Origin of the sequence: Achromobacter denitrificans NBRC 15125 (genome assembly GCF_001571365.1) — a bacterium.
Taxonomy (GTDB): domain Bacteria; phylum Pseudomonadota; class Gammaproteobacteria; order Burkholderiales; family Burkholderiaceae_B; genus Achromobacter; species Achromobacter denitrificans.
Window position 1 is genome coordinate 1 of the sequence record NZ_BCTQ01000007.1, and the last position, 56,667, is coordinate 56,667.

Sequence of the window (56,667 nt, forward strand, 5' to 3'; positions counted from 1 at the left end):
TCACGACGCAAGACACCGCGTAAGCCTCGGGCCAGCCGCCCGCGCGGCCGGCCCGAGGCGGGCCCCGCAAGATCCTCCACCCCCCGCCACCCGGGGCGAGAACCCCAAGCACCCAACCCTCCCCAGCGACCGCCAGGTTTCAACCACCAGAGCCCGTCGCGTCGGGGGCCTGGGGTGCGCGGGGCGTCGATAAGCCCGAGGGAATCTGAAGGAACCGCCGCAGGCGGTGACGAAGATGACAAGGGGGCAGTCCGGAGCGAAGGCTCCGGACCGCAATCGTGGCCCCGCGCACCCCAGGCCCCCGACGCGGCGGGCGTCTCAAGAACCCAAACCCACCGACCAACATCCCACCCCTACCTCCCCCCGCCAGAAAACTCGCAACAACTCTCCGCCAACCCCGCCACGCTCTCGCAAAACCCCACATCCGCATCCCTGCGGAACATCGCGCAATACACCGATTGCGGCGGCGCGAGGCTGGTGCGCGCGATAACGAGCTGCTTCGCGCTCACCATGTCGGCGAAGTAATCGCGCGGCAGGCAGCTGACGCCGAACCCCGCCGCGGTCAGCCCGGCCATGGCGATCAGGCTGTTGATGGTGAAGATATTGCTGACCGGCGTATGCGGCCGCAGCCAGCCGTCGTAGATCATGTTCAGGCCCGACTCCCGGCTCTGCCGCAGCAACGGCAGAGCCGCGATATCCGCCGGCGTGTAGACGCGGCTGGAATCGATCATGTCCGGGCTGCCCATCCAGGCGAACTCCAGGCGCTGCAGCGGCACTACCTGCACGTTCGGCTCCGCGAATTCCCCGTGCAGGAAGGCCATGTCCAGCTGGCCCGCCTGCAGGCGCTTGAGCAGGTCCCCGCCCAGGTCGATGTGCGGCTCCAGCGTGATGCGGGGGTAGTGCGCCCGCAGCAGCCGGATCAGCGCCGGCAGCCACGTCATCGCGGTGATCTCGGTGATGCCGAAGCGGAACGTGCCGGTCAGCATGTGCTGGCCCTTCAGCCGCACCAGCAGCCGGTCGCGGTGGCCCAGCATTTCCTCGGCCAGGGCATAGACCTCATGGCCGCGCGCGGTCAGTTCCGCGCGATGGCCGGAGCGGTCGAACAGCGCGATGTCGAAGTCGGCCTCCAGCTCCTGGATGCGCTTCGTGATCGCGGACTGGGTGGTGTGGAGCTTTTGCGCCGACGCGGCAAACGTGCCCAGCCTGACCGTCCAGTACAGGGCTTCGATCTGTTTGAAGGTCAACATCCGGCAGGGCCTCGCGAGTCGGTTTTCATTCCGAAATTTCCATTAAGGGCTAACCCCTATATTCCATAAAGTGATTGAGTTCGTAGAAATTTAATCCCTTTTATGGATTTGCAAAAGCTCGCACCATGGCGCCTGCCCATTCAATCACCGACTCAGGATTTTGCAGACCGCCATGGCCTCTATTCACACCGGCGCCCGGATATTGCCCGCTCCCCCCGTCGCTTCCGCTGCGGTTCTCCAGGCGCTGGCCGGCATCGTCACGCCGCACCTCAGCGACAACCTCGCGCGCCGCGAAGGCATATCGGGCCTGCGCCGCTACCACGGCGCCGGCAAGCTGGTGGGCACGGCCCTGACCGTCAAGACCCGCCCTGGCGACAACCTGCTCATCTACAAAGCCATGATGCTTGTGCAGCCCGGCCACGTGCTGGTGGTGGACGCCGGCGGCGACCTTTCCAACGCCGTGCTGGGCGAAATCATGAAGCGCTACCTCCAGGTCCATGGCTGCGCCGGCGTGGTGGTGGACGGCGCCATCCGCGACGTGGCCGCCTTCGAGGCCGACAGCTTTCCCTGCTACGCGCGCGGCCACATCCACCGCGGCCCCTACAAGGACGGCCCGGGCGAGGTCAACGTGCCCGTCTCGATCGGCGGTCAGGTGATCAACCCCGGCGACATCGTGGTGGGCGACGAGGACGGCCTGGTCAGCTTCGCGCCCGCCGAGGCCGACGCCCTGGTCGCGGCGGCGCAGGCGCACGCCGCCAAGGAAGAACGCATCATGGCCGAGATCGCCGGCGGCGCGAAGGCGCAAAGCTGGATGCAGGCCGCCTTCGCCGCGAAGGGGTTGGAATGAACGCCGCCGCGAGCGAGTTCCTGGCCGACCGGGCCCGCGCCATCAAGCCCTCGCCCAGCATGGCGGCCAAGAGCCGCGTGGACCAGCTGCGCGCGCAGGGCAGGGACATCATCGACTTCACCGTGGGCGAACCCGACCTGCCCACGCCCGCGCACATCGTGCAGGCCGGCATCGACGCGCTCAACAGCGGCGACATCCGCTACACCGCGTCCGCCGGCGCCAAGCCCTTGCTGGAAGCCGTGCGCGCCAAGTTCCAGCGCGAGAACGGGTTGGAGTACGCGCTGGACGAACTGATCGTCGGCGTGGGCGCCAAGCAACTCATCTTCACCGCGCTGGCCGCCACCGTGCAGGCCGGCGACGAGGTCATCATCCCCGCGCCGTACTGGGTGTCGTACCCGGACATGGTGCTGGTCAACGACGGCACGCCCGTCGTGGTCGCGTGCCCCGAATCCGACGGCTTCAAGCTCACGCCCGAGGCGCTGGAGCGCGCGATCACGCCGCGCACCAAGTGGCTGCTGCTGAACACGCCCGGCAATCCCACCGGCGCGATGTACGGCGCCGACGAACTGCGCGCGCTGGGCGACGTGCTGGCGCGGCATCCGCAGGTCTGGCTGATGACCGACGAAATCTACGAACACCTGGCTTACGGCGACGAGCGCCACCTGTCGCCCGCGGCGGCGGTGCCCGCGCTGGCCGGCCGCTGCCTCACCATCAACGGCGTATCCAAGGCCTATGCCATGACCGGCTGGCGCCTGGGCTACGCGGGCGGTCCGAAGGCGCTGATCAAGGCCATGTCCACGCTGATCTCGCAAAGCACCAGCTGCGTCAGCGCCATCAGCCAGTCCGCCGCCCGCGTGGCGCTCACCGCCGATCAGGGTTGCGTGCGCGAGGCCGCGGAGGTGTTCCACGCGCGCCGCGACCGCATCGAGGCCTTGCTCGATGCGGTGCCCGGCATCCGCTGCCCGCGGCCGCAAGGCGCGTTCTACGTCTACCCGTCGGTGGAGGGCCTGCTGGGCAAGCGCACGGCAGACGGCCGCGAACTGCGGACCGACCTGGACGTCGTCATGTTCTTGCTGGACGACGCCGGCGTCGCGGTGCTGGACGGCGCGGCCTACGGCCTGTCGCCGTATCTGCGGCTGAGCTTCGCCACGTCGATGGAGAACATCGAGGAAGGCTGCCGACGCATCCGCGAGGCATGCGCCGGCTTGATTTGAACGCGGGCGGCCCCGGGGCCGTCCGCAACGGCAGTACCCATACCTACATTTCAGGGGAAATAGCATGAAGACCACCATCGCTTCCTTCGTCGCCGCCGCCGGCCTGGCCGCCGCGCTGGCTCCCGGCGCCCACGCCGACACGCTGGCCGACATCAAGGCGCGCGGCAAGTTCATCTGCGGCACCATGGGCACCGCCGAGCCGTTCAGCTTCCAGGACCCGAAGACCCGCGGCATCGTCGGCTACGAGGTCGACATGTGCCAGGCGGTCGCCGACAGCCTGGGCGTGCCCCTGGAGCTCAAGCTCATCGCCGTGGAAGCCCGCATCCCCGAACTGATCGCGGGCCGCGTCGACGTCGTGGCGGCCAACCTGGGCTGGAGCCCCGAGCGCGCGCAGCAGATCGACTATTCGCACCAGCATTTCGTGAGCCTGCAGAAAGTGCTGGCGCGCGATTCGGAGAAAGACCTGAAGGCGCCCGCCGACCTGGCCGGCAAGCGGGTCAGCGCGGTGCGCGGCTCGTCGTCCGAGCAGGGCGCCCGCAAGAACATCCCCAACGTCGAGCCCGTGACCTTCAAGGACCCCAGCGGCGCCTTCCTGGCGTTGCAGCAAGGCAAGGTCAGCGGCTTCGTGGCATCCGAACTCATGCTGGTCAAGCTCAAGCAGCAGGCCGCCGGCAGCGCCGTCCCGGTCAAGATCCTGGAGCCCGCGCTCTTCGTCGAGCCCTGGGGCATGGGCGTGCGCAAGGGCGACAGCGCGATGCTGGAGCAGGTGAACAAGGTGCTCGACGGAATGGAAGCCTCGGGCCAGGCCGCCAAGACCTTCGACAAATGGTTCGGCGCCGGCACCCAGTTCGACATGAAGCGCGACTTCCGCATCGAAGCCATCAAGGGTTGACGCGCCGCGCGCGCTGGAGCCTGGTTCGATGCATTACGTTTTCGACTTCGGCGCCATCTTCCAGGGCGAGTATCCGGACTGGCTGCTCAGGGGCTTCATCACGACCCTGGCGCTGGCCGGATTCGCCTGGATCCTGGCGTTCCTGGTGGGCAGCCTGCTGGCGGTGATCCGCCTGACGGGCTCGCCCGTGGCCAATGGGTTGATCGCGACCTACGTCGCTTTCCACCGCAACGTGCCCATGCTGGTGCACATTCTTTTCTGGTACTTCGGCGTGCCGGCATTGTTGCCGCAGGCCGCGACCGACTGGCTCAACAGCCACGGCAGCGAATTCATCCTGTCCTGCATCGCGATCGGGCTGGTGATGTCCGCCTACGTCTGCGAAGACCTGCGCAGCGCGGTGCGGGGCATCCCGGCGGGACAGGTCGAGGCGGCGCGGGCGCTGGGCCTGGGCTTCCTGGCCACCATGCGCAAGGTCGTGCTGCCGCAGGCTTTCCGCATCGCGATCCCGCCCTTGCTCAACCAGACGCTGCTGCTCTTGAAGAACACCAGCCTGGCCATGGCCATCGGCGTGACCGAACTCACCGCCGCCGGCCGCGAGATCGAGAACTACACGTTCCGCACTTTCGAGGCCTATGCCGTCGTCACCGTCATCTACCTGGTGCTGTCGTTCCTGATCATGGGGGGCGGCGCTCTCCTGCAACGGCGCTACCGTCCGCTGGGAGCGCGCTGATCATGTGGGGCATACTCAAGGACAACTGGCTGCTACTGCTCGTGGGGCAGTATCCGCACGGCCCGGTGGGCGGCCTGGCCGCCACGTTGGGGCTGGCCGCCGTCAGCCTGGCGCTGGCGCTGCCTTGCGGCGTGCTGCTGGCGCTGGGCCGGATCAGCCCCTACCGGGTCTTCTACTGGCCGGCGTCGGCCGTGGTCTACCTGGTGCGCGGCCTGCCGTTGCTGATGTTCATCTTCTGGGCGTATTTCTTCGTGCCGCTCATCATCGGCCGCCCGGTGGCCGGCACCACCACCATGGTGGTGGCGCTGGTCTGCTACGAAAGCGCCTACCTGGCCGAGATCATCCGAGCCGGCATCCAGGCGCTGCCGCCGGGGCAGCAGGAAGCCAGCCGCGCGCTGGGCCTGTCGTACATGCAGACCATGCGGCGCGTGATCCTGCCGCAGGCGCTCTACAACATGCTGCCCAGCATGCTCAGCCAGTTCGTTTCCACGGTGAAGGAAACCTCGCTGGCCTACGTCATCAGCGTCCAGGAGCTCACCTACGCGGCCAACCAGATCAACAGCGTGCTGCTGACCAAGCCTTTCGAGGTCTTCGGGCTGCTGGCGCTGACCTATTTCATCCTGAATTTCGGGCTGAGCTCATTGGTGCACCTGACCGAACGCCGTATCGGCAGGCGCCGCGCCGGGCTCATGCCTGCTCCTCGCGCGGTGCCGACATGATCCGATTTTCCGAAGTGCAGAAGTGGTATGGCCAATACCAGGCGTTGTCCGATGTGACGGCGCGGGTGGGGCAGGGCGAAGTGGTGGTGGTGTGCGGCCCCTCCGGGTCGGGCAAGTCCACGCTGATTCGCACGGTCAACCGGCTGGAACCCATCCAGAAAGGCGTGATCGAGGTCGACGGCCAGGACATCTATGGCCCCAAGGTGCACCTGGACACCCTGCGCAGCCATATCGGCTTCGTATTCCAGCAGTTCAACCTGTTCCCGCACCTGTCGGTGCTGGAAAACCTGATGCTGGCCCCGCTGCAACTCAAGCGCGCCCGCCGCCCCGAGGCGCGCGAACGCGCCCTGCAACTGCTGGAACGGGTGGGCCTGACACACAAGGCCGAGGCCTATCCCGCGCAGTTGTCGGGCGGCCAGCAGCAACGCGTCGCCATCGCCCGGGCGCTGGCCATGAACCCGCCCGTCATGCTGTTCGACGAGCCCACCAGCGCGCTGGACCCGGAGATGGTGGGCGAGGTGCTGCAAGTGATGAAGGGCCTGGCCAAGGACGGCATGACCATGGTCTGCGTGACCCACGAAATGGGCTTCGCGCGCGAGGTCGCGGATCGGGTGTGGTTCATGGACGCGGGGCGGATCGTCGAAACCGGAACGCCGGAAGAGTTCTTCACCCGGCCGGGGACGGCGCGGGCGCAGAAGTTTTTGGCGGAGATCCGGCATTGAAGGGCTTGTGCGGGGCTTGGTCCCGGGGCGGTCGGTGGGTTTGGGTTCTTGAGACGCCCGCCGCGTCGGGGGCCTGGGGGTGCGCGGGGCCACGATTGCGGTCCGGAGCCTTCGCTCCGGACTTGCCTCGGCGGCCCCCCCCCCTCGTCATCCTCGTTGTCGCCTGCGGCGACTGCCTTCGGATTCCCTCGGGCTTATCGACGCCCCGCGCACCCCAGGCCCCCGACGCGACGGGCTCTGGTGGTTGAAACCTGGCGGTCGCCGGGGAGGATCAGGTGCTTAGGGTTCTTGCCCCGGGTGGTGGGGTGGTGGAGGATCTTGCGGGGCCCGCCTCGGGCCGGCCGCGCGGGCGGCTGGCCCGAGGCTTACGCGGTGTCTTGCGTCGTGATGGGGGCGCTGCGCGATTGTGGACGGGATGCTGGTGCCTGATACCTGCGATGCCTGATACCTGTGTGAGATGACGGTCCCTGTGTGAGATGACGGTCCGTCTCGTCACTTGAACCCCGCCGCCGGATGGGTGGCGCGCGTACGGGTCTGCATGCGCAAGCGGCTGCTCAACGCGCGCCACCCATCACCGCTCCCCCCCCAAACGCTGGGGCGGCCTTCAGCACACCACCCTCCGCATGCGCGAAAGCGCACACCGACCCGACGCCCACCACCGCGTATGCCGTTCTCGGCCGCCCGGGCGGCCGAGAACGGCGGGCCCCGCAAGACTCGTCAATGAACACCGCTCTAGCAGCGCGGCAAGCGTAGACACGCGTAGCCCGTCGGCGCGGGCGTCGCGGACGCGAGCAACCTCGATGCGCCCGAGGGAATCTGAAGGAACCGCCGCAGGCGGTGACGAAGATGACGACGGGGCAGTCCGGAGCGAAGGCTCCGGACCGCAATCGTGGGCGCGAGCGGCCGCGGCGCCCGCGCCGACGGGCGACCTACGAAAACACTAGACGCCCACGAAAACACAGACGCCCACGAAAACACAGACGCCTACGAAAACACTAGACGCCTACGAAGACACAAGATGCCCATGAATCCCACGTCCCCAAAAACTACTCGGACAACGGATCCTGAAACTGCGAACACTTAACCTGCACCAGCTTCCGATCCTGCAACCGCAATGCCGTCAACGACCCCCCCCATACGCATCCGGTGTCCAGGCAGATCACGTCCGGCCGCTGCAGCAGCCCCAGCGTCGACCAGTGGCCGAAAACCGTCGTGACGTTCCGCGTTGCGCGGTTCGGCACGTCGAACCACGGCACCAGCCCCGGGGGCCAGGCGCCGGGAGTCACCTTGGTGGCGAACTCCATGTGGCCGTTGGGCGTGCACAGGCGGATGCGCGTCAGCGCATTGATGATCACCCGCATCCGCTTGCCGCCCTTGTGGTCTTCCTTCCAGGTGGCCGGCTCGTTGCCATACATCTTCTGCAGCGCTTTTTGCCAGTTCGGGCCGCGCAAGGCGTCCTGGACCTCGCCGGCCAAGGCCAGCGTTTTGGCGACGTCCCATTTGGCCAGCGTGCCGGCGTGGACCAGCAGGTGGCCCTGCTCGAAATGGGCCAGGGGCCGGAACCGCAGCCAGTTGATCAGCTCGGCCGCGTCCGGCGCCCGCAGCACGTCGTCGAGCGTGTCCGACTTGGACGGCTTGCGCACGCCGGCGGCCGTGGCCAGCAGGTGCAGGTCATGGTTGCCGAGCACCGAGGTGGCGCGGTCGCCCAGGTCGATGATGCGACGCAGGGTTTCCAGCGACTCCGGGCCGCGATTGACCAGGTCCCCGGCGAACCAGAAGCGCGACTTGGGGTCGCCGACCAGGTCGGGGTGGGACAGCAAACGATCCAGCGGCGAGCAGCAACCCTGCACGTCGCCGATCATCCAGATACTGCCGTTCATGCGGGACTCTTACTCCAAGGCCAGCGTTGTTGGACGATGCGGGTGATGGTGTGGCGGTATTCCATGTAGCTCATGGCGCCCAGCGCCAGGATCACGGCGCCCAGGTTCGGGCCCAGCGCCGTCAGCCAGGGCGGCCACTTGCCCAGCATGCCTACGTTCAGGGCCAGCTGGTTGAGCATGAAGAAGGCCACGCCGAGCAGGATGCCCAGGAAGACCTTGGCTCCCACGCCGCCGCGGCGCGTCTGCATCAAGCCGATGGGGGCGGCGATGGTGATCATGACCAGCAGGGTGAACGGATACGCCAGTTTGCGCCACAAGGCGACGACCTGTCGACCATATTGCAGCTGGTTGTTGCGCAAATAATCCACATAGTCCAGCAGGGTAACGATGGACATGCGTTCCGGAGTCAGCACGCGGGCCAGCAGGCGCTCGGCGCTGAGCGTGGTGTCCACCGTGCGTTCCGGCACCTTGACGACGGTGGCGGGGGGGTTCTTGGGCGGGCGCGCGTCGGCCAGGGCCTCGGCGGCGTTCTCGTCCAGGCGGGTTTCGGAGACGTCCTTCAGCACCAGGTCGCCGTGCGTGAACAGGCCGGTGGGCGCGGTCGACAGGACCGAGAGCGTCAGGTCTTTCTTGAATTCGTAGAGGGTCACGGCGTTGACCTGGCCGTCGCCTTTCAGCTCGCCGATGTTGATGATGCGGGTGCCGCCGTTGGCGGTGGGCTCCTTGAACCAGTATCCGCTCTTGAGGCGGTCGCCGCCGGCCTTGCCGCGGAACATCAGGTTGGCTTCGCCGGACTTGATTTCGGCCCAGGGGGTGACGTACTCGGACAGCAGCCCCGCGCCTATCATCAGCGGAATAGTGACGATCCAGAGCATGCGCAGCAGTTTCATGCCGCTCACGCCCGAGACCCGCAGGATCACCAGCTCATTGCGCTGGGCGAGCCCGGCCAGCGCCAGGATGGCGCCGATCAGCAGGCCGATGGGCAGGAGATCGTACAGGCGGGTGGGAATGGCGAGCGCCTGCATGTAGAGCAGGGCCATCATGGAGAACTTGTCACCCACGTTGTCCAGATCGTCCACTAGCGCGAAGAACGTGAAAAGGCCCAGCAGGGCCATGAGGACCACTGCGCAAGAGCGATAGATCTCGCGGGCCAGGTAGCGACGTGCGGTACGCATGTAGGAAAGAGGGGGCGCGTAAACGTGAAAGCTTAACAAATCCTGCCGTTCGGGTCCGGCCTCCCGGGAGGGAAGTCTCCGGCCCCGGTATCAGGGGATGTCGACCATCTGCATGCGGCGCGTCAGGACGCCGACCCGGGAGTTCAGGTACCGGGAATTGCGGTGGCTGTCGTAGAAGCGCGGATTGGGCAGCATGGCGGCCAGCCGGGCCGACTGGCTGGCGCCCAGGCTGGCGGCGGACGTATTGAAATAGTGCCGGGCGGCGGCCTCGGCGCCGAATACGCCCACGCCCCATTCCGCCACGTTCAGATACAGTTCCAGGATCCGCTCCTTGCTCATGACGTGTTCGATCATGTAGGTCAGGACGAGTTCCTGCCCCTTGCGGAGGTAGCTGCGAGAGCTGGACAGGAACAGGTTCTTGGCCAGCTGCTGGGTGATGGTGGAGCCGCCGCGCATCTTGCTGCGGCCCGCCTCCTGCTGTTTCTGGTTGTATTCCCAGGCCTTGCGGATGGCGTCCCACTCGACGCCGTCGTGCTCGGTGAACTTGGAGTCCTCGGACGCCACCACCGCGCGCTTGAGCGTGCGGTTGATCTTGTCGTAGGGCACCCATTCGTACTTCAGTTCCAGCGCGGGGTTGTCCTCGCGCAGGCGGGACAGCTCTTCGCGCATGACCGCGCTGCTGCCCGGGTCCCGGTAGTTGTACCAGACGACCTGGGAGAACAGCCAGAACTGATAGAGCAGGACGGCGCACACCAGCGCCATCAGCACGCCGGTGACGATCCGGAACCAGGAGCGGCCCTTGCGCGTCGCCATGCCGCTCAGTGGCCGGCCGCGAGATCCGCGCGCAGCGCCGCGAGGACCGGCGCGGGATCGGGCCGCAAGCCGTGCCAGATGAAGAAGCTTTCCGCGGCCTGGCCGACCAGCATGCCCAGGCCGTCGGCCGTGAGCGCGGCGCCGTCGGCCTCGGCCTGCTTCATGAACGCGGTGGGCTGGGCGCCGTACATCATGTCGTAGGCGGCCGCGCCGGGCGCGTACAGGCCCGGGGGCAGGTCGGGGGCGGCGTCCCGCAGGCCGCTGGCGGTGGCATTTACCACCAGGTCCCAGCCGCCGGGCTGGGCGGCATCGGCCAGGCCGCCGGCCGTGACCTGGGTTTGCGGCGACACGCCGCTCTGGCGCCAGGCTTCGGCCAGCTCCAGGGCGCGGGCGGCCGTGCGGTTGACGATGTGGATGCGGGCGCAGCCGGCCTCGGCCAGCGGCTGCAGCACGCCGCGCGCCGCGCCGCCGGCGCCCACGAGCAGCACGGACGCGCCGCTCAGGCGCCTGCCCAGGCGCAGCAGGTCGGAAACCAGGCCCACGCCGTCGGTGTTGCAGCCGTGCCAGGCGCCGTCGCGCCAGGACAAGGTGTTGACCGCGCCGGCCAGCCGGGCACGGGCGGAGAGGCGGCCGGCGGCCAGGGCGTAGGCGTCCAGCTTGAAGGGCACCGTGACGTTCAGCCCGACCCCGCCCTCGGCCACGAAGGCCGCCACCGCCTCGGCGAAGCCGTCCACCGGCGCGAGCAGCCGGTCGTAGCGCAGCGGCTTGCCCGTCTGGCGGGAGAACATGGCGTGGATCTGAGGCGAGCGGCTATGCGCAATGGGGTTGCCGATGACGGCATATCGGGCAAGAGGGGACGCCTCGGTCATGGGGCTTGGGTTTCCAGGGTGTCGTTGACGAAATGCCAGGTGCGGGTAATGACCAGCACGTCGGTGTCGCGCGCGATGTCGGGCGGGAACGGCGGGAAGGGCGCCGCCAGCTGCACGATGCGGCGGGCGGCCTGGTTCAGCACGGCGTGCTGCGAGGGCTGGTCGATTTCGACGTTGGCGATGCTGCCGTCGGCGCGCACCGACACCGTGATGCGCAACGAGCCGTAGATGCGTCCGCGCGCTTCATCGGGGTAGTGCTGGGTGCCGACCGTTTCGATGCGGGTGCGCCAGGCGTCCAGGTAGGCGGCGTAGCGCGAGGCTTCGGCGGAGGGCGCCACGAATTGCTTGCGGGGCTCGGCGCTGTACTGCTGGACGCGGGCCGCCAGGGCGGCCACCTGGGCGCTCTGGATGACGCTGGCCTGGTCCTCGGCGTCCCGGCCGAGGTCGGCGCCGTCCGGCCAGGGGTTGACCGCCTGGCGCTCGGCGCCGGCCTTGTCGGCCGAGCGCAGCTGGGTCATCAGGCGGGTCTGCTCGGCTTCGAGCTGCACCTGGCGGCGGCGCATGGCTTCCAGCACGATGGTTTCGGCCGATTCGCCGGTGCGGGGCAGGGGGGTGGTGGACAGGCCGTGCTCGGCGTTGCCGCCGCCGCTCATCTGGTTCTGCGCCTGGGCCCGGGGGGTATCCGGCGGCGTCTCGCTGCGCGCATTGAGCAGCACGATCTCCAGGCTGGTGACCGGCGGGCGCGAGGGCGCGGACGTGCCGAAGCGCCACGCCAGGGCGCCGGCGTGCACCAACAGCGATATCGCGATGCCGATGCGCAGGTAGTGTTGGGCAGGTGCACCCAGCCACCAGAGGTAACGGCTCAGCGTAGAGGAAGAGTCAGGGCGTTGCACGAACGCATTGTAGAGCGAGTCCACGTCCGCTGCGCGCGCCGGCATGCCCTGTAACAGGCCATGCCGGCGCCCTGGGGCGGATCAGGCGCCGGCCCGGGGGAAGACCCACACCTTGCCCGCCGGCAGCGCCAGGCGGCAGGGGCCGGGTTCGCGGCCTTCCGGCCCGTAGGCGCGCAAGGCCAGGGTGTGGGCGGGGTCGGCGTCCGGCGTGCGGAACAGGTATTCCCAGCGGTCGCCCAGGTACATGCTGGTCAGCAGCGGCATGTCCAGGTGGTTGCCGTCGGGATCGTCCGCCAGGCGCACCTGCTCCACCCGGATCACCGCGGTGCCGTCCTGGCCCGCGGCCACGCCGGCGCTGGCCTTGCCCCACAGCGACCAGCCGCGGCCCTCGATGCGGGCCTGGCCGTCGCGAACCTCGGTGACCTTGCCGTCGAGCCGGTTGTTGCTCCCCATGAACTCGGCGGTGAATAGGGTGGACGGCGCGCCGTACATTTCCTGCGGCGTGCCCTGCTGCTCGATCTTGCCGTTGTTCAGCAGCAGGATGCGGTCGGAGATGGCCATGGCTTCGCTCTGGTCATGCGTCACCATCAGCGCCGACAGGCCCAGGCGGATGATCAGCTCGCGCAGGAAGGCGCGGGCTTCCTCGCGCAGCTTGGCGTCCAGGTTGGACAGCGGCTCGTCCAGGAGGATGACGGGCGGGCTGTACACCAGCGCCCGGCCGATGGCCACGCGCTGCTGCTGGCCGCCCGACAGCGCGTGCGGATGGCGCTGGCCCAGCTTGCCCAGGCCCAGCTGGTCCAGCACGGCCTGCACCCGCTCGCGCACCTCGGCGCCGGGCGTCTTGCGCAGCTTGAGCGGGTAGGCGACGTTCTCGAACACGGTCTTGTGGGGCCACAGCGCGTAGGACTGGAACACCAGGCCCAGATTGCGCTCTTCGGCCGGGATCTCCTGCCGGGCCGCGCCGTCGTAGACCACGCGCTCGCCGATGGTGATGCGGCCGCGCTTGGGGCCCTCCAGGCCGGCCACGGCGCGCAATAGCGTGGTCTTGCCGCTGCCCGAGGGGCCCAGCAAAGACACCACCTCGCCCTGGCGCAGCTGCATGGACACGCCCTTGAGCACCGGGTTGTCGCCGTAGTCCAGGTGCAGGTCTTCTACAGAAAGCTCAATCATGAAGTTTGACTCCGAATCGCAGGGCGATGCCCAGGCCGATCACGACCAGAACGATATTGATGAAGGAAAGCGCGGCCACGATATCGATGGCGCCCGAGGCCCACAGCGACACCAGCATGGACCCGATGGTCTCGGTGCCGGGCGACAGCAGGTACACGCCGGTGGAGTATTCGCGCTCGAAGATCAGGAACATCAGCAGCCAGGAGCCGATAAGGCCATACTTGGCCAGCGGCACGGTGACGTGGCGGGTGATCTGGCCGCGGCGCGCGCCCGCGCTGCGGGCGGCCTCTTCCAGCTCGGGGCCGACCTGCAGCAGGGTCGAGGAAATGAGCCGCAGGCCATAGGCCATCCACACCACCGTATAGGCCAGCCACACGCTGAAGATGGTGCTGCGCATGGCGCGCAGCCATTCGATGAAGTTCTCGCGCAGCCATTCGGCGAAGGGCAGGGCCGACAGCCAGCCGTTTTCGTCCACGTCCAGCGCGTTGTCCAGCCACATCGGCACGAACAGGAACACCCACAGGAAGGCCAGGCCGGCCAGCAGGCCCGGCACCGCGCGCGGCACCAGCACGCTGTAGTCCATGAAGCGGGTGACGTTGTCGGGCTTGCGGTGCATGGCCAGGCCCACGAACATGTAGCACATCACCGCCAGCGCGCCGCCGAACACGCCGATCGCGACCGAGTTGACGATGGCGCGCAGCAGGTTGGGCTGGGCGAACACCGTGCGGAACGCGTCCAGCGACAGCACGTCCAGCAGCGACACCCCCATGCCCCAGTTGGACACGAACGCGCGCAGCAGCACGCCCATCAGCGGCACCACGATGGTGACCAGCAGCCACAGGGCCACCACGGCGCCCGCCACCCAGCGCCACTTGCCCAGCGGCAGGGGCCGGGCGCGCGAGGCCTTGCCCTTCACGGTGACGAAGCGGTTGGCGCTGCGCATCAGGCGGCGTTGCAGCATCACCAGCGGGATGGTCATGCAGATCAGCACCACGGCCACGGCGGCCATCAGGTGGTACGAGGGTATGCCCAGCTTGTTGGTGAGCTTGTAGAGATAGGTGGCCAGCACCAGGTTGCCTTCCGGGTCGCCCAGCACCAGCACCAGGCCGAACACCTCCAGGCCCAGGAAGAACAGCAGCACGGTGGCGTACAGCATGGCCGGGCGCACCATCGGCAGGCTGACCGACACCATCACGCGCAGCGGCGTGGCGCCGGCCACGCGGGCGGCTTCCTCCACGTCCGAACCCATGCTGCGCAACGCCGACGAGATGTACAGGTAGGCGTGCGGCACGTGCGTGAGGCCGGCGATGATGACGATGCTGGTCAGCGAATAGACGTTCCAGGGAACGAAGCCCAGGATGTTCTGCGCCCAGGTCGAGAAGAAGCCCACCGGGCCCGCGGCCACCACGTAGCCGAAGCCCAGCACCATGGGCGACACGAACACGGGCACCAGGATCAGCGGCTCGATCCAGCGGCGGCCGGGCAGGTCCGTGCGTATCATCAGGAAGGCCAGCATGCCGCCCAGCGGGATGGCGATGATGGCCAGGCCGAAGGCCAGGATGAAGCCGCTTTTCAGCGCCTTGTAGAAATCGGGGTCCGCGAAGATGAAGCGGAACGCGTCCAGGCTGAAGGTCTTGGACGGGGAAAAGAAGGGCGCGGAGAGAAAGCTCTGGACGATGATGAACGACAGCGGCACGTAGATGGCCAGGGCTGTGATCAGCACCACCACGCCGCGCGGCAGGGACTGCCATTTTCTGCGCAATGACTGCATGGGGAAATCCTGTTGACTCGAATGGCGCGGAGCCGGGAGGCGCCCGCGGCGGCCGGCGCCGCGCGGGCGGCCCGCGCCAGGCCGGGACGCGCGGCGCAGTCCCGGGGCCGGGGGGCTTTACTTGCCCGTCGCGGCGCGCCAGTCCTTGATGAACTGCAGGCGCTTGTTCTGCTCCAGGTAATCCAGCAGCGTTTCGTCGACCGGGATGGGCTTGAGCGAGGCGCCCAGCTTCTTGGTCATGCCGTCCACGTCGTTATCGCCTTCGATGTCGTCGCGCACGGAGGCCAGGTCGGCCTGGTTGGCCATGATCCCCTGGCCCTTCTGGGACAGCAGGTAGTCCATCCACAGCTTGGCGGCGTTCTTGTTCTTGGCCTTCTTGCTGATGAAGGCCACGCGCGACAGCACCAGCGCGTAGTCGGTGGGGTAGGCCACGCCCAGCGAGGGATCGGTCTTGGCGCGGGTTTCGGCGTAGGAGCCCAGGATGTTGTAGCCGATCAGGTTCTCGCCGGAGGACACGCGTTCCATCATGGTGCCGGTGGACGATTGCACGATCAGGCCGCCCGAGCCGATGCCCTTGAGCGTTTCGAAGTACTTGGGATCGTTGGCCTTGTCCTGCACCGCCAGCATGAAGCCGACCGCCGATTTCTCGATGTCGTAGGTGGTGACCTTGTTCTTGAACTTGTCCGGCTGGCTGGAAACCAGCTGGGCCAGCGCGGCGTGCGTGGTCGGCACTTCGTTGGCGGGGATCAGGCGCTTGTTGTAGATGAACACGGCCGGCTCGTACGTGGTGCCGTAGGCCGAGTCCTTCCAGACGGCCCAGGCCGGCAGCTTGCCGGATTCGGGCGACTTGTACTTCAGGGCGTAGTCCGTGGCCAGCTTCAGCGCCGAGTCCATCGACGAGCTCCAGACGATGTCGCCGCTGCCGCCGCCCGCCGCCTGTTCGCTGATGTAGCGGTTGTAGAGCTCGGTGCTGTTCATGTCGTTGTATTCGACCTTGACGCCCGGATACAGCGCTTCGAAGCCCTTGATGATGGGGCCGGCTGCCTTGGTATCGGTGGTCGAGTAAATGACGACCTTGCCTTCCTTCTTGGCGCCGTCCAGGATCTTCTGGTAGTCGGCCGGATAACCTGCCGGCACTTGCTGCGCGAAGGCGCTGCCGGTGGCGATGGCGAATGCAGCGGCGCAGGCGGCCGCCAGTTGGGACTTGGCAAGCATGGATGTTGTCTCCGATGAGATAGTCAGAAGCCGGATCTCGGTCCAGCCTGCGGCCATCTTAGGAGCCGGCGTCTGTCGTCGTCCTGTCATGGCGACAGGACGGGTCTAGGGGTAATCCCTGGCGGGCGTGTCCGTGACCAGCCGGATCCAGTTCTGCACGAAGCGCGAATGCCGGCGCTGGTCCAGGCCGACCAGCAGCGCGGGGCTCAGCACCACCGGCTGCACGATGCCCTGCGAGCGCGCCAGGACCGCCTCCGAGGTCCAGCGCCCGGGCGTGTCTTCCATGATGGAGCCGAGCGCCGCATGGCTGGACGCCACCTGCTGGCCGGCGGGCGACAGCAGCCAGTCCACCAGCGCGCGTCCCAGGTCGGGGTTGGGCGCGGTGCGCGCGATCAGCACCGAGCGCGCCAGCACCAGCACGTAGTCCTGCGGGAACACCACGCCTATCGGGCTGCCCGCGGCCTGGCGCGACAGGGCGTAGGAGCCGAGGATGTTGTAGCCGATGTCGATGTCGTCGTTCTCGATGGCGTCCAGGATCTCGGCGCTGGTGGCCGACAGCCGCACGCCCACCTGGCCCATCGCGTTGGCCAGCCCCCAGAAGTTCGACGAAACCAGCTCGTCCTGCTCGGCCAGCAGGTAGCCCACGCTGCTGGCGGAGATGTCGTAGGTGCCGACGCGGCCGTGCAGCCGGGCCGGGTCCCGCTCCAGCAGGCGCAGCAGGTCCTGGCGGGAGCGCGGCACGGTGGCTTCGGTAAAGCGCTTGGGGTTGTAGACGATGACGGCGGGCTCGAAGGTGAATCCGTAGACCTCGTGGCGCCAGATCGCCCAGGAGGGCAACTTGGCGGCATAGGGCGAGGCATAGCTGAGCGCGTAGCCGTCGTTGGCCAGCCGGATCTGCAGATCGGACGCCGAGCTCATCAGCACGTCCACGTCTTTCAGGCGCCCTTCGATCGCGGCCTCGTAGAGCTCGCGGCTGCCCATCTCGCGATACACCACGGAGACGTCCGGCCGCTGCGACTGGAACCCCTGGATCAGCGGCGCGACCACCGGCGTGTCGGTGGGGCCGGCGATGGTCAGGATCCGCGAGGAGGGCTGGGGCGCCGGATAACGCGTGACGATCTCGGCGAAGTCGGCGGCGCGCACCGGGGCGGGCGCCGCCGCCAGCAGCAGTCCGGCGATGCACAGCGCGCCCAGGCCGGCGGCGGCCGCGCGCCACGGCGCCGAGCGCGCCAGCGGCAGGATGATGCGCGCCGTCAGGCCGCCGCCGGGACGGTCCTGCAGCCACAGCGAACCGCCGTGCGCCACGGCCACCGAGCGCACGATGGCCAGCCCCAGGCCGGAGCCGGGCTGCGCGTCGCCGGCCCGTCCGCGCACGAAGCGCTGCTGCACGGCGTCCTTCTCGTCGTCGGCCACGCCGGGGCCGCGGTCCGACACGGTGAGGGCCACGCGGAACCCCGCCACCGGCGTTGCCTGGATGTCCACCGGGCCTTCCGGCGCGTAGCGCAGGGCGTTGTCCACCAGGTTGCGCAGCATTTCGCGCAGGGCGACGCGATCGCCGGCGATCCGGGCCCGGCGCACGCCGGGCGCGATCTCGATGCGCAGCCGTTGCGCTTCCAGCGGACCGATGCGGCGCCGCGTTTCGTTGATGGTCTCCGCCACGCCCACCAGGGTGCGGGCGCCTTTGCCGAGGCGGTGCGTGATGGTGGCGTCCATCAGGAGTTGATTGATCAGCTGGCTGGCGTGGGTGGCGTTCTGGTGGATGCGTTCCAGCCGCGCATGCAGCCGTTGCGGATCGGTTTCGTCCAGGGCCACCTCGGCCTGCGCGCGCAGCGAGGCCAGCGGGGTGCGGACCTGGTGCGCCGCGTCGGCGACCAGGGTATTCAAGGTGTCCATGATGCCGGACAGGCGTTGCATGAAAGCGTTCAGGGCTTCGGCCAGCCGCTTTACCTCGCGGGGCACGGGCGTCGCGAGCGGCGCCAGGTCGTCCGGCGCGCGGCTGCGCAATTCGCGTTCGACCGCGCCCAGAGGCGCGAAGGCGCGTTGCACGCCGAACCACAGCAGGCCCAGGGCGACCAGCGATACGACGACCAGCGGCAGCACGCTGCGGCCCAGGATCTCGTCGGCCAGCGCCGCGCGCGAGCCCAGCGTCTCGGCCACCCGCACGGTGACCCATCCCGCGTGCTGGCTGGCGGACACCAGGCGCCCGACGGTGGCCACGCGCACGGGCTCGTCGTGATAGCGCAGGTAGGCGAATACCGGCGTGGCCGATTGGGCCAGCGGCAGGCCCGGCGCCAGGTCGTCGTAGCCGGTGATGAGCCGGCCGTTGGACGCGCGCGCTTCGTAGAACACGCGCTCGCCGCCCGACAGCATGGCCAGCGACGACACCGGCGGCTCCACGGTCACGTTGTTGTCCTCGATCTGCACCGAGCCCGCGATGGTCAGCGCGGAAGCGGCCAGCAGCCGGTCGAACGCCTGCTCCGCCGCGCGCTGGGCGTAGCCGCGCAGGAAGAACACCAGCCCGATCAGCGCGCAGGCCAGCAGCAGCACGCCCAGCGTGAAGACGCGGCGGCGGATGGAGAAGCTTTCAGGGATGCTCATGGTTGCGGGCCTGGTAGCCGACGCCGCGCACCGTGACGATATCGATGGAGGCGCCCGCCAGCTTCTTGCGCAGCCGCGAGATCAGCAGCTCCAGCGCGTTGAGCGATCCGTCGTCCAGGTCGAAGAGCTGGTTCATCAGGCGTTCCTTGGCGACGGTCTGGCCCAGCCTGCCCACCAGGATCTCCAGCAGGCGGAATTCGCGCCGCCCCAACTCCAGCGGCGTGCCCGCCAGGCTCACGTGGCGGTTCGCCAGGTCGAGGCTGAGGTTGCCGTAGGCGGTGACGCTGGTGGTCTGGCCGGTCGGACGGCGCATCAGGGCGCGAAGCCGGGCTTCGAGTTCGCGCAGGTCGAAGGGCTTGACCAGATAATCGTCCGCGCCCAGGTCGAGCATGTCGATCTTGTCCTCGATCTCGGAGCGCGCGGTCATGACCAGCACGGGCGCCTCCAGCCCGGCGGCGCGCAATTCGCGGATGACGGTGAAGCCATCCTTGCCTGGCAGGTTGATGTCCAGGACGAGCGCGTCCCAGGTCTCGTCCAGCCCCCACCGCAGCGCCGCCACGCCGTCGCGCACCCATTGCACGCTGTGCCCGGCCGAGCGCAGCTTGCTTTCCACGGCATCGCCGAGGTCGAGATTGTCCTCGACCAGCAGAATGCGCATGTCGCTCCTCCATGTCGTTGTGGTTTTGGGGGGAGTTTAAGGGGTTCCCGAGGGGAGGGATGTGGCTCGTGTGGATTTGGGGGTGTTTTGAGGGGCTGTTGTTTGAGTGCTTTCGACGTTTGAGTTCTTGAGACGCCCGCCGCGTCGGGGGCCTGGGGTGCGCGGGGCCACGATTGCGGCCCGGAGCCTTCGCTCCGGACTGCCCCCTCGTCATCCTCGTTGTCGCCTGCGGCGACTGCCTTCGGATTCCCTCGGGCTTATCGACGCCCCGCGCACCCCAGGCCCCCGACGCGACGGGCTCTGGTGGTTGAAACCTGGCGGTCGCCGGGGAGGATCAGGTGCTTAGGGTTCTTGTCCCGGGTGGTGGGGTGGTGAAGGATCTTGCGGGGCCCGCCTCGGGCCGGCCGCGCGGGCGGCTGGCCCGAGGCTTACGCGGTGTTTTGCGTCGTGATGGGGGCGCTGCGCGATTGTGGACGGGGTGCTGGTGCCTGATACCTGCGATGCCTGATACCTGTGTGAGATGACGGTCCGTCTCGTCACTTGAACCCCGCCGCTGGATGGGTGGCGCGCGCCAGGGTGCGCATGCGCAAGCGGCTGCTCAACGCGCGCCACCCATCACCGCTCCCCCCCCCAAACGCTGGGCGGCCTTCAGCACACCACCCTTCGCATACGCGAAAGCGCACACCGACCCGACGCCCACCACCGCGTATGCCGTTCTCGGCCGCCCGGGCGACCTACGAAAACACCGCTCGCCCTATAAAAAACTAAGCTTCCCCGCCCACAGCAGGACTAATCTCCCCCACGTACCGGCAATCCAGTTCCAGGGACAACTCGTCCATGCCCAGGATATCCAGTTCCACCGCCGTCCCCCGCTCCAGCTCCGGCATTCCGCCGATTCGCGTGACCAGGGGCGCATTGGCGAAACGGACGAGATCCTCGCGCAGGACGTGCGCGACCGTGCGGGTCACGTTGTGCTGTTTCAGCCAGCGCAGGCACCAGTAGCGTTCCATCGCGCTCTGGAATTCCGCCCAGGCGGCGTATTGCGCGTCGAAGGCGCCGATGATGGCGAACAGGTCGGCATCGCGCGGCTTGAAGGGGGCCACCAGGCGCGCGGACACGCCGTGCTCGACCGCGGCGATCAGCTGCCACTGGTTGACCAGGTCCACGTAGCGCCGCAGGGGCGAGGTGCTCCAGGCGTATTGCGGCACGCCGATGGCTTCGTGCGGCAGCGCCTGCGTGCTCATGCGCACGCGGCCGGCCTGCTGCGAACGGTAGATGCCCGGCACGCCGTGCTGGTGCAGCAGGCCGCCCCACAGGTTGTTCGCCAGGATCATGTATTCGGCCACCATGCGGTCCAGCGGCGCGTTGCGCTGGCGCGGGACCAGGCGCACCGGGGTGTCGGGATCGTCGGGGTCGCCGTCCAGGTAGAAGCTGTATTCGACGCGCGAATTGTTCTCGGGCTTGCCGCGCACGTTCTCGCGCTGGGCCGACAGGGCCTGCGCCAGCTTCCACAGCGGGCGCAGCCAGTGGCCGTAGGGCAGCTCGGCGGACGGATCCGACAGGCTGGCTTCGGTGACCTGGGCATCGAGCATGTTGTGGCGCAGGTTCTCGCGCACCACGATGCGTTCCAGGCGGGTTTCCGATTCGATGACTTCGCCGGTTTCCGGATCGGCCACGACGTACAGCGACAGCACCGGCACTTCGCGGCCGGCGTCCAGCGAGAAGGCCTGGATGACGTTGTCCGGCTGCATCGGGATCTTGTCGCCCGGCATGTAGACGGTGGACAGGCGCGCGCGGGCCAGCTTGTCGAACTCGCTGTCGCGCGTCACGGTCAGGCCGGGGGCGGCCACGTGCACGCCGACGCGCACCCGGCCGTCCGGCAGGGAGGTGACGGACAGCGCGTCGTCGATTTCGGTGGTGGTGACGTCGTCGACCGAATAGATTTCGGCGTCCGAGAGCGGCAGCTCGCGGTCGATGGGGGGCAGTTCCAGGTCGGGGAAGGCCAGGCCGCGCGGGAAGTTGGTCGCCAGGAAACGGCGCTTGTGCAGCGCCAGCGCGTGCGGCCACGCGCCCAGTTCCAGCAGCAGGCGGTCGGGGCTCTTGCCCAGCTTGGCGCAGGCGGCGTCCAGCGCCTTCCATTGCTGCGAATTCTTGTCGGGGCGGATCAGCAGGGATTCCGCGGCCTGGGCGATCGGCTCGGGCAGGCGTCCGGCGGCCATTTCGTCCACCCATTCCTGCTGCTGCTCGGCCTGGCGCTGCTTTTTCTCAAGCGCGGCCAGAGCGGCGGCCAGGATGTCGGGCGGCGCCGGGCGGTAACGGCCCTTGCCGCGACGGTGGAAGTAGGCGGGCGCGCCGTGCAGGCGCATCAGCAGGGCGGCGTGTTCCACCGGCGTGGGGGCATGGCCGAAGTAGTCGGCGGCCAGGGCGGGCGCGTCGAATTCCTCCTGCGGCGCGCATTCCCACAGGAACTGCAGGTCCAGGGCCTCGGCCGCCTCGGCGGCCTGGCTCATCAGCGCGGCCGGCTCGGGCGCGGCGAAGTTGAACAGCGTGTTCGCGCGCTTGATCTTGCTGCGCTTGCCGGACTCCGACTCCACCTGCAGGCTGGCGTCGGTCTCCGACAGGATATGGCCGGCCTTGAAGCTGCCGTCGTCTTCGTAAAACACATACATGGTGGGGATCGTCCTGGGCGGCGCGCACGCGCCGCCTTGCGCAGCTATATAGAGTGTTGAGGTCTGAAACTGATTATTGGGGGCGAACCTGCTTGTCGCCAAGGGCGAATTCAAGCACCTCGGGCATCCAGTCCGCGAAGTCGGACAGGCCGTGGTCGCTGCCTTGCACGATGCGCTGGCGGCAATCCGCGTACCGGTCGCGCATTTCCCGCCAATCCAGCACCTCGTCGCCGGTCGCCGCCACCAGGAAGTACCGGTCGGGCTGGGTGATGCGGGGCACGTGGATCGCGGCCAGTTCGTCCACGTATCCGGGCAGGAAGGCGAACGGCGCGTCGGAATGATACATGCGGTGCTCGCCGACCTGGGTGGCGAGGTCGCGCGCGGCCTCCACGGCGGGGTTGAGCAGCACCGCCTTGCAGCCGAGCTGCTCGGCCAGCCAGGTGGCGTAGAACCCGCCCAGGGACGAGCCGATCACCGTCAGCGCCCGAGGGGAGGCGGCGCCGTCGAGCTGGCGCCGGGCAATGCCCATCGCCAGGTCGATGGCTTCCCGCGGGCTGGCGGGCAACTGCGGGCAGGCCCAGGCCGCGGACAGGCCGCGCGCGGCCATGGCGTCGGCCATCATCCGGGCCTTGAACGAGGTCGGCGAGGAACGGAAACCGTGCAGGTAGAGGATCATGTCTCGCCTTTGCCAGGGGTGTGCGGTAGATCAGGCGCGGGCCCGCAGGGCGTCGAGCAGCTTGCCGTGCACGCCGCCGAAGCCGCCGTTGCTCATGACCAGCACCTGGTCGCCCGGGCGGGCGGCGCCCGCCACCGCGGCCACGAGCGCGTCGAGGTCATCGTAGCTCGACGCGCGGTCTCCCAGGGGGGCGAGCACTTCCGCGGGGTTCCAGCCCAGGGCGTGCTTGCCGGAATGGGCGCCGAAGCAGAACACCAGGTCGGCGTCGGCCAGGGCCTCGGGCAGGCGGGCCGCCATCGTGCCCAGCTTCATGGTGTTCGAACGCGGTTCCAGCACGGCCAGGATGCGGGCCGGGCCCACTTGGCGGCGCAGCCCTTCCAGCGTGGTGGCGATTGCGGTGGGGTGGTGCGCGAAATCGTCGTAGACCTTGACGCCGCCGACCGTGCCGCGCAGCTCCATGCGGCGCTTCACGCCCGCGAAGCGGCTCAGGGCCTCGATGCCTTGCTCCGCCGGCACGCCCGCGTGCTCGGCGGCGGCCAGCGCGGCCAGCGCGTTCATCCGGTTGTGTTCGCCGCTCAAGGTCCAGCGCACGGTGCCGATTTCCGCGCCCTCGCGCAGCACGCCGAATGCGCCGTCCGCGTCGGGCGGGCTCGCCTGCCAGGCGCCATCGGCGCCGAACGTGACGGTTTCCGACCAGCAACCGCGCGCAATCACGCGGTCCAGCGCGGCGCAATGCGCCGGCCGCACGATGCGTCCCGAGCCGGGGATCGTGCGCACCAGGTGATGGAATTGGGTTTCGATCGCCGCCAGATCGGGGAAGATGTCGGCGTGATCGTATTCAAGATTGTTCAGGATGGCCGTGCGGGGGCGGTAATGGACGAACTTGGACCGCTTGTCGAAGAATGCCGTGTCGTATTCGTCCGCCTCGATCACGAAAGGGCGCCGGGCGGGATCGTAGCGGGCGGACACCCGCAGGTCCTGCGCCACGCCGCCGATCAGGAAGTTGGGCGCCAGGCCCGCGGCTTCGAGCACCCAGGCCAGCATCGAGCTGGTGGTGGTCTTGCCGTGCGTGCCTGCCACCGCCAGCACGTGCGCGCCGGGCAGAATGTTGTCGCCCAGCCATTGGGGGCCGGACACGTAGCGCGCGCCCGATTCCAGGATGGCTTCCATCAGCGGATTGCCGCGGCTGACCACGTTGCCGATCACGTAGAGATCGGGCTTGAGCGCCAGTTGCTCGGCGCCGAAGCCTTCGATCAGTTCGATTCCCTGTTCGGCCAGTTGCGTGCTCATGGGCGGATACACGCCCGCGTCGCAACCAGTGACCTTGTGGCCGGCCGCGCGCGCGATCAGCGCCAGGCCGCCCATGAACGTACCGCAGATGCCTAGAATGTGCAGGTGCATTGAAAACTCTCCTGTCCTGCATTGTATATATAGCGGCGGCCGGACTTGCCGCCCCGGGCGCGCCGGGGGCGGCCGTCCCTGGGCGTTCGCCTTGACGCCGGCCAACGACAAAACGCGGCGCCTGCGGTTATGATCGCGCCATGAATCGACGTCTACTCCTTTCCGCCGGGGTGGCCATAGCCGCCACCGTCGCGGGCGGTTATACGCTGATGGGCCGCAAGGCTCCGGCGCCTGCCGCGCCGGCCGATGCCGGCGATCCCGTCGCCGCCTTGATGCAGTTGCAGCTTCCGGACTTGGGCGGGGCTTCCCATACGCTTTCCGGCTGGAAAGGCCAGCCTATCGTGGTCAATTTCTGGGCAACGTGGTGCGCGCCCTGCGTCCGCGAAATGCCCGAGCTCGACGCTTTGCAGAAAAAGTACCCGCAGGTGCGGTTTGTCGGCATCGGCGTCGATTCGGCGGCGAATATGCAAAAATTCGTCGAGAAAGTGCAGGTTTCCTACCCGCTTTGGGTTATCGGCGCCGGCGCGATCGATACGTTGCGCAAGCTGGGAAATCCCAGTGGAGGCTTGCCTTTTACTATTGTTTTCAACGCAGATGGCGGCATTAACCGGAAGATATTGGGTGAAATCCAACCCGATGACCTGGACCGCACTTTATCTGGTTTAAAGGCGTAAGTCTGTTGGACAAATAGTAGGAATTGGCGTAAAAAGCTGGTTTATCGGCTGTTTTGCCAACAATTGGCAAACCACTCATTGGCAAGCGCATGGCGCAAAACATACTGGTATTGCATGGCCCGAACCTAAACCTGCTCGGCACCCGGGAACCTCATATCTACGGCAGCCTCACGCTGCAGCAGATCAACGAGGGGCTGGAGCTGCTCGCAGGCGAACTGGGCGCCACGCTGACAGCGTGGCAAGGCAATCACGAAGGCGCGCTGGTTGACCGCATTCAGGCGGCCCGGCAAGACGGCACAGACTTCATCATCATCAACGCGGCGGCATATACGCACACCAGCGTCGCGGTTCGCGATGCGCTGGCCGGGGTCGCGATCCCATTTATTGAAGTACATTTGTCCAATCTGTATAAGCGAGAGCCCTTCAGGCATCACTCTTACCTGTCCGACCTGGCGGTAGGCCTCATCAGCGGCCTCGGCGCGGACGGCTACGAGGCGGCTCTCCGTTACGCAGTGCGGCACTGATCTCGCACCAACTCACAGCATCTACATCTTTACGGCGCGGACCCGACGCTGGGACGTCGCCGACACTATCTCGGGAAGCAGCTTCTATGGACCTCCGAAAACTCAAAACCCTGATCGACCTGGTGGCTGAATCGGGTATCGCCGAGCTGGAAATCACCGAAGGCGAAGGCAAAGTGAGGATCGTCAAGTTCTCGCAAACCTTGCAGCCGGTGGCCTACCACCATCCCGAAGCCGGCGTGCCCGTCGCGCCCGTGGCCCCGGCCGCCGCCCCGGCCGCTCCCGCCGCCGAAGCCGCGCCGGTCATCCAGGGCCACGTCGTGAAGGCCCCCATGGTGGGCACCTTCTACCGTTCGCCGAATCCGGGCGCCGCGCCCTTCGTCGACGTCGGCGCGACCGTCAAGGAAGGCGATCCGCTCTGCATCATTGAAGCCATGAAGCTGCTCAATGAAATCGAAGCCGACAAGTCCGGCGTCATCAAAGAAATCCTGGTCGAAAACGGTGAGCCCGTCGAGTACGGTCAACCCCTGTTCGTCATTGGCTGATAGCTGAAAATGTTCGAAAAAATCCTGATCGCCAATCGGGGCGAAATCGCCCTGCGCATTCAGCGCGCTTGCCGCGAGCTGGGCATCAAGACCGTGGTCGTGCACTCCGAGGCCGACCGCGAAGCCAAGTACGTGCGCCTGGCCGATGAATCCGTGTGCATCGGGCCCGCGCCGTCGCGTGAAAGCTACCTGAACATGCCGGCCATCATCTCGGCCGCCGAAGTCACCGATTCCGAGGCTATCCACCCGGGTTACGGCTTCCTGTCCGAGAACGCCGATTTCGCCGACCGCGTCGAAAAGAGCGGTTTCGTGTTCATCGGCCCGCGTCCCGACACCATCCGCCTGATGGGCGACAAGGTCAGCGCCAAGCACGCCATGATCGAAGCCGGCGTGCCGGTGGTGCCGGGTTCGGAAGGCGCTTTGCCCGACGATCCGCAGGAAATCATCCGCGTTGCGCGCGAAGTCGGCTATCCGGTCATCATCAAGGCCGCGGGCGGCGGCGGTGGCCGCGGTATGCGCGTGGTCTACACCGAGGCCGCGCTGCTGAACGCCGTCACCATGACGCGTTCGGAAGCGGGCGCCGCGTTCAACAACCCGGAAGTCTATATGGAGAAGTTCCTTGAGAACCCGCGCCATATCGAAATCCAGGTGCTGGCCGATGGCGGCCGCAACGCCGTCTGGCTGGGCGAGCGCGACTGCTCCATGCAGCGCCGCCACCAGAAAGTCATCGAAGAAGCGCCGGCTCCGGGCATCGCGCGCCGCCTGATCGAGCGCATCGGCGACCGCTGCGCCGACGCCTGCCGCAAGATGGGCTACCGCGGCGCCGGCACGTTCGAATTCCTGTATGAAAACGGCGAGTTCTATTTCATCGAAATGAACACCCGCATCCAGGTCGAACACCCGGTCACCGAACTGATCACCGGCATCGACCTGGTGCAGCAGCAGATCCTGATTGCCGCCGGCGAAAAGTTCACCCTGCGCCAACGCGACGTCGGCTTCAAGGGCCATGCGATCGAGTGCCGCATCAACGCGGAAGATCCGTTCCGCTTCGTGCCCAGCCCCGGCCGCATCACCAACTGGCATACGCCGGGCGGCCCGGGCGTGCGCATCGATTCGCACGCGTTCAACGGTTATTTCGTGCCGCCGAACTACGATTCGATGATCGCCAAGGTCATTACCTACGGCGATACGCGCGACCAGGCGCTGGCCCGCATGCGCATCGCGCTGTCGGAAATGGTGGTGGAAGGCATTTCCACCAACATCCCGCTGCACCGGGAATTGCTGCAGGATTCCCGTTTCGTCGAAGGCGGCACCAGCATCCACTATCTGGAAAACAAGTTGGCGCAGCGTCCCTGACCAACGACCCTGGGGCCTGACGGCCCCTTTTTGCTCCTGGGAAGAAGCCCTCTCGGGGCTTTTTCTAAAGCGATACGGCCGACGGGCCGCGGCATGCGCCGCGGCCCGTCGGCCAGATGGAAGAATCAATCATGCGTGAACTCGTGCTCCATTGCCTGGAGGCTCAGGCCGAGGCCCTGTCGGACGCGCTGCTCGAAGCGGGCGTGCTGTCGGTGTCCGTCGAAGACGCCGACCTGGGCACCGATGACGAGCGCCCCTTGTTTGGCGAACCGGGCACCGAGCCCGACGTGCAGGCCTGGGACCGCAACCGCGTCGTCGCCCTGCTGCCCGATGGAGCCGACCCGGCGCAGATCATGGCGGAGGCCGCCGAGGCCGGCGGACTGGATCCGGCGCTGTTCGCGGGCTGGAGCCTGCGCGACGTGCCCGACGCCGACTGGGTGCGCCTGACGCAATCGCAATTCGGCCCCATCCACATCGCCGAGCGGCTGTGGATCGTGCCCAGCTGGCACCGCGACAATCCCGACGTGCCCGGTTTCGAGCCCGACGCGCCCGTGCAGGACGGCGCGATCCACATCGAACTCGATCCCGGCCTGGCGTTCGGCACGGGCAGCCATCCCACGACCCACCTCTGCCTGGCCTGGCTCGAAGCCGAGCTGCCGCAAGGCGCCACGCTGCTGGACTACGGTTGCGGCTCCGGCATTCTCGCCATCGCCGCGCGCAAGCTGGGCGCCGGGCCGACCCTGGCCGTCGATATCGATGCCCAGGCCGTCCAGAGCACGGCCTTCAATGCCCAGGTGAACCAGGTCGAGCTCCAGGCCATGCTGCCCGACGCGCTGCCGGAAGGCACGTTCGGCGTGGTGGTGGCCAACATCCTGTCCAATCCGCTGAAGGTGCTGGCGCCCATGCTGGCCGGCCGCGTCGCCGAGGGCGGCCATCTGGTGCTGTCGGGCGTGCTGGAGCGCCAGGCCGAGGAAGTGGCCGCCGCCTATGCGCCCTGGATCGCCATGTCGGTCTGGCGCGCGCGCGACGGCTGGGTCTGCCTGCACGGCCAGAAGGCCTGAGCGTCTACGCTGCACGATCGCGCCATGGCCCTGACCACCCGCTGCCCGCAGTGCGGCACCTCCTTCAAGGTCGTGCCTGACCAGCTCCGGGTCCGCAATGGCCTCGTGCGCTGCGGCGCCTGCTCGACCGTGTTCGACGGCCGCGCCTGCCTGGTGCCCGAAAGCGGCCAACCCACCGCGCGCGCGCCGGTTGCGCCTCCCGCGCCGGTGGCGCCGAGCGCGCCCATCCCGCCGGCCGCGTCCTGGTCGGGCGCCAATCCCGCCCCGGTCCTGGCGACGCCCGCGGCATCCGTTCCTCCCTGGGAGGACGAGCCCGAGGCGCCCGCCGCCGCCGCGCCGTCCGGTTACCCGCCGGCCGTGCTGCGCGGGCGCGACGATATCCGCCGGCGCGCCGAGCCCGAGGCTGCCGCGCCCGGCTACGAGGACGAGGAAGACGGCCTGGAGGACGACGCCGCGGCGGTCGAGCCGCCGCGCTGGGCCGAACCCGTCCTGCCGCCATCGGCCACCCGTCGCGCCGATCCGGTGTTCGCGGATGCCGGATCCGCCGGCGACGCTCGCCGCCGTGCCGACGCGCCCGCCGAGCCGTCGATCGCCCCGGCCGGCGATTACCGGCACGTCGATGTGCGCGATGACGCGCGCGACGACGAATACGATGACGAATACGCGCCCGACCGCGAGGATCCGCAGGAGCCGGTGCTGGGCGACACGCGCACGCGCTATTCCAGCGCGACCGACGTGGGCCGCGCGCCGCCCGAGTTCCTGGACCAGGACCGCGCGGAGCGCCGCGGCCTGATCAACCGGCTCTGGGCCGGCGCCTGCCTGGCGGGCCTGATCGCGCTGGGCCTGCAATTGCTGTATGTGTACCGCAGCGACATCGCCAATTCCGTGCCGGCCCTGCGTCCGGTGCTGGAAGCCGCGTGCCGGCCCCTGGATTGCGCCGTGGGCTACGCGCGCCGCCTGGAGCGCATCGCGATTTCCTCTTCGTCGCTGCAGCCGCCGACCGGCGCCGCTGCGATCGACGACGGTCGCAGCCGGCTGGTGTTGAACCTGGTGCTGCGCAACCGCTACGACAAGCCGCAGCACTGGCCCGCGCTGGTGCTGGACCTGACCGACCTGTCGGACACGGTGGTCGTGCGCCGCGTGCTGATGCCCGAAAACTACCTCACCCCCGAACAGTTGCGCGGCCCCTTCGCGCCCGCCGGGGAGCTGAAGATCTCGGTGCCCATTGAAGTGACCGGCGTCCAGGTCAATGGCTACCAAATCGATAAATTCTTTCCTTAAAGGATGACAAACATGGCGACCCCCGTTCTGGTCTGCGGTTCGATGGCGTTCGACACCATCGCGGTGTTCGACGGACGTTTCAAGGAACACATCCTTGCCGACCGCATCCAATCCCTGAGCGTGTCGTTCCTGGTGCCCAGCATGCGCAAGGAATACGGCGGCTGCTCGGGCAACATCGCCTACAACATGAACCTGCTGGGCGGCAAGCCGGTGCCGGTGGCTACCGTGGGCGAAGACGCCGGCGAATACCTGGCTCGCCTGGAGGGCCTGGGCATCGACGTCAGCCGCGTGAAGGTCATCCCGGACACCTTCACCGCGCAGTGCTTCATCACGACCGACCTGGACGACAACCAGATCACGGCCTTCCACCCGGGCGCCATGTCGTTCGCCGCCGACAACGATCTCAGCGACGCCGACGCGGCCTGGGCCATCGTCGCGCCCGACGCGAAGGAGGGCATGTTCGCCCACGCCGAACGCCTGCACCGGCGCGGCATCCCCTTCATCTTCGACCTGGGCCAGGCCATGCCGCTGTTCGACGGCGCCGACCTGGAGCGCATGCTCAAGCTGGCGCAGGCGCTGACGGTGAACGACTACGAAGCGGGCGTGGTCGAGCAGCGCACGGGCCGCAGCGTGGCCGACATCGCCCGCACGCTGCAAGCCGTGGTGGTGACGCGCGGCGGCGAAGGCGCCACGCTGCTGACCGGCGGCCAGACCATCCAGATCGAGCCGGTGCGCGCCGCGCAAGTGGTGGACCCGACCGGTTGCGGCGATGCGCAGCGCGGCGGCCTGCTCTACGGCCTGACCAGCGGCTGGAACTGGGAAGACAGCTGCCGCCTGGGCAACGTCATGGGCGCCATCAAGATCGCTTCGCGCGGCCCGCAGAACCACGCGCCGTCGCGCGCCGAGATCGACGCGATCCTGCACGCCAGTTACGGCATCCATCTCCCCGCCTGACCGTCTCCGGTTCGCGGGGAACCTCGGGCCGCCGGCCTGGTCGAATCGCCGCCAGGCCGACGCGCCGCGGCCGGCCCCGCGGCGGCCGCGGCAGCGCTCTTTGCAGCTTTTGGCCTTGCGTTTCAGGATGTTGCTGCTCCGCCAGCCACCCCCGCCGGGCAGAGTATGATCAAGAAGTCGTCGGCATTGCCGATCGAGGAGTCCTAATGAACCAAAGCAAATCTATTTCCCTGGTGACGCCGCGCGCCGGCCGCTGGCTGGCCATCGCCGCCGTCGTCACGTCGATGGCGGTGCTGGGCGGCTGCGCCAACCGCAGCGCTTCCAGCGGCGTGTACAGCTATGACCAGGCCCAGCGCGAGCAGATCGTCCGCACGGGCACGGTCACGGGCGTGCGTCCCATCGTGATCCAGAACGACAAATCCAGCGGCGTCGGCATGGTGGCCGGCGGCGCGCTCGGCGGCGTGGCCGGCAACGCCATCGGCGGCGGCACCGGCCGCACCATCGCCACGGTCGGCGGCGTCATCCTGGGCGCCCTGGCAGGCAATGCCGTCGAGAACCAGGTCGGCAAGAATTCCGGCTATGAAATCACCGTGCGTCTCGACAACGGTGAAACCCGCGTCGTCGCGCAGGAAGCGGATGTGCCCATCAGCGTGGGCCAGCGCGTCCAGGTGATCAGCGGCTCCGGCCCGACCCGCGTCACGCCCATGTGATCGCGGCAGGCTCCCGGGAAGGCAAGTCTTCCCGGGCCGGCCAGTCCTGAAGATGCCCGCGCAAGCGGGCATTTTCTTGCCTGTTCCGCTTGCGCGAACCGGGGCCGGAACCAGGCGGGGAAGCGGCCCCGAAAATATGTCGCTCCGTCGCAACGCGGCACCCAGGGACTTACCCTCAGGCGTTACGTTTTCCAGCCTTTTCTCGCCATTTCCTCCAAAAGTTTCATGGCGATTCGACGAGCGAAGTGACATGATTGCGCCTGCGATCGGCGTCGCGCCGCGAATATCGTGTAACCAAGTGCATCGCGACGTCGTTCTGGTCGGCTGGAATTTCAGTTCGGTTTCAGCATTTTCTCAGTATTCTCATCGCTCTTAATCCCGGGGCGGGGGATGTTTTGCCGACAAGGCAACATAACGCTGTACGAGCTATGCATTCCGAGCAAGAACTCCACACCAAGATCGGCGAGATCGTCGAGTCGATCGTCATGAAGAAAGTCACTCCCGATACGCAGCTGATCGCTACCGGCCTGGTCGATTCCCTGGCCGCCGTGGACATCACGCTGGCGGTCGAATCGGAGTACGGTTGCAGCATCCCGGCTCCCGAGATCGCGGAGCACCTACAGTCGGTCCGCACGCTTGCCGGCTATGTCGCTGCCCATACTGCGTAATTCCCAGCTGTTGTCCCACGTCGCGGCCGCCGCGACGGCGGTGGCGCTGGCGGTCGGGGCCTATTGCGGCGCCGACGACCTGCTCAGCCGCATCGTGAATCCCATGCAGCCGACCGCGGCGAGCGCCGCGGCCAGCAACAGCAATTACCTGCCCAACCTGGGGCCGGACTGGGGCACGCAGCACGTCAACCTGAACCGCCTGGGCAATGCCCTGAGCGACGGCACGCTGGTCGTGCTGGGCTCGTCCGAGTTGTCCAGCCATGACCTGCGCTTCGTTCCCTACCGCTTCTTCCCGGAAGAACTGAAGGTGCCGACGCTGGCCTACGGCCACGCCATGTTCCAGTCCTACGGCATTGTCAGCGTGCTGGAGTCGGTGGCGGATTCGCTCACGCCCAACACGCGGCTGGTGATCATGGTGTCGCCCGCCTGGTTCGCCTCGGGCGGGCAGCTGCCGCGCAGCGCGTTCGCGGAACACGTGACCGGCCCGGTCTGGGATCGCCTCTGGGACCAGCCCAGCACGCGCGAGCAGATGCAGACCTGGATCACCGACAACGCCAACTGGGGCCTGCTGTGGCTCATCGCCAACGGCCAGGTCGCCGAGCTGAAAGACAAGCTGTCGATGTGGTGGCAGGCGCGCAAGGCTCCGGCGCCCGACCGGCCGCGCAGCAAGCTGTCCGTGCCCGCGCACCGCTTCGTGTCCTGGCCGTCGGCGGCTCGCCTCGACCCGGGCCAGTGGGCGCGCTTGACGCACCAGGCCCGCGAGGCCGAACGCGATCTGGGCGGCCACAACCCCTACGACGTGCGCGACGACTACTACAAGCAGTACCTGGCGCCCCTGTATTCGCCGGCGCGCAATGAGTTCGCCGACGTCGATCCCATCACCCGCGCCGAACTGGGCGACCTGTCGCGCGTCATGGCCTTGCTGCAAAAGCGCAAGGTCCGCGCCTATTTCGTCATCCAGCCGTTCAATCCCAAGCTCATTCTCGACGTCGAGCGCTTCGATCCGGTGGTGGCCGCCATCACCGGCATGTGCGCGCGCTATCAGATGGGCTGCCTGGACCTCTACAGCATCCCGTTCGAGCCGGGCATGCTGCGCGACGACATGCACCTGGCCGAACTCGGCTGGGCGCTCGCCGACCAGGGCATTGCGGAGTACTTTTCCCGATGAGCAAATTGTTCGCTTGGATCCGGCCGCGGGCCGGCGGCGAGGCCGAAGGGCAGGAGGTCCGCAAGGCCGCCGCCTGGGGGCGCCGCTTTTTCTGGCATCTGTGCCTGTACATCGGGGTGATCCTGGTCTTCGTGCTGCAAGCGCAGCCCACGACGGGCAGCGGCGGACCGATCAAGGTCGAATTCCAATACCAACAGTTCTGACCGCAGCATGGAATTGTTCGCAAGCTTGAGCTTTTTCGGCGGCGCCCTGTTCGGCGGCCTGGGCCTGTTGGCGTACCGCTCCTTCGGGACGCCGCTGCGCATCGGCTACCGGCACGTCATCGGCGTAATCTGCCTGGGCGTCTGGATGGCGGTGTTCTGGACGCGGCCCTATCAACCGATCGCGCTGATCGCGATTTCCGGCAGCGCGCTGTGGGCCGTGCGGCGCGGCTACATCCCGACCTGGCTGGGCGTGATCATCACGATGGCGCCGTTGCTGCTGGTGAAGACGGGCGTGTCGCACCTGGGCGCCATGCTGGGCCTGTCGTTCGCCACCTTCCGCGCCGTCGACGTGCTGCTGTTCGCGCAGCGCAACGAGCGCGTCTCGCCCCTGGATTACTTCATCTACCTGTTCTTCCCGCTGACGCTCCTGGCCGGCCCCATGTACCGGTGGCGCAATTTCCAGGCGGACCTGAAGCGCGGCTATGAAGGCGTGAACCTGAACACCTGGCTCAGCGGCCTGGAGCTCATCATGCTCGGCGTCATCCAGAAGTTCGGCCTGGCCGAGCTGATCTGGCGCTACGGCCTGGCGACGCTGGACGCGCACGACTATTCGTTCACCGGCGTGGCGCTCAACGCGTCGCTCTACAGCGCCTATCTGTTCTTCGACTTCGCCGGCTACTCGACCATGGCGATCGGCATCGGCATGCTGTTCGGCTTCACCCTGCCCATCAATTTCCGCAATCCGCTGGCCACGCTGAACCCGCAGGATTTCTGGCGGCGCTGGCACATCAGCCTGTCGGAGTGGCTGCGCGACGTGGTCTTCATGCCGATCTACAAGGCGCTGAGCAAGACCGCATACTTCTCGCGCCACCGCCTGGCCGCGCAGAACATCGGCATCTTCGCGACCCTGCTGGCCATGGGCGTGTGGAACGGCCTGTCGCTGCACTACATCGTCAGCGGCCTGATGTTCGGCGCGTATTCGGTGGGCCACAACATGCTGGTCAACGCCGCGCGCACCCGCCCGGCCCTGCAGGCCGCGATGGCGCGGCCCGCCATGCGCTTTCTCGGGCGCGTGCTCACCCTGATCCTGGCCGCGCTGGCGCTCTACGTGTTCAGCGGCCGCAGCCCCATCTGACGCCGGGAGTTTCGGCATGCGTTTCGACCTGAAGTCCTTCCGGTTCACGGATACCGATGTCGCCCCCGACGCGCTGGCGGTCGCCGCCGCCGATCGCAGCCTGACGTGGGCGCAGCTGCGCGACGAAGCCGGCGCCTGGGCCGAGGAGGCGCGCCGCCATGGCGTCGCGCCCGACGTGCCGGTGGCCATCTACGGCCACAAAGAAGCGTCGTTCTTCGTCGCCATGGTCGGCGCCTTGCTGATCGGCGCGCCGTTCGTGCCGGTCGACACCATCTATCCGGCCGAACGCCTGCGCCGCATCGTCGAGATCGTGCGCTCCGCCGCCGTCTATGACGCGGCCTCCGGCACGTTCACGCCGGGCGAGGGGGCGATGCTGGCCGAGCGCGGCCTGGCCTACGTCATGTTCACCTCCGGCAGCACGGGCGATCCCAAGGGCGTGCAGATCGGCCGCGAAAGCGTGGGCCTGCTGGGCGACTGGATGCTGGGCAGTTTCGGCCTGGGCGAGGCGCCCGTCTTCATGAACCAGGCGCCGTTCAGCTTCGACCTTTCCATGTACGAGGTGTTCGCCACCCTGGCTTCGGGCGGCAGCTGCGTGCTGAATGCGCGCGAGCAGATCGCGGCGGCCGGCACCTGGATTCCCCGCCTGGCGGAACACGGCGTGACCGTATGGGTCTCCACACCGTCGTTCGCCCACCAGCAGCTGGCCAACCGCGACTTCTCGCCGGCCACGCTGCCCAGCTTGCGCACATTCCTCTTCTGCGGCGAGCCCCTGCCGGCGGCGCTGGCCAGGAAACTGCGCCAGCGCTTTCCGGGCGCGGTCATCCTCAACACCTACGGTCCGACCGAGGCCACCGTGGCCACCACCTGGATCGAAGTCACCGACGCCGTGCTGGCCGCGCACGATCCGCTGCCGGTCGGCCATGCCAAGCCGGACAGCGTGCTGGTGGTGGACGAGGGCGGCGAGATCTGCATCGTGGGCGACCATGTCATGCGCGGCTACCTGAACCGCGCCGACCTGAACGAGGCCAAGCTCTACACCTACGTCGACGGCCGCCGGGCTTTCCGCACCGGCGACCTGGGGCAGATGGGCGAGGGCGGGCTGCTGTTCTGCCGCGGCCGGATCGACGACCAGATCAAGCTGAACGGCTACCGCATCGAATTGGCCGAGATCGACGAGGCGCTGCATGGCCTGCCGGGGGTGGAAGGGGGCGCCTGCGCGGTGCTGCGCCGGCCCGATGGCACGGCGGTCCGCCTGATCGGCTTCGTGGCGGGCGCCGCGGCGCCGGACGTGCCGCCGGGCCTGCTGGCGCCGGAGGCGCTGGAGGGTTGGAAGGCGCGGCTGGCGCAGCGCCTGCCGCCTTACATGGTGCCGTCCGAGCTGGTGGCCTGCCCGGCGCTGCCCATGTCGAACAATCACAAGATCGACCGCAAGAAGCTGGTCGAGATCTACACCGCCATTCCGGTGTAGGAGCGGGCGGGGCGCGGCCCCGCGCGCCTTACACGCCCATCATGCCGTAGCTCAGGCGTGCCAGGACCATCAGCACGATCTGCGCCACGATCAGCAGCACCAGCGGCGAGAAGTCGATCGAGGTGCGGGGCAGGATGCGGCGGATGGGGTTGAGCATCGGGTCGGTCAGCGCCTGCAGCAGCGGCATCATGGGCGCCATGGGGTTGACCCACGACAGCACCGCCTGGATCAGCGTCAGCCACACCACCAGGTTCAGCGCCCATTTGGCGGCCATGATCAGGGCCGAGCCCATGGCCGCGGGCAGCAGTTCGACGGGAATCAGCGCGCCGATCGCCACCAGCCAGATCAGCACCAGATAGATCAGCGCGGCCAGCCACGCGGCGACCAGGCTCGTCCAGTCGATCTTGTTGCCGGCGGGAATGATCTTGCGCAGGGGCAGCACCAGCCAGTTGGTGGCTTGGTAGACCGCGCGGGCAAGCGGGTTGAAGGGGTGCAGCCGTATCGCGTGCATCCAGGCGCGGGCAATCAGCGCCGCTCCGAACAGCGTGAACACGATTTCGAGAAGGAAGCGGAAGATTTCACCGAGCATGGACACGTTCACCCTGAAAAAGAGGAGTCAATTGTCGCACGCTAAAGCGTGAAAAAAGCACCTCGCCGGGGCGGCCATCCGCCCTAGGTCGTAGTCCGGGACGAAAGCGCTTGGGGGGAGGCGACCCGGCGGCGCGGCGGGCGCGCGTCACGCGGGCGCAAAAAAGCCGCCTGGCCTGGGCCAGGCGGCTCTCGCGAAGCTAAGGCTTCGAACCGTCCTGATTAGGGACGGCCACCGGTCGGGAACGGCCACGACGCGGCGGGGTTCAGCGCGGTCTTCGCGCCCGGGGCGGCAGCCGTGGACGGCGGCGTTACGGGCTTCTTCGGAGCGGCTTTCTTCGCGGCAGGCTTCTTTGCAGCGGCCGGCTTCTTGGCAGCAGCAGGCTTGGCGGCAGCGGGGGCCTTCTTGGCGGCGGGAGCCTTCTTGGCAACGGCCTTCTTGGCAGCAGGCGCCTTCTTGGCGGCCGGAGCCTTCTTGGCAACGGCCTTCTTGGCGGCCGGAGCCTTCTTGGCAACGGCCTTCTTGGCGACGGCCTTCTTGGCAACCGCCTTCTTGGCGACGACCTTCTTGGCTACCGCTTTCTTGGCGACGGCCTTCTTGGCGACGACCTTCTTGGCTACTGCCTTCTTGGCGACGGCTTTCTTGGCGACGGCCTTTTTGGCGACTGCCTTCTTGGCAACGGCCTTCTTGGCGACGACCTTCTTGGCTACCGCTTTCTTGGCGACGGCCTTCTTGACTGCCGGCTTTTTGGCGGCAACCTTCTTCACTGCCGGTTTCTTGGCGGCGGCGACTTTCTTGACGGCTACCTTCTTGACGGCAGCTTTCTTGGCCGGAGCGGCCTTCTTCGCTACTGCCTTCTTGGCGGCGGGCTTTTTCACCGCTTTCTTTACGGCTTTCTTGGCTGTTGCCATGGTCATGCTCCTTAGGTTCAGGGGTCCCAGAACTTAAACCCGTGCCCCGACCCGCCAACAAGGCGGACCGTGCCCGGGCTATTCATCGGCGCAAGCCGCTGTTCTGTGCGAGCAACAGCTACTACGGTTTGCGCTAATGAATTCGGCACAGCCATTTGATATGGCCCCCGCTCCTTTGGCGCGAGCCATTTCAAATGGCGCCGGTCGGCGCCTGATCACAGGCTGCCGACCGCTTGTTCTACGTGTTCGAAATACCAGAACACCCTGACCGAGGAGAGCGCCATCAAGCCTGTCGCGAACGCGACGCCCTTTCGTGCAAGGGCGTGCCCGCGCCGGGCTCGATGGCGAACTGCGTTACTCCCAGCTCAGCGTGCCACCGGTTTGGTATTCGATCACGCGAGTTTCAAAAAAGTTGCGTTCCTTTTTAAGGTCGATCATTTCCGCCATCCACGGGAAGGGATTTTCTTCCTGCGGGAACAGCGGCTCGATACCGATTTGCTGGCAACGACGGTTCGCGATGAAGCGCAGATAGGACTTGAACATGGGGGCGTTCAGGCCCAGCACGCCGCGCGGCATCGTGTCTTCGGCGTAAGCGTATTCGAGTTCGACCGCTTTGCGGAAGAGTTCTCGAATTTCTTCGCGGAATTCCGGCGTCCACAGATGCGGATTTTCCAGCTTGACGGTGTTGATCAGGTCGATGCCGAAGTTGCAGTGCATGGATTCATCGCGAAGGATGTACATGTACTGCTCGGCGGCGCCGGTCATCTTGTTCTGGCGGCCCAGCGCCAGGATCTGCGTGAAGCCAACGTAGAAGAACAGGCCTTCCATCAGGCACGCGAAGACGATCAGCGACTTCAGCAGCGTCTGGTCGGCTTCGGGAGTGCCCGTCTTGAAGTTGGGGTCCGCGATCGCGTCGATGAACGGGATCAGGAACTCGTCCTTGGCGCGGATGGACGGAACTTCGTTGTAGGCGTTGAAGATCTCCGCCTCGTCCAGGTCCAGGCTTTCGACGATGTACTGATAGGCGTGCGTGTGGATCGCTTCCTCGAACGCCTGGCGCAGCAGGAACTGGCGGCACTCGGGCGCCGTGATGTGGCGGTAGGTGCCCAGCACGATGTTGTTCGCGGCCAGCGAGTCGGCCGTGACGAAGAAGCCCAGGTTGCGCTTGACGATGCGGCGCTCGTCCTCGGTGAGCCCGTTCGGGTTCTTCCAGAGGGCGATGTCGCGCGACATATTGATCTCTTGCGGCATCCAGTGGTTGGCGCAAGTCGCCAGGTACTTCTCCCATGCCCACTTGTACTTGAAGGGCACGAGCTGATTGACGTCCGTCTGGCCGTTGATGATGCGCTTGTCGGCGACCTTCACGCGTTGCGAGGTGGCGGAGCCGCTGACGGCCAGGCCGGCCGCGTGTTCAGGCGCTGCGGGCGTGGGCAGGGCGGCATCGCCGAATACGCCGGTGGCTGCGCGAGCCGCGGGCGCAGCCTGCCCGCCCGCCGCGGAGGCGGGCGATTGCGCAGGTTGCGTGGCGATGTTGTCGTCTTCCCAATTAATCATGATTCATTCTCCGGAGGCGGTTATTGGCAGGCTTCGCACTCTTCGAAGCCGGGATCGCCCGGCCGCATGGTGCAAACCGCCCCGAGAACTTCGGGTTCCGGCAAAACAGGTGCGGCAGCCGAGGCCGACGCCGTGGATTGGACTCCCGCGCTGACGGCGTTCAGTTCGCCGCCGCGTCCCGTGGACTTCTCGGCGCTGGTGGCGCCCAGGGTGCGCAGGTAGTAGGTCGTCTTCAGGCCGCGCTTCCAAGCCAGCTTGTAGGTGTCGTCCAGCTTCTTGCCCGATGCGCCGGCCATGTAGATGTTCAGCGACTGGGCTTGATCGATCCATTTCTGGCGACGCGACGCGCATTCAACCAGCCAGCTCGGTTCGACTTCGAACGCGGTGGCGTAGAGTTCGCGGAGTTCGGAAGGTACGCGATCGATGCGGGACAGGCTGCCGTCGAAGTACTTGAGGTCGGCGACCATGACTTCGTCCCAGAGACCGAGTTTCTTCAGGTCACGCACGAGGTAATCGTTAACGACCGTGAACTCGCCGGAGAGATTCGATTTGACGTACAAGTTCTGGAAAGTGGGTTCGATGCACGCAGATACACCAATGATATTGGAAATAGTCGCGGTTGGGGCGATTGCGATGCAATTGGAGTTGCGCATGCCATGTTCTTTGATGCGCGCGCGCAACGTATCCCAATCGAGCGTGCTCGACTCATCGACGTCGACGTGACCACCGCGCTCGTCGCGCAGCATCTTCAACGTGTCTTGCGGCAGGATGCCGCGCGACCACAGCGAGCCTTCATACGATTGATAGCGGCCGCGCTCTTCGGCGAGCAGGCTCGACGCCCAGTACGCGTGATAGCACACGGCTTCCATCGAGCGGTCGGCGAATTCGATGGCGGCTTGCGAAGCGTAAGGCACGCGCATCATCTGCAGGCAATCCTGGAAGCCCATGATGCCCATGCCCACCGGACGATGGCGCGCGTTGGAATTGCGGGCCTTCTCGACGGCGTAGTAGTTGATGTCGATCACGTTGTCGAGCATGCGCATGGCGATGCGCACCGTGCGCTTGATCTTGTCGTGGTCGAGTTCGAATCCGCCGCCGGCGGCCGGCTTCATGTGCGCGACCAGGTTCACGGAACCCAGGTTGCAAACGGCGATTTCGGATTCGTTCGTGTTCAGCGTGATCTCGGTGCACAGGTTCGAGCTGTGGACGACGCCCACGTGCTGCTGCGGCGAACGGATGTTGCACGGATCCTTGAAGGTGATCCACGGGTGGCCGGTTTCGAACAGCATCGACAGCATCTTGCGCCACAGGGTGAGCGCCGGCATCTTCTTGAAGAGCTTCAGCTCGCCGCTGGCGACCTTGGATTCATAGCCGACGTAGGCCTTCTCGAACTCCTGGCCGACCTTGTCGTGCAGGTCGGGGCAGTCGGACGGCGAGAACAGGGTCCATTCGCCGCCTTCCATGACGCGCTTCATGAACAGGTCGGGAATCCAGTTCGCCGTGTTCATGTCGTGGGTGCGACGGCGTTCGTCGCCGGTGTTCTTGCGCAGTTCCAGGAATTCTTCGATATCCAGGTGCCACGTTTCCAGGTACGTGCACACGGCGCCCTTGCGCTTGCCGCCCTGGTTCACCGCCACGGCGGTGTCGTTGACGACCTTCAGGAACGGCACGACGCCCTGGCTTTCGCCGTTGGTGCCCTTGATGTGGCTGCGCAGCGCGCGCACCGGGGTCCAGTCGTTGCCCAGGCCGCCGGCGTACTTGGCCAGCAGCGCGTTTTCCTTGATGGCGTCGTAGATGCCTTCCAGGTCGTCCGAGACGGTGGTCAGGTAGCACGACGACAACTGCGAGTGCAGGGTGCCGGAGTTGAACAGCGTCGGGGTCGAGCTCATGAAGTCGAACGAGGACAGGATCTCGTAGAACTCGATGGCGCGGGCTTCGCGGTCGGATTCGCGCAGCGCCAGGCCCATGGCCACGCGCATGAAGAAGACCTGCGGCAATTCGATGCGGGTGCCGCGGATGTGCAGGAAGTAGCGGTCGTACAGGGTCTGCAGGCCGAGGTAGCCGAACTGCAGGTCGCGCTTGGCGTTCAGGGCGTGGCCCAGCTTGGTCAGATCGTAGTTGGCCAGTTCGGGCGACAGCAGGCCGCCTTCGATGCCGCGCGCGATGAAGGTGGGGAAGTATTCCGCGTAGCGGGCGGCCATGCCGTCCTGCGAGACTTCCTCGCCCAGCACTTCCTTGCGGATCGTGTGCAGCAGCAGGCGGGCGGTGACCTGGCTGTAGGCCGGGTCCTTCTCGACCAGCGCGCGCGCCGACAGGATGGCGGACTTGAACACTTCGTCGACGGGGATGCCGTCGTACAGGTTCTTGACCGTTTCCTTCAGGATCGCTTCGCTGTCGATGAATTCGGCCAGGCCTTCGCCGGCGGCTTCGATCGTGGCGCGCAACTCGGACAGGTTCAGCGGACGGCGCACGCCGGCGTCGGTCACGTTCAGCGTGTGCTCCTGCGGGGCGGCGGCGGCCTTTTCCTGGCCTTCGGCGGCGGCGGCCGCGGCGCGTTCCTGCGTGCGCTTCTCGCGGTACAGCACATAGGAGCGGGCGACGTCGTGCTCGCCCGAGCGCATCAGCGCCAGTTCGACCTGGTCCTGGACGTCTTCAATATGGAAGGTGCCGCCACCGGGACGGTTGCGCACCAGGGCGTTGACGACCTGGGTGGTCAGCGTTTCCACCAGTTCGCGCACGCGGGCGGACGCCGCGCCCTGGCCGCCGTTCACGGCCAGGAACGCCTTGGTCATGGCGATGGCGATCTTGTTGGGTTCGAACCCGACCACCGAGCCATTGCGGCGAATGATGTTGTAGCTGGCCCATTGGCCGCTGTCGGCGGCGGGGGAGTCGGTTTGCGAGGGCGGCACGGCCGTAGGCCGGGTCACAGAGGCGATCGTAGTCTGCATGGAAGCTCCTGTGCGAAAAGCGCGTAGATAACGACATGACGGAGTCATGTCCGGTACGAAATCGGGTCTTTTGAGGGGAATCGCGACGCCTGGACGGCCTAGTCCAAAGGGCGTGGCTGACGGGAATCAGCGCTTAGGCGACCACAACATATAGTGTAGCATCCCTCGATGGACACTAATTCTAGTGATCGTGTACGACACGGACAAGAAGAAGATAAGACGAAGTTCACAAAAGTTTGTTACTAAATGCACTAGGCGCGCCCAGCAAGGCGCGCCTAGGACGGTGCCGCTCAGAGCGAATGTTTATGCGGTTTTCCGCAGGGGCATATCGCGCGGGGCAGGCGCCGTATAGCTTTGCATCAAGCGGCTCAACTCCGTCCGATACTTCTCGACGCTTGCCGCCTTCACGTGGCCGAAGCCGCGGATGGTTTCTGCAAGGGCGGCGATTGTAGCCGCTTGCGCAAGGTTGTCCCGGTTCAACCCCGCGAGCAGCTGGTCTATGGTCTGGCGGTATTCGCGGATCAGCGACCGTTCCATCTTGCGTTCGGCGGTGTGGCCGAAGGGATCGAACCAGGTGCCGCGCAAGCCCTTGAGGCGGGCCAGCGCCTTCAGCGCGGTCATGGTGCGCGGACCCAGCGTCATCTTGCGCGGCACGCCGGTGCGCGGATCCTTGCGGGCGAAGATCGGCGGCGCCATATGGAAGCGCAGGCTGTAGTCGCCTTCGAACTGGCCCTTCAACTGCGCCTGGAACGACTCGCCGGTGTAGAGCCTGGCCACCTCGTACTCGTCCTTGTAGGCCATGAGCTTGAAGAGGCCGCGCGCCACCGCCATCGCCAGGCGCGGGGTCCGGGCGTCGGGCGCCAGTTCGCGCTCGCGGGCCGCCACGGCTTCGACGGTTTCCTGGAACGTCCGGGCGTAGGCCGCGTCCTGGTAGGCGGTCAGGTCTTCGATGCGGCGCGCCACGGCGCGCTCGAAGGTCTCGGGCACGTGTAGTTGCACCACCTGGGCCCGGGGCCGCAGCGCGTCTTCCAGCGCGTCGGGCTGGTGGGCGGCCAGGCGGCCGCTGTCGAACGCGGCGCGGTTGGCGGCCACGGCCACGCCGTTGAGCTCGATGGCGCGGTAGATGGCGGCCTGCGACAGCGGCACGCCGCCGCGCTGCCACGCATAGCCCAGCATGAACATATTGGAGAGGATGCTGTCGCCGAACAGCGCCAGTGCCGCGGCGTGCGCGTCGATCTCCGCGGTGCTGGACTCGCCCGCGGCGTGGCGGATCTTGGCCAGCAGGGCCTCGGGCCGCATCGCGGCGTCCGGGTTCCGCGTGAACTCGGAAACGGGCGCCACATAGGTGTTGACGGTGACCTGCGTATGGCCGCGGCGCAGCGCGCCCAGGGAATCCGGCGCCACGGAGGCCACGGGATCGCACAGGATCGCCGCGTCCGCCTGCTGCCAGTCCAGTCGCACGGGACCGTCCGGCGCGCCGGCAGGCGCCAGCCGGATGTGGCTGACCACCGTCCCGCCCTTCTGCGCCAGGCCGGTCAGGTCCAGCACGGCGGCCGACAGGCCTTCCAGGTGCGCCGCCATCGACACGATGGCACCGATGGTGATGACGCCGGTGCCCCCCATGCCCGCCACCAGCAGGCGGTACGGATGGTCCAGCGCGGGCGCGGCCGGCAGCGGCAATCGCGCGATCAGCTGCTGCAGGCGCTCCTGGTCGGCCTTGGGCGCCGCGCTCTTCCTGGGCTTGCCGCCCATGACCGAGACGAAGCTGGGGCAGAAGCCGTCCACGCAGGAATAATCCTTGTTGCAGCTCGACTGGTCGATGGCGCGCTTGCGGCCGTAGGGCGTTTCCAGCGGCACCACCGACAGGCAGTTCGACTGCACGCCGCAGTCGCCGCAGCCTTCGCAGACGGCGCTGTTGATCAGCATGCGGCGCGCCGGGTCGGGGAATTGGTTCTTCTTGCGGCGGCGGCGCTTTTCGGCGGCGCAGGTCTGGTCGTGGATCAGCACGGTCACGCCGGGAATCTCGCGCAGCTCGCGCTGCAGGGCGTCCAGTTCGCGGCGGTGGTGCACCTTGATGCCGGGGCCCAGATCCACGCCCTGGTACTTTTCGGGCTCGTCCGTGGTGACGACGATGCGCGTCACGTTTTCGCCGCGCAATTGCTGGCAGATGCTGGGCACCGAGATCGGGCCGTCGATGGGTTGGCCGCCCGTCATGGCCGTGGCGTCGTTGAACAGGATCTTGTAGGTGATGTTGGCCTTGGCCGCCACGGCCTGGCGGATGGCAAGATAGCCGGAGTGGTAGTAGGTGCCTTCTCCCATGTTCTGGAAGATGTGCGGCATCTTGGTGTAGCGCGACAGGCCGATCCAGTCCACGCCTTCGCCGCCCATCTGCGTCAGGCCGCCGGTGTCGCGGTCCATCCAGGCGGCCATGTAGTGGCAGCCCACGCCCGACAGGGCCTGGCTGCCTTCCGGCACCTTGGTCGAAGTGCTGTGCGGACAGCCCGAACAGAAGTAGGGGCGGCGGCGCATGCCGTCGGCGTCATTGGACAGCGGGGCCTGGCAGGCGAACGCGGCCAGGTCCACCGCCAGCGGCAGGCCGGCGGCGCGGCTGAGCCAGGCGGCGAGCGGCTGCGCCAGCAGGGACGGGCGCAATTGGCCGGCGGAGGGCACCAGCGGCTCGCCGTCCAGGCCCTTCTTGCCGATGACGGTGGGACGCTCCGGCAGATTGAACAGCAGATCCTTGATCTGGCTTTCGACCACCGCGCCCTTTTCCTCGATCACCAGAATGTGCGAGAGGCCGCGCGCGAAGTCCTGCAGGCGGCCGGCGTCCAGCGGCCAGGTCAGGCCGGGCTTGTAGATTCGGACCGGCGCGTTCGCGGTGACGGTGTCCACGCCCAGGCGCGCCAGCGCTTCCATCGTGTCCAGGTGCGCCTTGCCCACCGTGACGATGCCGACGGCGGCCTTGGGCGCCGGACAGGCCAGGCGGTCGATGCTGTGGCGCCGCGCGAACGCGGCGACCGCCTTCATGCGCAGGTTCATGCGCGTCTCGACGGCCAGGGAGAGGAAGTCGCGCGCGGAGTATTCCAGCGATTCGGGCGGGAGGTCCGGATCGTCCGGCATGTCGTACGAGGCCAGCGGCGCCGGCGTGAACGAGTGCCCGCTTTCGATGGTTTCCGACACCGCCTTGAAGGCGACCCAGGTGCCCGAGTAGCGCGACAGGGCCCAGCCCCACAGCGCGAAGGTTTCGTATTCGTCGATGGAGGCGGGATGCACGATGGGCATCTGCCAGCCGATCAGCGAGGCCTCGCTGGCGTGCGGGATCGAAGACGAGACGGCGGTGTGGTCGTCGCCCACCACCACCAGCACGCCGCCCTGGCGCGATGCCCCCGCGGCATTGCCGTGATGCAGCGCGTCGCCGGCCCGGTCCACGCCCGGGCCCTTGCCGTACCACATCGCGAACACGCCATCGACGTTGCGGTCGGACCGCAAGCCGGCCTGCTGCGTGCCCATGACGGCGGTGGCCGCCATGTCTTCGTTGATGCCGGGCAGAAAGCTGATCTGGTTGGCGTCCAGCGCCTTCTGGGCCTTCCACATGGCCATGTCCACCCCGCCCAGCGGGGAGCCGCGGTAGCCCGACACGAAGCCGGCCGTGTTCAGGCCGCGCTCGCGGTCGCGCCGGCGCTGGGTGAGCATAATGCGCACCAGCGCCTGCGTGCCGGTGAGGAAGATGCGCCCGGATGTCCGGGTGAGGTTGTCGGCCAGCTGGTAGTCGAGATCCAGCTCGGGTTCGGGGGCGGGGGTGCCGTCCATGATAAATGCTCCTGGTTTCGGCACCATGATAGGTTCGCGAGGCATCAGGTTTATTGCGTTTTTGGATCGTGCTATCCCTATAATTCGAAATAAACGTTTCGTACTCGTCAAAACCAGGAGACAAAGTGATGGACAAGACCGATATCGGCATCCTTAAGGCGTTGCAGGAGGATGGCCGGGCCTCGGCGCAGCAGCTGTCGGAGAAGGTCGGCCTGTCGGCCGCGCCGGTGTGGCGGCGGGTGAAGGCGATGGAAGCGAGCGGCGTGATCCAGGGGTACAGCGCCCAGGTGGACCGCAGCAAGGTGGGGCTGGGCTGCATGTTCGCGCAGATCAGCCTGGAGCGGCATTCCGCGAACACGGTGGAGAACTTCGAGCGTTCGGTGCGCGACGCGCCCGAGATCCTGGAGTGCTACGCGGTGACCGGGGATTCGGACTTCCTCCTGAAGATCCTGGTCGAAAGCCCCGAGGCCTACGACCGCTTCCTGCACCGGTTCCTCTTCAATATGCCGGGCATCCGCCAGACGCGCACCATCGTGGCGCTGCGCGAAATCAAGCACGAGCAGCGCCTGCCGCTCTAGGCGGCGCGCGCCTTCCCTATCTATATAGAGAAGGCGCGTCCGGCGGCGGGCGGGCGGTTTATTGGGGTTGGATGCCCGAGATGCGGATCCACTCCTTCCAGCGCGCGGTGTCTTCCTTCACGAAGGCATCGAAGCGCGCCACGTCCATCGATTCGGGCGTCAGGCCGAGCGCGCGCAGTTTGCCGGCCGTGGCGTCGTCCTTGACCGCCGCCTGCAGGTAGGCGTTCATCTTCTCCACGATGTCCGACGGCGTGCCCGCGGGAGCGGACAGGCCCAGCCAGCCGGCCACGACGAAATCCGGATAGTAGGTCGCCATGGTCGGCACGTCGGGCCAGGCTGCTTGCGGCTGCGCGCCCGTGACGGCGATGGGGATCAGCCCCTTGCCGTCGATCTGGCCCATGGCGGTCAGGTAGTCCACGAAGGCGAAACTGATCTGCTTGCTGCGCAGGTCGGTGATGATCTGCGTGATGTTCTTGTAGGCCGCGCCGGTGATTTCGATGCCGGCGCGCTGCTTGAACAGTTCCGAGGGCACCTGGGAGGACGAGCTGTAGTAGCCGAAGAAGACTTCGCCGGGATGCTTCCTGGCGTATTCGACCAGCTCGGGCACGCTGCGGTACGGGCTGCCCGGCGCCACCACGCCCACCGTGCCGAAGGTGCCCAGCAGGCCGACCTGCCGGAAATCCTTCTGCGCGTCGTAGGGCAGGCTTTTGTACAGGAACTGGTTGGCGGCGTGGGTGGAGTTCGTGGACAAGAGGAAGGTATAGCCGTCCGGGGCCGCATTGCGGGCGGCGTTGGTGCCGACGATGCCGCCGGCGCCGGGGCGGTCCTCGACCACCACGGTCTGCCCTGTCTTTTCGCCGAGGAACTGGGCGAAGGTGCGGGCGGTCAGGTCGGCGGCGCCGCCGGCGGCCGACGGCACGATGAGCGTCACGGGCTTCTCGGGCCAGCCGGCAGCCTGCGCCGAGGCGGCCAGCAGCAGGCCGGCGCCGATCAGCGCCGGACGGAGTAGGCGGGAAATGGACATGCTTGTCTCCTGTTGCGTTCTTGCGCGTTCTTGCGCTGTTGTCGTTGTCAGCCGAATTGCGCGCGATGCCAGGCCAGGATGGCGTCGGCGCTTGCTTGCCAGTTGTCCGCGTACATCATGCAGTGCGGCTGCCGGGCAAGCACGGCATGGGAAAAGCCAAAGCGCCGGGCGATCGCCCGGTCCTGTCCCGGCGGATGCCGGTCATGGGTGTCCAGGCCGGCCTCCAGGCACAGGCCGGGCGCGCCAATGGGAGCATCCCCGAGCGCCACGCGCAGCAGATACCGGTCGTTGAGCACCTGCGGGCTTTCGGCGCGCAGGCGGCGGACCACGGCGTCGACGTCGCGGTCGGGCGCGGTGGCGAGGAAGCGGGCGCGGATCTCGGCGGCACCCGGCGGTTGGCGGGGCGCCAAGAGGGGAACGGGCGGCAGGGCCAGCGCACCGGGCAGGTCGCCGGGAGGCGAGGGCGCCAGCAGCACGACGCCGGCCACCGGCCGCCGGCGCGCGGCCAGCAGCGCCGGCAGGGCGCCCATGCTGTGGCCGACCACCACGACGGGGCCCGCCAGCGCGTCCAGCGCGTCGGCCACGTCCTGGCCCAGGTCGGCGATGGTGGTGGACGGGAAGGTCGCGTCCTGCGCCAACGCGCCATGGCCGCGCACGTCCAGGGCCGCGCAGGCCAGGCCGGCGGCGGCGAAGTACGCCAGGTAATGCGCGTAGCACCAGGCGCCGTGGTAGGCGCCCGGCACGAACAGCAGGCCGGGCCGGCCGTCCGGCGGCGCGGCGCCCAGGACCAGGCGGCCGCGGCCGGCGGGGAGGGCGGGCAGGCTGTCGGCCAGGCTGAAGTCCAGCGGATCCGCGCTGGCGTCGAGGAGGGGGATGCGGGGGGCGGCGGTGTTCATCTTGCGGCCATCTTAAGTGCCGGCCTATGATCAGAAAACTTTATTTTTCCTATGCTTCGATAAGCTTTTCAAATCAGGCCCTCGCATGGCTTCCTTGCCCGACCTGTCCATCGCGCACTACCGGCATTTCCTGCTCGTGGCCGAACTGCGCAGTTTCCGCGCGGCGGCGGCGCGCGCGTTCCGTTCGCAGCCGGCGCTGTCCCTGTCCATCCGCGAAATGGAGCAGCGGCTGGGCCAGCCGCTGTTCGAGCGCGGCAACCGCAATACGCTGACGCGCTTCGGCCAGGATTGCCTGCCGCTGGCGCGCGAACTGGTGGAGCACCACGATCGCGTGGCCGGCGCGCTCGCGGGGCTGGCCAGCAGCGGCGCGGGCACGCTGGCGATGGCCTCGGTCGCCACCGTGGCCACCCACTGGCTGCCCGAACTGGTGGCCGCCTACCGCGAACGCTATCCGGCGGTGGCCTTGCGCCTGTTCGACGACAACTCCGAAGGCGTCGAGCGCATGGTGTTGGCCGGCGAGGCCGAACTGGGCGTGTGCAGCCAGGTATCGCGGGACCGTCGGCTGGCGTTCGAACCTCTGCTGCGCGACGCGTTCGGGCTGGTGTGCCACCGCGGCCATCCGCTGGCCGCGCGCAAGTCCGTGACGTGGCGCGAGATCGCGGACCTGCCGCTGGTGGGCACCATCGCGCACCGCCAGCTTGCCGGCTATCCGCAAGCCGCCTTCATGCTGGACCGGCAGGTGTTCGTGTCCAACATGATGTCGCTGCTGGCGATGCTGGAGCGAGGCGTGGGCGTGACCGTGCTGGCGCGGCTGGGCGTGCCGCCCGACTCGCCCGGGCTGGCGTTCGTGCCGCTGGCGCGGCCGCGCATCGAGCGCGAACTGGGCATCCTCCGGCTGGCCGGCCGCAGCCTGTCGCCGGCGGCCGCGCGCATGGAGGAAATGCTGCGCGCGAAGGCGTCCCGCAGCGGACGCGGTGTCGCTTGAAACCAACGCATTTTTGCGGTTTACAGCGCTAAAGCCGGCCCTTTCCGGCGCGGACTGTTGCGCAAATGCACTTCGCGCGGATCGCCGTTGATTCTTCCCTATCGGCTCTTTAGAGTGCGGAGTGTTTGCTGCGCGAGGAAGGTGCCGGTGTGATCGGCGCGGCGCGTCGACAGACGTGTTGAGGAAGTCATGAGCAGTGTGTATTTGCGTTCGGCGGGCATCGCCTGCGCCGTTCTGATCCTGGCAGGCTGCGCCGCCAGGAAGTCCGCCACCATCACCGAGGCCCAGCCGGCCGAGCCCCCCAAACCGCTGGCATGCGTGCCCGCCAAGGGCGGCGATCCGATGGTAGGCACCTGGCTTTCGAATTCGAAGCCGCGCGACGTCAGCGGCGAATTCCAGGCGCTGACGATCCTGTCGGCCGACGGCTCGATGTCCTACGAAACCCAGTTGAAGATCGGCCGCAAGACGCGCCCCGCGCTGCGTGAGACGGGGTGCTGGAGCGTGGTGGATGGCGTCTACACGATGCAGACTACCAAGTCCAACGGCGAGCTCGTCGACACCAAGGACCCGATCTATCTCAACCGCTACCGCGTCGAGCGCGTGGAGCAGGCCAAGCTGACGCTGCGCGAAATGAAATCCGGCGGCCAGCTCGTGACCGCCCGCCGCATGCCGGCGGGCTATCGGCTGCCGTACTGACAGGCGCGCCAGGCGGACACTTCGCCCGGCGGTTTCGCCAAGTCGGCCGGGCTGCGGTAAGGTGCGGTCTTCGCCCATTGACCTGCTGCCGGTAATCCATGCCCGCCCTGTCCTCCGAAGCGCGCGCCATCGCGCTGCTTGCCCTGGCCGCCTTCGTCAGCGCCAGCGCGTTCCGCATTTGTGATCCCATGTTGCCGCAGCTGGCGGCGGAATTCGGCACCACCACGGGGCAGGCCGCGCGCGCCGTGACCGCGTTCGCCGTGGCCTACGGCGTGCTCCAGATGTTTTTCGGCCCGCTGGGCGACCGCTACGGCAAGTACCGCGTCGTCAGCGTGGCGACCTTCGCCTGCGCGCTGGGCAGCGCCGGCGCCGTGGTGGCCGGATCCCTGGACGTGCTGGTGTTCTGCCGCGTGCTGTCGGGCGCGGCGGGGGCCGGCATCGTGCCGCTGTCGATGGCCTGGATCGGCGACAACGTGCCGTACGAGCGCCGCCAGGCCACCCTGGCGCGCTTCCTGACCGGCACTATCCTGGGCATGTCGGCCGGCCAGCTGGCCGGCGGCCTGTTCGCCGACACGGTGGGCTGGCGCTGGGCGTTCGCCGCGCTGGTCTGCGGTTACCTGATAGTGGGCGTGCTGCTGCTGATGGAAGTGCGGCGCCAGCGTGCCTCGGGCCTGGGGCAGGTCGATCCGGGCGCGGCGAAGCAGGGCTTCGTGGCGCAGGCGCGGCTGGTGCTGGGCACGCCCTGGGCGCGCGTGGTGCTGGCGACCGTCTTCGTCGAGGGCCTGCTGGTCTTCGGCGCCCTGGCTTTCGCGCCGTCCTACCTGCATGAGCGCTTCGGCATCTCGCTCACCGCCGCTGGCGCCCTGGTGGCCGTCTACGCGGTGGGCGGCCTGATCTACACGGTCGTGGCCGGGCGCATCCTGAAGCGCCTGGGCGAACGCGGCCTGGCGATCGCCGGCGGCCTGGTCCTGGGCGTGGCGTTCCTGTCGTATCTGCTCGGGCCGGTCTGGATGTGGAGCCTGCTGGCCAGCGTGCTGGCCGGCTTCGGCTATTACCTGCTGCACGCCACCCTGCAGACCAATGCGACCCAGATGGTGCCCTCGGCGCGGGGCACGGCGGTGGCCTGGTTCGCGTCCTGCCTCTTCATGGGCCAGGCGGCCGGCGTGGCCCTGGCCGGCGCGGTGGTCGATGAGATCGGGCCGCCCGCGTTGTTCGGCGGCTCGGCCGTGCTGCTGCCGCTGCTAGGCGGCTTCTTCGCGGGCGCGTTGAAACGCCGCCCGTAGGATGGGTGGAGCGCGAGAGTTCTTAACCAAGAACTCAAGTATCCAGCGCGCGAAACCCATGCGGCCGCAAGAGGATGTTTTCCGGCCGGCGCTGGGCACTGTCTGCCCACGGCCGCATGGGTTTCGCGCGCTGGATGTCAACGTTCTAGCTTAAGAACTCTCGCGCTCCACCCATCCTACGAATCGCGCATACGAGCGTCGCGCAATCGCGCATGCAAGCGTCGCGCAATCACGCATACGAACGTCGCGCTTGCCTAGATCGCCGCCAGGCGCTTGAGCACCGTCTGCTTGCCCAGCAGGGCCAGCACGGCGTCGACCGCGGGGGTCTGGGTCTGGCCGGTGACGGCCACGCGCAGGGGGATGGCCAGTTGCGGCATCTTCATGCCGCGGTCGGCCAGCACCGCCTTGATCAGCGCCGACAGGGCCTCGCGGGTCCAGTCGATGTCCTGGGCGCGCTGGGCGAAGTCGGCCAGCGCTTCGCGCGCGGCGGCCGTCAGGTGCTGCTCCGCCAGGTCGGCGGGGGCGCCCTTGAATTCGCCGCAGAACAGCATGGCGCCGTCGGCCAGCTGTTCCAGGGTTTCGGCGCGGTCCTTCAGCAGGCCCATGATGCCCGGCAGGTCGATCTTTTCCGGGTGGCCGCCGCGGGTGGCGACGCGCGGCGCCACGCGTTCGGCCAGCTCGGCGTTGTCCATCTGCTTGATGTAGTGGGCGTTGACCCAGTTCAGCTTCTTCGGATCCCATTGCGAAGCCGATTTGGACAGGTGCCGGGTGTCGAACCACGACACCAGCTGCTCGCGGCTGAAGAGCTCGTCGTCGCCGTGGCTCCAGCCCAGGCGGGCCAGGTAGTTGACCATAGCCTCGGGCAGGTAGCCCTCGTTGTCGTACTCCATCACATTGACGGCGCCGTGGCGCTTGGACAGCTTTTCGCCGTCCGGGCCCAGGATCATCGGCACGTGGCCGTATTCGGGCAGCGTGGCGCCGAGCGCGCGCAGGATGTTGATCTGGCGGGGCGTGTTGTTGACGTGGTCGTCGCCGCGCAGCACGTGGGTGATGCCCATGTCCCAGTCGTCGACCACGACGCAGAAGTTGTAGGTGGGCGTGCCGTCCGGGCGCGCGATGATCAGGTCGTCGAGCTCGGTGTTGTCGAAGCTGATCGTGCCCTTGACCATGTCGTTCCAGGAGGTTGCGCCTTCCTGGGGATTCTTGAAGCGCACGACGGGCTTGCGGCCTTCCGGGATGGCGGGCAGCGTCTTGCCGGGCTCGGGGCGCCAGGTGCCGTCGTAGCGCGGCTTGTCGCCGCGCGCGCGCGCGGCTTCGCGCATGGCTTCCACTTCCTCGGGCGAGCTGTAGCAATGGTAGGCGGTGCCGGCGGCCAGCATCTGCCCGACCACTTCGCGGTAGCGGTCCATGCGCTGCATCTGGTAGAACGGACCTTCATCGGGCTGCATGCCCAGCCAGTCCATGCTGTCCAGGATGGCCTGGACCGCTTCCGGCGTGGAGCGCTCGACGTCCGTGTCTTCGATGCGCAGGACGAAGGTGCCCTGGTGGTGGCGCGCGAAGGCCCAGGAGAACAGCGCCGTGCGGGCGCCGCCCAGATGCAGGAAACCCGTGGGCGAAGGCGCGAAGCGGGTACGAATGGGGGAGGAGGCGTTGGAAGTCATAGATGGCAATGATAGCGGCTGCGACGCCACAAAACGGCGCCAGGCTGGGCCCGCATCAAGCGGATGGCGGGTTTGTCTTGTTACGATGAACGGTATTTTAGATTAGCGACCGCGACCCCTATGCTGCGACACGCTCTCGCCTCGATGTTCGAACCCAGTTCGCTGGTGATCGTCGCCGACCGGCCCCTGCCGGCGGCGGGTTCGCTATCGCCCGCGCTCAAGGCGAAAACCACCGTGGTGGCGTGCGAGGCGGGCGCCGCGCCGGATCTCCCGGACCGCCTGGAGGGGCTGGCGCCGGGGGAGCGGCCTGATCTGGCCCTGGTTTGCGTGTCGCCGGCGGTCCTGCCGGAGACGCTGCGCCGCCTGTCGCCGCTGGCGCCCCGTTCGGTGATCCTGCTGCCGCACGAACTCCCCGACCCCTATCCGCGCGGCACGCTGGCGCTGTGCCGGGCCTGGGCCGAGGAAAACCGCTGCGAACTGCTGGGCCCGCGCTCGTTCGGCGCCCAGCGTCCCCATGCCGGCCTGAACCTGAGCCAGCACCCCGTGCTGGCGCGCGCCGGCCGCGTGGCGCTGCTGGCGCAGTCGCGCTCCATCATGGCCGCGGTCATGGACTGGGCAGAAGACGTGCACATCGGCTTTTCCACCGCCGTGTCGCTGGGCGACGAGGCGGTAGTGGGCCTGCCCAAGGTGCTGGACTACCTGGCGAGCGATCCGCGCACAGACAGCATCGTGCTCTATCTGGAGGATGTGGGCCCGGCCCGAGAATTCATGAGCACGCTGCGCGCGGCGGCCTCCGTCAAGCCGGTGATCGTGCTCAAGGCGGGCCGGTCCGACACCGACAGCGGCGACGCCATCTTCGACGCCGCCCTGCGCCGCGCCGGCGCGGTGCGGGTGCGCTACTTCGTGCAGCTGTTCTCGGCAGTGAAGGTGCTGGGCTATACGCGGCGGCCCAAGGGCCGGCGCGTGGCGCTGATCTCCAACGGCAGCGGGCCTCCCCAGCTGGCCATGGACCTGATCGGCCCCGACGCGGCGGTGCTGCGCGCCGAACTCGCGCCCGCCACCCAGCGCGCCCTGGCGGCCATGCTGGAGCCGGACGCGGCCAGCGCCAACCCCGTCATCACCTTCACCCCGCTGACGCCGGAGCGCATCCGCGCCATCCTGGACGCGGTGCTGGACGATCCCGGCGTGGACGGCGTGCTGGTGCTGCTGGCGCCCGATGCGCTGGCCGACATGCCGGCCGTGGCGCGCGAGCTGGCGCAGATCGCGCCCAAGGCGAAAAAGCCGGTGGTGACCTGTTTCATGGGCGACGCCGGCATGCGGCCCCTGCGGCGCATGCTGGACGACGCGGGCACGTCGGCGTTCCGCACGCCCGAATCGGCGGCCGACGCATTCGGCGTGCTGGCGACCCACTACTACAACCAGCAGTTGCTGCTGCAGACGCAACCGCCGGAACCCGCCACCCACGTGCCGGACCTGACGGCGGCCCGCGAGGTGGTGGCGCGGGTGCGCGCCGATTGCCGGCGCGAACTCACCAGCTCCGAAATCCGGACCCTGCTGGCCCTGTTCTACGTGCCGCTGCGCGACATGCCCATGGACGTGGCGGCCGCCGAACCCGAATCCCGCCCCATGGCGATCCGGGTGCGGCGCGATCCGCAGTTCGGCCCGGTCATCCGCTTCGGCGCGGGCGGGCCGGACGCGGTGCTGTCGCTGGCCGATCGGGGCGTGGACCTGCCGCCGCTCAACGGCTTCCTGGCCCGCCAGCTGATCGAGCGCAGCCGGCTGTGGCGCCGGGTGCTGGCGCCGCGCATCGGCCACATGGCGGCCGAGGCGCTGCAGCAGGCGCTGGTGCTGGTGTCCGAGCTGGTCTCGGAACTGCCCGACATCGAAACCCTGGATATCGATCCGCTCTACGCCGGCGAGACGCACCTGCGCGCCGGCGGCCTGCGGATGACGCTGACCGAAAAGCCGGGCTGCGAATCGCCCCAGGCCGCCGGCTATCCGCACATGGCGATCCATCCCTATCCGGCCCGGCTGGTGCAGGTGCGGCGCTTCGCGGACGGCATTCCCTGGGTGCTGCGGCCCATTCGCCCCGAGGACGCCGAGCCGCTGCAGGAATTCATCCGCGGCCTGTCCGAGCGTTCGCGCTACATGCGCTTCGTGTCCATGATGCGCGAACTGACGCCGCGCATGGTGTCGCGCTACACCCAGGTCGACTACCACCGCGAACTCGCGCTGGTGGCGGCCACGCAAGTGCCGAACCCGGCCAACCGCGGCCATCCGCGCGAGGTGCTGGTGGGGTTCGCGCACTACCTGCGCAATCCGGACGGCCGGGGGGCGGAGTACGCGCTGGTGATCGGGGACGACTGGCAGCGGCGCGGCCTGGGCCGCCAGCTGATGACGGCCCTGATCGACGCGGCGCGCGAGCAGGGCCTGGAATACATCGACGGCCTGGTCCTCTCGACCAACCGGCCCATGCTGGCGCTGATGACCAGCCTGGGCTTCACCAACGACGCGGATCCGGAGGATCCGACGATGCGGCGGGTCTGGCTCAACCTGACCTGAGGCGCCGTCGGCGCCGGCCCGTTCAGGCGGCTTTTTCGGCTGGCTGCGCGGGCCGCAGCCGCGCCGTCGCCTCGTCCACGGACAGCACGTCGCCGAAGAACAGGATCCAGCCGTGCAGGGCGTTCTCGTGCTCGGCCGGCGTAACCGCCGCCAGCGCGTCATCGACCATGATGCTGCGGAAATCCCGCATCATCGCGTCGCGCGCGGTGGATTCGCAGCAGACGTTGGTGACCGTGCCGGCGATCAGCAGCGTGTCCACGCCGCGCCCGCGCAGCAGCGGCTCCAGCTCCGACGATCCCGGCGCCATGGCGCTGTAGAAGCGCTTGACCACCCGCAGGTCGGAATCGTGAGTCCGCAGGTCCGGATGCAGCGCGAAGCCGGGCGAATCGCGGCGCAGCGTCTCCAGGCGTTTCGCGCTGCGTTCGGGCGTCAGCATCACGTTGTGGTGGTGCGACCAGAACGAGTCGGCGTTGTCGGAGGCGGTCTGCACCCAGACCACCGTGCCGCCGGCGGCACGGACCGCGTCGCACAGGCGGTTGATGGGGCCGATCAGGCCGCGCGCCGGCGCGCATTCGCCCTGGTAGCCCGGCAGGGTGAAGTACTGCTGCATATCGATCACCACCACGGCGAGGCGCGCGGCGGGCAGTTCGTCATAGGGGTGCAGGCGGCCCTGGCGGGCAACGACCCGGTCCCGTACCCATTGGGGGAATTCCATGGCGGTTCCTTATCCGTAGCGCCGCGCGACGGCGGCTTCGATGCGATACACGGCCAGGTACATCACGCTGGAGATCACGGCCAGCACGGCGATGGCGGTCATGACGATGTTCAGCTTGAACACCTGGCTGCCGTTCATGATGAGAAAGCCCAGGCCGGAGTCGGCCGACTGGAACTCGCCCACGATGACGCCCACCAGCGCCAGGCCGATGTTCATCTTCACGGCGGCGATGAGCGTGGGCACGCTGCCCGGCAGCACCACCTTGGTCAGCACCTGCCAGCGGCTGGCGCCGAAGGTGTGGGCGAGCTTCACCTTGTTGAGGTCGATGCCGCGAAAGCCCGCGTAGACCACCATGATGGTCACGAACACCGCGATGGCCACGGCCATGCCGTACACCGCGTAGTCCGACCCCAGCCACAGGTAGAAGATCGGCACGAAGGCGATCTTGGGCATGGCGTTGGCCACCACCAGGAAGGGGTCGATCACCTTGTACAGGAAGTCCGACCACCACAGCGCGGCCGCCACCACGATGCCGATCGCCATGCTGAGGGT

Annotated in this window: 48 protein-coding genes (1 of these 48 only partly in view); 24 read left to right on the top strand and 24 right to left on the bottom strand. The window is 67.7% G+C overall.

Features of this window, described 5'->3' with window-relative positions:
* Positions 1 to 353 precede the first annotated feature (353 nt).
* Positions 354 to 1,247, bottom strand: a complete 894-nt coding sequence (locus tag ADE01S_RS07720) for a LysR family transcriptional regulator (protein ID WP_062681105.1) — start codon at positions 1,245 to 1,247, stop codon at positions 354 to 356.
* A gap of 172 nt (positions 1,248 to 1,419) precedes the next feature.
* Between ADE01S_RS07720 and ADE01S_RS07725 the strand changes: the two genes are divergently transcribed.
* The 6 genes from ADE01S_RS07725 to ADE01S_RS07750 all read left to right on the top strand — a co-directional run bounded on the left by ADE01S_RS07725 (position 1,420) and on the right by ADE01S_RS07750 (position 6,371).
* A complete protein-coding gene (locus ADE01S_RS07725; protein WP_062681106.1) occupies positions 1,420 to 2,094 on the top strand; it encodes an RraA family protein in 675 nt (224 codons plus the stop codon).
* Positions 2,091 to 3,308, top strand: coding sequence for an aminotransferase class I/II-fold pyridoxal phosphate-dependent enzyme (locus ADE01S_RS07730; protein ID WP_062681107.1), 1,218 nt, complete (start codon positions 2,091 to 2,093; stop codon positions 3,306 to 3,308). The genes ADE01S_RS07725 and ADE01S_RS07730 overlap by 4 nt, the downstream gene beginning before the upstream one ends.
* Positions 3,309 to 3,372: 64 nt before the next feature.
* A complete protein-coding gene (locus ADE01S_RS07735; protein WP_062681108.1) occupies positions 3,373 to 4,200 on the top strand; it encodes an ABC transporter substrate-binding protein in 828 nt (275 codons plus the stop codon).
* A gap of 28 nt (positions 4,201 to 4,228) precedes the next feature.
* On the top strand, positions 4,229 to 4,930 hold the full coding sequence (locus ADE01S_RS07740) for an amino acid ABC transporter permease (protein ID WP_062681109.1): 702 nt from the start codon (positions 4,229 to 4,231) through the stop codon (positions 4,928 to 4,930).
* Between the two features lie 2 nt (positions 4,931 to 4,932).
* Entirely contained in the window at positions 4,933 to 5,649 is a 717-nt protein-coding gene (locus ADE01S_RS07745; RefSeq protein ID WP_062681110.1) for an amino acid ABC transporter permease, read from the top strand.
* Positions 5,646 to 6,371: an amino acid ABC transporter ATP-binding protein gene (locus ADE01S_RS07750; protein WP_062681111.1), complete on the top strand. Its 726-nt coding sequence runs from the start codon at positions 5,646 to 5,648 to the stop codon at positions 6,369 to 6,371. The genes ADE01S_RS07745 and ADE01S_RS07750 overlap by 4 nt, the downstream gene beginning before the upstream one ends.
* A gap of 1,046 nt (positions 6,372 to 7,417) precedes the next feature.
* Here the strand turns inward: ADE01S_RS07750 and ADE01S_RS07755 are convergent.
* From ADE01S_RS07755 to mpl, 13 genes are all read right to left on the bottom strand, one after another.
* The gene (locus tag ADE01S_RS07755; RefSeq protein ID WP_062681112.1) at positions 7,418 to 8,251 is read right to left on the bottom strand and encodes a symmetrical bis(5'-nucleosyl)-tetraphosphatase; all 834 of its coding nucleotides are present in this window, start codon (positions 8,249 to 8,251) and stop codon (positions 7,418 to 7,420) included.
* Positions 8,248 to 9,426, bottom strand: a complete 1,179-nt coding sequence (lptG, locus tag ADE01S_RS07760; RefSeq protein WP_062681113.1) for an LPS export ABC transporter permease LptG — start codon at positions 9,424 to 9,426, stop codon at positions 8,248 to 8,250. The genes ADE01S_RS07755 and lptG overlap by 4 nt, the downstream gene beginning before the upstream one ends.
* Positions 9,427 to 9,516: 90 nt before the next feature.
* Positions 9,517 to 10,239: a monofunctional biosynthetic peptidoglycan transglycosylase gene (gene mtgA, locus ADE01S_RS07765; RefSeq protein ID WP_062681114.1), complete on the bottom strand. Its 723-nt coding sequence runs from the start codon at positions 10,237 to 10,239 to the stop codon at positions 9,517 to 9,519.
* Positions 10,240 to 10,244: 5 nt separating this feature from the next.
* Complete coding sequence (aroE, locus tag ADE01S_RS07770; RefSeq protein ID WP_062681115.1) at positions 10,245 to 11,108, bottom strand: shikimate dehydrogenase; 864 nt, start codon at positions 11,106 to 11,108, stop codon at positions 10,245 to 10,247.
* Positions 11,105 to 12,046, bottom strand: a complete 942-nt coding sequence (locus ADE01S_RS07775; RefSeq protein ID WP_082775734.1) for a TonB family protein — start codon at positions 12,044 to 12,046, stop codon at positions 11,105 to 11,107. Before ADE01S_RS07775 ends, aroE begins: the two co-directional genes overlap by 4 nt.
* A gap of 36 nt (positions 12,047 to 12,082) precedes the next feature.
* On the bottom strand, positions 12,083 to 13,171 hold the full coding sequence (locus ADE01S_RS07780) for an ABC transporter ATP-binding protein (RefSeq protein WP_062681116.1): 1,089 nt from the start codon (positions 13,169 to 13,171) through the stop codon (positions 12,083 to 12,085).
* A complete protein-coding gene (locus ADE01S_RS07785) occupies positions 13,164 to 14,942 on the bottom strand; it encodes an ABC transporter permease (RefSeq protein ID WP_062681117.1) in 1,779 nt (592 codons plus the stop codon). The genes ADE01S_RS07780 and ADE01S_RS07785 overlap by 8 nt, the downstream gene beginning before the upstream one ends.
* 117 nt (positions 14,943 to 15,059) lie before the next feature.
* Entirely contained in the window at positions 15,060 to 16,157 is a 1,098-nt protein-coding gene (locus ADE01S_RS07790) for an ABC transporter substrate-binding protein (protein WP_062681118.1), read from the bottom strand.
* Positions 16,158 to 16,262: 105 nt separating this feature from the next.
* Complete coding sequence (locus ADE01S_RS07795) at positions 16,263 to 18,755, bottom strand: sensor histidine kinase (protein ID WP_062681119.1); 2,493 nt, start codon at positions 18,753 to 18,755, stop codon at positions 16,263 to 16,265.
* Positions 18,742 to 19,413, bottom strand: coding sequence for a response regulator transcription factor (locus tag ADE01S_RS07800; protein ID WP_062681120.1), 672 nt, complete (start codon positions 19,411 to 19,413; stop codon positions 18,742 to 18,744). Before ADE01S_RS07800 ends, ADE01S_RS07795 begins: the two co-directional genes overlap by 14 nt.
* A gap of 764 nt (positions 19,414 to 20,177) precedes the next feature.
* Positions 20,178 to 22,082: a ribonuclease catalytic domain-containing protein gene (locus ADE01S_RS07805; RefSeq protein ID WP_062681121.1), complete on the bottom strand. Its 1,905-nt coding sequence runs from the start codon at positions 22,080 to 22,082 to the stop codon at positions 20,178 to 20,180.
* A 73-nt stretch (positions 22,083 to 22,155) separates the two neighbouring features.
* On the bottom strand, positions 22,156 to 22,758 hold the full coding sequence (locus ADE01S_RS07810) for a YqiA/YcfP family alpha/beta fold hydrolase (protein ID WP_062681122.1): 603 nt from the start codon (positions 22,756 to 22,758) through the stop codon (positions 22,156 to 22,158).
* A 30-nt stretch (positions 22,759 to 22,788) separates the two neighbouring features.
* Positions 22,789 to 24,159, bottom strand: coding sequence for a UDP-N-acetylmuramate:L-alanyl-gamma-D-glutamyl-meso-diaminopimelate ligase (gene mpl / locus ADE01S_RS07815; RefSeq protein ID WP_062681123.1), 1,371 nt, complete (start codon positions 24,157 to 24,159; stop codon positions 22,789 to 22,791).
* 140 nt (positions 24,160 to 24,299) lie between these two features.
* Here mpl and ADE01S_RS07820 point away from each other — a divergent pair, with 140 nt between their 5' ends.
* The 13 genes from ADE01S_RS07820 to ADE01S_RS07880 all read left to right on the top strand — a co-directional run bounded on the left by ADE01S_RS07820 (position 24,300) and on the right by ADE01S_RS07880 (position 35,903).
* Positions 24,300 to 24,833, top strand: a complete 534-nt coding sequence (locus tag ADE01S_RS07820) for a TlpA family protein disulfide reductase (protein ID WP_062681124.1) — start codon at positions 24,300 to 24,302, stop codon at positions 24,831 to 24,833.
* Between the two features lie 89 nt (positions 24,834 to 24,922).
* On the top strand, positions 24,923 to 25,357 hold the full coding sequence (aroQ, locus tag ADE01S_RS07825) for a type II 3-dehydroquinate dehydratase (RefSeq protein ID WP_062681125.1): 435 nt from the start codon (positions 24,923 to 24,925) through the stop codon (positions 25,355 to 25,357).
* Positions 25,358 to 25,443: 86 nt separating this feature from the next.
* Entirely contained in the window at positions 25,444 to 25,899 is a 456-nt protein-coding gene (gene accB, locus ADE01S_RS07830) for an acetyl-CoA carboxylase biotin carboxyl carrier protein (RefSeq protein ID WP_062681126.1), read from the top strand.
* Positions 25,900 to 25,908: 9 nt separating this feature from the next.
* Positions 25,909 to 27,255: an acetyl-CoA carboxylase biotin carboxylase subunit gene (gene accC, locus ADE01S_RS07835; RefSeq protein WP_062681127.1), complete on the top strand. Its 1,347-nt coding sequence runs from the start codon at positions 25,909 to 25,911 to the stop codon at positions 27,253 to 27,255.
* Between the two features lie 131 nt (positions 27,256 to 27,386).
* Positions 27,387 to 28,316 carry a 50S ribosomal protein L11 methyltransferase gene (gene prmA, locus ADE01S_RS07840; protein ID WP_062681281.1) on the top strand — a complete coding sequence of 310 codons (930 nt, stop codon included), beginning with the start codon at positions 27,387 to 27,389 and terminating at the stop codon, positions 28,314 to 28,316.
* Positions 28,317 to 28,340: 24 nt separating this feature from the next.
* Positions 28,341 to 29,597, top strand: a complete 1,257-nt coding sequence (locus ADE01S_RS07845; protein ID WP_062681128.1) for a DUF3426 domain-containing protein — start codon at positions 28,341 to 28,343, stop codon at positions 29,595 to 29,597.
* A 12-nt stretch (positions 29,598 to 29,609) separates the two neighbouring features.
* Positions 29,610 to 30,551: a carbohydrate kinase family protein gene (locus tag ADE01S_RS07850; protein WP_062681129.1), complete on the top strand. Its 942-nt coding sequence runs from the start codon at positions 29,610 to 29,612 to the stop codon at positions 30,549 to 30,551.
* 206 nt (positions 30,552 to 30,757) lie between these two features.
* Positions 30,758 to 31,261, top strand: coding sequence for an outer membrane lipoprotein (locus ADE01S_RS07855; protein WP_062681130.1), 504 nt, complete (start codon positions 30,758 to 30,760; stop codon positions 31,259 to 31,261).
* Positions 31,262 to 31,689: 428 nt separating this feature from the next.
* The gene (locus ADE01S_RS07860) at positions 31,690 to 31,929 is read left to right on the top strand and encodes an acyl carrier protein (RefSeq protein WP_062681131.1); all 240 of its coding nucleotides are present in this window, start codon (positions 31,690 to 31,692) and stop codon (positions 31,927 to 31,929) included.
* Positions 31,907 to 33,097: a D-alanyl-lipoteichoic acid biosynthesis protein DltD gene (locus tag ADE01S_RS07865; protein WP_062681132.1), complete on the top strand. Its 1,191-nt coding sequence runs from the start codon at positions 31,907 to 31,909 to the stop codon at positions 33,095 to 33,097. Before ADE01S_RS07860 ends, ADE01S_RS07865 begins: the two co-directional genes overlap by 23 nt.
* Positions 33,094 to 33,300, top strand: coding sequence for a hypothetical protein (locus ADE01S_RS31765; RefSeq protein WP_062681133.1), 207 nt, complete (start codon positions 33,094 to 33,096; stop codon positions 33,298 to 33,300). The genes ADE01S_RS07865 and ADE01S_RS31765 overlap by 4 nt, the downstream gene beginning before the upstream one ends.
* Before the next feature lie 7 nt (positions 33,301 to 33,307).
* Positions 33,308 to 34,435 carry an MBOAT family O-acyltransferase gene (locus ADE01S_RS07875; RefSeq protein ID WP_062681134.1) on the top strand — a complete coding sequence of 376 codons (1,128 nt, stop codon included), beginning with the start codon at positions 33,308 to 33,310 and terminating at the stop codon, positions 34,433 to 34,435.
* A gap of 16 nt (positions 34,436 to 34,451) precedes the next feature.
* Entirely contained in the window at positions 34,452 to 35,903 is a 1,452-nt protein-coding gene (locus ADE01S_RS07880; protein WP_062681135.1) for a D-alanine--poly(phosphoribitol) ligase, read from the top strand.
* A gap of 28 nt (positions 35,904 to 35,931) precedes the next feature.
* Here the strand turns inward: ADE01S_RS07880 and ADE01S_RS07885 are convergent, their stop codons facing one another.
* From ADE01S_RS07885 to ADE01S_RS07905, 5 genes are all read right to left on the bottom strand, one after another.
* Entirely contained in the window at positions 35,932 to 36,492 is a 561-nt protein-coding gene (locus ADE01S_RS07885) for a YggT family protein (RefSeq protein ID WP_062681136.1), read from the bottom strand.
* Between the two features lie 221 nt (positions 36,493 to 36,713).
* Positions 36,714 to 37,403, bottom strand: coding sequence for a histone H1-like DNA-binding protein (locus ADE01S_RS07890; RefSeq protein WP_062681137.1), 690 nt, complete (start codon positions 37,401 to 37,403; stop codon positions 36,714 to 36,716).
* 354 nt (positions 37,404 to 37,757) lie between these two features.
* Positions 37,758 to 38,957 carry a ribonucleotide-diphosphate reductase subunit beta gene (locus tag ADE01S_RS07895; RefSeq protein WP_062681138.1) on the bottom strand — a complete coding sequence of 400 codons (1,200 nt, stop codon included), beginning with the start codon at positions 38,955 to 38,957 and terminating at the stop codon, positions 37,758 to 37,760.
* Positions 38,958 to 38,977: 20 nt separating this feature from the next.
* Positions 38,978 to 41,905, bottom strand: coding sequence for a ribonucleoside-diphosphate reductase subunit alpha (locus ADE01S_RS07900; protein WP_062681139.1), 2,928 nt, complete (start codon positions 41,903 to 41,905; stop codon positions 38,978 to 38,980).
* Between the two features lie 303 nt (positions 41,906 to 42,208).
* A complete protein-coding gene (locus ADE01S_RS07905) occupies positions 42,209 to 45,715 on the bottom strand; it encodes an indolepyruvate ferredoxin oxidoreductase family protein (RefSeq protein ID WP_062681140.1) in 3,507 nt (1,168 codons plus the stop codon).
* Positions 45,716 to 45,843: 128 nt separating this feature from the next.
* Between ADE01S_RS07905 and ADE01S_RS07910 the strand changes: the two genes are divergently transcribed.
* Positions 45,844 to 46,293 carry an Lrp/AsnC family transcriptional regulator gene (locus tag ADE01S_RS07910; RefSeq protein ID WP_008159001.1) on the top strand — a complete coding sequence of 150 codons (450 nt, stop codon included), beginning with the start codon at positions 45,844 to 45,846 and terminating at the stop codon, positions 46,291 to 46,293.
* Between the two features lie 58 nt (positions 46,294 to 46,351).
* Here ADE01S_RS07910 and ADE01S_RS07915 read toward each other — a convergent pair whose 3' ends face one another.
* Positions 46,352 to 47,317 (bottom strand): Bug family tripartite tricarboxylate transporter substrate binding protein, encoded by a 966-nt coding sequence (locus tag ADE01S_RS07915; RefSeq protein WP_062681141.1) that lies wholly within the window; start codon positions 47,315 to 47,317, stop codon positions 46,352 to 46,354.
* Between the two features lie 47 nt (positions 47,318 to 47,364).
* Positions 47,365 to 48,213, bottom strand: a complete 849-nt coding sequence (locus ADE01S_RS07920) for an alpha/beta hydrolase (protein WP_062681142.1) — start codon at positions 48,211 to 48,213, stop codon at positions 47,365 to 47,367.
* A gap of 85 nt (positions 48,214 to 48,298) precedes the next feature.
* On the opposite strand from ADE01S_RS07920, the gene ADE01S_RS07925 reads away from it, so the two are divergent.
* From ADE01S_RS07925 to ADE01S_RS07935, 3 genes are all read left to right on the top strand, one after another.
* Positions 48,299 to 49,198: a LysR family transcriptional regulator gene (locus ADE01S_RS07925; RefSeq protein WP_062681143.1), complete on the top strand. Its 900-nt coding sequence runs from the start codon at positions 48,299 to 48,301 to the stop codon at positions 49,196 to 49,198.
* A gap of 189 nt (positions 49,199 to 49,387) precedes the next feature.
* On the top strand, positions 49,388 to 49,894 hold the full coding sequence (locus ADE01S_RS07930; RefSeq protein WP_062681144.1) for a hypothetical protein: 507 nt from the start codon (positions 49,388 to 49,390) through the stop codon (positions 49,892 to 49,894).
* Between the two features lie 98 nt (positions 49,895 to 49,992).
* Positions 49,993 to 51,177: an MFS transporter gene (locus ADE01S_RS07935; protein ID WP_062681145.1), complete on the top strand. Its 1,185-nt coding sequence runs from the start codon at positions 49,993 to 49,995 to the stop codon at positions 51,175 to 51,177.
* A 254-nt stretch (positions 51,178 to 51,431) separates the two neighbouring features.
* Here the strand turns inward: ADE01S_RS07935 and gltX are convergent, their stop codons facing one another.
* Complete coding sequence (gene gltX, locus ADE01S_RS07940) at positions 51,432 to 52,838, bottom strand: glutamate--tRNA ligase (protein ID WP_062681146.1); 1,407 nt, start codon at positions 52,836 to 52,838, stop codon at positions 51,432 to 51,434.
* 120 nt (positions 52,839 to 52,958) lie between these two features.
* On the opposite strand from gltX, the gene ADE01S_RS07945 reads away from it, so the two are divergent.
* The gene (locus ADE01S_RS07945; RefSeq protein WP_062681147.1) at positions 52,959 to 55,400 is read left to right on the top strand and encodes a bifunctional acetate--CoA ligase family protein/GNAT family N-acetyltransferase; all 2,442 of its coding nucleotides are present in this window, start codon (positions 52,959 to 52,961) and stop codon (positions 55,398 to 55,400) included.
* Positions 55,401 to 55,422: 22 nt separating this feature from the next.
* Here ADE01S_RS07945 and ADE01S_RS07950 read toward each other — a convergent pair whose 3' ends face one another.
* Positions 55,423 to 56,115, bottom strand: a complete 693-nt coding sequence (locus tag ADE01S_RS07950) for a cysteine hydrolase family protein (RefSeq protein ID WP_062681148.1) — start codon at positions 56,113 to 56,115, stop codon at positions 55,423 to 55,425.
* Positions 56,116 to 56,124: 9 nt separating this feature from the next.
* A protein-coding gene (locus tag ADE01S_RS07955) for an ABC transporter permease (protein WP_062681149.1) crosses the window boundary here: on the bottom strand, positions 56,125 to 56,667 show its 3' portion. 294 nt of this gene lie beyond the right edge of the window; only the last 543 of its 837 coding nucleotides appear in the window; the start codon falls outside the window, past its right edge; it ends in the stop codon at positions 56,125 to 56,127.

Coding starts and splice junctions, on each gene's coding strand:
- ADE01S_RS07720 (WP_062681105.1), bottom strand. CDS start 1,247: ATGTTGACCTTCAAACAGATCGAAGCCCTGTACTGGACGGTCAGGCTG.
- ADE01S_RS07725 (WP_062681106.1), top strand. CDS start 1,420: ATGGCCTCTATTCACACCGGCGCCCGGATATTGCCCGCTCCCCCCGTC.
- ADE01S_RS07730 (WP_062681107.1), top strand. CDS start 2,091: ATGAACGCCGCCGCGAGCGAGTTCCTGGCCGACCGGGCCCGCGCCATC.
- ADE01S_RS07735 (WP_062681108.1), top strand. CDS start 3,373: ATGAAGACCACCATCGCTTCCTTCGTCGCCGCCGCCGGCCTGGCCGCC.
- ADE01S_RS07740 (WP_062681109.1), top strand. CDS start 4,229: ATGCATTACGTTTTCGACTTCGGCGCCATCTTCCAGGGCGAGTATCCG.
- ADE01S_RS07745 (WP_062681110.1), top strand. CDS start 4,933: ATGTGGGGCATACTCAAGGACAACTGGCTGCTACTGCTCGTGGGGCAG.
- ADE01S_RS07750 (WP_062681111.1), top strand. CDS start 5,646: ATGATCCGATTTTCCGAAGTGCAGAAGTGGTATGGCCAATACCAGGCG.
- ADE01S_RS07755 (WP_062681112.1), bottom strand. CDS start 8,251: ATGAACGGCAGTATCTGGATGATCGGCGACGTGCAGGGTTGCTGCTCG.
- lptG (WP_062681113.1), bottom strand. CDS start 9,426: ATGCGTACCGCACGTCGCTACCTGGCCCGCGAGATCTATCGCTCTTGC.
- mtgA (WP_062681114.1), bottom strand. CDS start 10,239: ATGGCGACGCGCAAGGGCCGCTCCTGGTTCCGGATCGTCACCGGCGTG.
- aroE (WP_062681115.1), bottom strand. CDS start 11,108: ATGACCGAGGCGTCCCCTCTTGCCCGATATGCCGTCATCGGCAACCCC.
- ADE01S_RS07775 (WP_082775734.1), bottom strand. CDS start 12,046: ATGCCGGCGCGCGCAGCGGACGTGGACTCGCTCTACAATGCGTTCGTG.
- ADE01S_RS07780 (WP_062681116.1), bottom strand. CDS start 13,171: ATGATTGAGCTTTCTGTAGAAGACCTGCACCTGGACTACGGCGACAAC.
- ADE01S_RS07785 (WP_062681117.1), bottom strand. CDS start 14,942: ATGCAGTCATTGCGCAGAAAATGGCAGTCCCTGCCGCGCGGCGTGGTG.
- ADE01S_RS07790 (WP_062681118.1), bottom strand. CDS start 16,157: ATGCTTGCCAAGTCCCAACTGGCGGCCGCCTGCGCCGCTGCATTCGCC.
- ADE01S_RS07795 (WP_062681119.1), bottom strand. CDS start 18,755: ATGAGCATCCCTGAAAGCTTCTCCATCCGCCGCCGCGTCTTCACGCTG.
- ADE01S_RS07800 (WP_062681120.1), bottom strand. CDS start 19,413: ATGCGCATTCTGCTGGTCGAGGACAATCTCGACCTCGGCGATGCCGTG.
- ADE01S_RS07805 (WP_062681121.1), bottom strand. CDS start 22,082: ATGTATGTGTTTTACGAAGACGACGGCAGCTTCAAGGCCGGCCATATC.
- ADE01S_RS07810 (WP_062681122.1), bottom strand. CDS start 22,758: ATGATCCTCTACCTGCACGGTTTCCGTTCCTCGCCGACCTCGTTCAAG.
- mpl (WP_062681123.1), bottom strand. CDS start 24,159: ATGCACCTGCACATTCTAGGCATCTGCGGTACGTTCATGGGCGGCCTG.
- ADE01S_RS07820 (WP_062681124.1), top strand. CDS start 24,300: ATGAATCGACGTCTACTCCTTTCCGCCGGGGTGGCCATAGCCGCCACC.
- aroQ (WP_062681125.1), top strand. CDS start 24,923: ATGGCGCAAAACATACTGGTATTGCATGGCCCGAACCTAAACCTGCTC.
- accB (WP_062681126.1), top strand. CDS start 25,444: ATGGACCTCCGAAAACTCAAAACCCTGATCGACCTGGTGGCTGAATCG.
- accC (WP_062681127.1), top strand. CDS start 25,909: ATGTTCGAAAAAATCCTGATCGCCAATCGGGGCGAAATCGCCCTGCGC.
- prmA (WP_062681281.1), top strand. CDS start 27,387: ATGCGTGAACTCGTGCTCCATTGCCTGGAGGCTCAGGCCGAGGCCCTG.
- ADE01S_RS07845 (WP_062681128.1), top strand. CDS start 28,341: ATGGCCCTGACCACCCGCTGCCCGCAGTGCGGCACCTCCTTCAAGGTC.
- ADE01S_RS07850 (WP_062681129.1), top strand. CDS start 29,610: ATGGCGACCCCCGTTCTGGTCTGCGGTTCGATGGCGTTCGACACCATC.
- ADE01S_RS07855 (WP_062681130.1), top strand. CDS start 30,758: ATGAACCAAAGCAAATCTATTTCCCTGGTGACGCCGCGCGCCGGCCGC.
- ADE01S_RS07860 (WP_062681131.1), top strand. CDS start 31,690: ATGCATTCCGAGCAAGAACTCCACACCAAGATCGGCGAGATCGTCGAG.
- ADE01S_RS07865 (WP_062681132.1), top strand. CDS start 31,907: ATGTCGCTGCCCATACTGCGTAATTCCCAGCTGTTGTCCCACGTCGCG.
- ADE01S_RS31765 (WP_062681133.1), top strand. CDS start 33,094: ATGAGCAAATTGTTCGCTTGGATCCGGCCGCGGGCCGGCGGCGAGGCC.
- ADE01S_RS07875 (WP_062681134.1), top strand. CDS start 33,308: ATGGAATTGTTCGCAAGCTTGAGCTTTTTCGGCGGCGCCCTGTTCGGC.
- ADE01S_RS07880 (WP_062681135.1), top strand. CDS start 34,452: ATGCGTTTCGACCTGAAGTCCTTCCGGTTCACGGATACCGATGTCGCC.
- ADE01S_RS07885 (WP_062681136.1), bottom strand. CDS start 36,492: ATGCTCGGTGAAATCTTCCGCTTCCTTCTCGAAATCGTGTTCACGCTG.
- ADE01S_RS07890 (WP_062681137.1), bottom strand. CDS start 37,403: ATGGCAACAGCCAAGAAAGCCGTAAAGAAAGCGGTGAAAAAGCCCGCC.
- ADE01S_RS07895 (WP_062681138.1), bottom strand. CDS start 38,957: ATGATTAATTGGGAAGACGACAACATCGCCACGCAACCTGCGCAATCG.
- ADE01S_RS07900 (WP_062681139.1), bottom strand. CDS start 41,905: ATGCAGACTACGATCGCCTCTGTGACCCGGCCTACGGCCGTGCCGCCC.
- ADE01S_RS07905 (WP_062681140.1), bottom strand. CDS start 45,715: ATGGACGGCACCCCCGCCCCCGAACCCGAGCTGGATCTCGACTACCAG.
- ADE01S_RS07910 (WP_008159001.1), top strand. CDS start 45,844: ATGGACAAGACCGATATCGGCATCCTTAAGGCGTTGCAGGAGGATGGC.
- ADE01S_RS07915 (WP_062681141.1), bottom strand. CDS start 47,317: ATGTCCATTTCCCGCCTACTCCGTCCGGCGCTGATCGGCGCCGGCCTG.
- ADE01S_RS07920 (WP_062681142.1), bottom strand. CDS start 48,213: ATGAACACCGCCGCCCCCCGCATCCCCCTCCTCGACGCCAGCGCGGAT.
- ADE01S_RS07925 (WP_062681143.1), top strand. CDS start 48,299: ATGGCTTCCTTGCCCGACCTGTCCATCGCGCACTACCGGCATTTCCTG.
- ADE01S_RS07930 (WP_062681144.1), top strand. CDS start 49,388: ATGAGCAGTGTGTATTTGCGTTCGGCGGGCATCGCCTGCGCCGTTCTG.
- ADE01S_RS07935 (WP_062681145.1), top strand. CDS start 49,993: ATGCCCGCCCTGTCCTCCGAAGCGCGCGCCATCGCGCTGCTTGCCCTG.
- gltX (WP_062681146.1), bottom strand. CDS start 52,838: ATGACTTCCAACGCCTCCTCCCCCATTCGTACCCGCTTCGCGCCTTCG.
- ADE01S_RS07945 (WP_062681147.1), top strand. CDS start 52,959: ATGCTGCGACACGCTCTCGCCTCGATGTTCGAACCCAGTTCGCTGGTG.
- ADE01S_RS07950 (WP_062681148.1), bottom strand. CDS start 56,115: ATGGAATTCCCCCAATGGGTACGGGACCGGGTCGTTGCCCGCCAGGGC.